This window comes from Xenorhabdus bovienii (assembly GCF_024721015.1).
GTDB classification, from domain to species: Bacteria; Pseudomonadota; Gammaproteobacteria; order Enterobacterales; family Enterobacteriaceae; genus Xenorhabdus; species Xenorhabdus bovienii.
The window spans coordinates 1-45,680 of the sequence record NZ_JANAIF010000034.1; the positions used below are offsets into that span (position 1 = coordinate 1).

At 40.3% G+C, this 45,680-nt stretch carries 38 protein-coding genes and 1 pseudogene; 21 read left to right on the forward strand and 18 right to left on the reverse strand.

What is annotated here, in order from left to right; genetic code table 11:
- Positions 1 to 100: 100 nt before the first annotated feature.
- The 3 genes and pseudogenes from NXS07_RS10695 to NXS07_RS22190 all read right to left on the reverse strand — a co-directional run.
- On the reverse strand, positions 101 to 898 hold the full coding sequence (locus NXS07_RS10695) for a nucleotidyltransferase domain-containing protein (protein WP_238126495.1): 798 nt from the start codon (positions 896 to 898) through the stop codon (positions 101 to 103).
- 25 nt (positions 899 to 923) lie between these two features.
- Positions 924 to 2,150 (reverse strand): RtcB family protein, encoded by a 1,227-nt coding sequence (locus NXS07_RS10700; protein ID WP_038223083.1) that lies wholly within the window; start codon positions 2,148 to 2,150, stop codon positions 924 to 926.
- Between the two features lie 11 nt (positions 2,151 to 2,161).
- A pseudogene (locus NXS07_RS22190) lies at positions 2,162 to 2,290 on the reverse strand (slipin family protein); the annotation flags it as partial.
- 183 nt (positions 2,291 to 2,473) lie between these two features.
- On the opposite strand from NXS07_RS22190, the gene rtcR reads away from it, so the two are divergent.
- From rtcR to NXS07_RS10785, 17 genes are all read left to right on the forward strand, one after another.
- Entirely contained in the window at positions 2,474 to 4,051 is a 1,578-nt protein-coding gene (gene rtcR, locus NXS07_RS10705; RefSeq protein WP_258086722.1) for an RNA repair transcriptional activator RtcR, read from the forward strand.
- 12 nt (positions 4,052 to 4,063) lie between these two features.
- Positions 4,064 to 4,978 (forward strand): ribonuclease Z, encoded by a 915-nt coding sequence (rnz, locus tag NXS07_RS10710; RefSeq protein WP_038218730.1) that lies wholly within the window; start codon positions 4,064 to 4,066, stop codon positions 4,976 to 4,978.
- Positions 4,979 to 5,468: 490 nt separating this feature from the next.
- Positions 5,469 to 6,689, forward strand: a complete 1,221-nt coding sequence (locus NXS07_RS10715) for an iron-containing redox enzyme family protein (protein ID WP_071827770.1) — start codon at positions 5,469 to 5,471, stop codon at positions 6,687 to 6,689.
- Between the two features lie 22 nt (positions 6,690 to 6,711).
- Positions 6,712 to 8,322 (forward strand): AMP-binding protein, encoded by a 1,611-nt coding sequence (locus tag NXS07_RS10720; protein ID WP_038222976.1) that lies wholly within the window; start codon positions 6,712 to 6,714, stop codon positions 8,320 to 8,322.
- Positions 8,309 to 9,811: an anthranilate synthase component I family protein gene (locus tag NXS07_RS10725; RefSeq protein ID WP_038222977.1), complete on the forward strand. Its 1,503-nt coding sequence runs from the start codon at positions 8,309 to 8,311 to the stop codon at positions 9,809 to 9,811. Before NXS07_RS10720 ends, NXS07_RS10725 begins: the two co-directional genes overlap by 14 nt.
- Positions 9,812 to 9,831: 20 nt before the next feature.
- On the forward strand, positions 9,832 to 10,428 hold the full coding sequence (locus tag NXS07_RS10730) for an anthranilate synthase component II (protein WP_038222979.1): 597 nt from the start codon (positions 9,832 to 9,834) through the stop codon (positions 10,426 to 10,428).
- A 112-nt stretch (positions 10,429 to 10,540) separates the two neighbouring features.
- Positions 10,541 to 12,157, forward strand: coding sequence for a class I adenylate-forming enzyme family protein (locus NXS07_RS10735; RefSeq protein WP_038222981.1), 1,617 nt, complete (start codon positions 10,541 to 10,543; stop codon positions 12,155 to 12,157).
- Between the two features lies 1 nt (position 12,158).
- Positions 12,159 to 12,890, forward strand: a complete 732-nt coding sequence (locus tag NXS07_RS10740) for an SDR family NAD(P)-dependent oxidoreductase (RefSeq protein WP_051862966.1) — start codon at positions 12,159 to 12,161, stop codon at positions 12,888 to 12,890.
- Positions 12,891 to 12,924: 34 nt separating this feature from the next.
- Positions 12,925 to 14,286, forward strand: a complete 1,362-nt coding sequence (locus NXS07_RS10745) for an aldehyde dehydrogenase family protein (RefSeq protein ID WP_258086723.1) — start codon at positions 12,925 to 12,927, stop codon at positions 14,284 to 14,286.
- Between the two features lie 45 nt (positions 14,287 to 14,331).
- Positions 14,332 to 15,450, forward strand: a complete 1,119-nt coding sequence (locus NXS07_RS10750) for an FAD-dependent monooxygenase (RefSeq protein ID WP_051862967.1) — start codon at positions 14,332 to 14,334, stop codon at positions 15,448 to 15,450.
- A 72-nt stretch (positions 15,451 to 15,522) separates the two neighbouring features.
- Positions 15,523 to 15,945, forward strand: coding sequence for a carboxymuconolactone decarboxylase family protein (locus NXS07_RS10755; protein ID WP_038193712.1), 423 nt, complete (start codon positions 15,523 to 15,525; stop codon positions 15,943 to 15,945).
- 112 nt (positions 15,946 to 16,057) lie between these two features.
- The gene (locus tag NXS07_RS10760; protein ID WP_258086724.1) at positions 16,058 to 16,501 is read left to right on the forward strand and encodes a DoxX family protein; all 444 of its coding nucleotides are present in this window, start codon (positions 16,058 to 16,060) and stop codon (positions 16,499 to 16,501) included.
- 398 nt (positions 16,502 to 16,899) lie between these two features.
- Positions 16,900 to 17,616, forward strand: a complete 717-nt coding sequence (locus NXS07_RS10765; protein WP_258086733.1) for an ester cyclase — start codon at positions 16,900 to 16,902, stop codon at positions 17,614 to 17,616.
- 364 nt (positions 17,617 to 17,980) lie between these two features.
- The gene (pyrB, locus tag NXS07_RS10770; RefSeq protein ID WP_258086725.1) at positions 17,981 to 18,922 is read left to right on the forward strand and encodes an aspartate carbamoyltransferase; all 942 of its coding nucleotides are present in this window, start codon (positions 17,981 to 17,983) and stop codon (positions 18,920 to 18,922) included.
- Between the two features lie 614 nt (positions 18,923 to 19,536).
- Positions 19,537 to 20,847, forward strand: coding sequence for a DUF4123 domain-containing protein (locus NXS07_RS10775; protein WP_038222986.1), 1,311 nt, complete (start codon positions 19,537 to 19,539; stop codon positions 20,845 to 20,847).
- On the forward strand, positions 20,844 to 24,152 hold the full coding sequence (locus NXS07_RS10780) for a toxin VasX (RefSeq protein WP_258086726.1): 3,309 nt from the start codon (positions 20,844 to 20,846) through the stop codon (positions 24,150 to 24,152). The genes NXS07_RS10775 and NXS07_RS10780 overlap by 4 nt, the downstream gene beginning before the upstream one ends.
- 2 nt (positions 24,153 to 24,154) lie before the next feature.
- Positions 24,155 to 26,053: a hypothetical protein gene (locus tag NXS07_RS10785; RefSeq protein ID WP_258086727.1), complete on the forward strand. Its 1,899-nt coding sequence runs from the start codon at positions 24,155 to 24,157 to the stop codon at positions 26,051 to 26,053.
- Positions 26,054 to 26,174: 121 nt separating this feature from the next.
- On the opposite strand, the gene NXS07_RS10790 is transcribed toward NXS07_RS10785, so the two are convergent.
- From NXS07_RS10790 to NXS07_RS10800, 3 genes are all read right to left on the reverse strand, one after another.
- Positions 26,175 to 28,493, reverse strand: a complete 2,319-nt coding sequence (locus NXS07_RS10790; protein ID WP_258086728.1) for an FdhF/YdeP family oxidoreductase — start codon at positions 28,491 to 28,493, stop codon at positions 26,175 to 26,177.
- Between the two features lie 619 nt (positions 28,494 to 29,112).
- Entirely contained in the window at positions 29,113 to 30,330 is a 1,218-nt protein-coding gene (locus NXS07_RS10795) for a DUF819 family protein (protein WP_258086729.1), read from the reverse strand.
- 73 nt (positions 30,331 to 30,403) lie between these two features.
- Complete coding sequence (locus NXS07_RS10800; RefSeq protein ID WP_258086730.1) at positions 30,404 to 31,135, reverse strand: M15 family metallopeptidase; 732 nt, start codon at positions 31,133 to 31,135, stop codon at positions 30,404 to 30,406.
- 425 nt (positions 31,136 to 31,560) lie between these two features.
- Here NXS07_RS10800 and pyrI point away from each other — a divergent pair, with 425 nt between their 5' ends.
- Together pyrI and ridA are read left to right on the forward strand one after the other, a co-directional pair.
- On the forward strand, positions 31,561 to 32,025 hold the full coding sequence (gene pyrI / locus NXS07_RS10805) for an aspartate carbamoyltransferase regulatory subunit (RefSeq protein WP_038184721.1): 465 nt from the start codon (positions 31,561 to 31,563) through the stop codon (positions 32,023 to 32,025).
- 142 nt (positions 32,026 to 32,167) lie between these two features.
- The gene (gene ridA, locus NXS07_RS10810; protein ID WP_038191701.1) at positions 32,168 to 32,554 is read left to right on the forward strand and encodes a 2-iminobutanoate/2-iminopropanoate deaminase; all 387 of its coding nucleotides are present in this window, start codon (positions 32,168 to 32,170) and stop codon (positions 32,552 to 32,554) included.
- Positions 32,555 to 32,678: 124 nt separating this feature from the next.
- Here ridA and NXS07_RS10815 read toward each other — a convergent pair whose 3' ends face one another.
- The gene (locus NXS07_RS10815) at positions 32,679 to 33,110 is read right to left on the reverse strand and encodes a YhbP family protein (RefSeq protein ID WP_038222991.1); all 432 of its coding nucleotides are present in this window, start codon (positions 33,108 to 33,110) and stop codon (positions 32,679 to 32,681) included.
- 116 nt (positions 33,111 to 33,226) lie between these two features.
- Positions 33,227 to 33,478 (reverse strand): multiple stress resistance protein BhsA, encoded by a 252-nt coding sequence (bhsA, locus tag NXS07_RS10820; RefSeq protein ID WP_038191697.1) that lies wholly within the window; start codon positions 33,476 to 33,478, stop codon positions 33,227 to 33,229.
- Positions 33,479 to 33,755: 277 nt separating this feature from the next.
- On the opposite strand from bhsA, the gene NXS07_RS10825 reads away from it, so the two are divergent.
- On the forward strand, positions 33,756 to 34,100 hold the full coding sequence (locus tag NXS07_RS10825; RefSeq protein WP_065814059.1) for a GIY-YIG nuclease family protein: 345 nt from the start codon (positions 33,756 to 33,758) through the stop codon (positions 34,098 to 34,100).
- On the opposite strand, the gene NXS07_RS10830 is transcribed toward NXS07_RS10825, so the two are convergent.
- The 5 genes from NXS07_RS10830 to NXS07_RS10850 all read right to left on the reverse strand — a co-directional run bounded on the left by NXS07_RS10830 (position 34,069) and on the right by NXS07_RS10850 (position 38,865).
- The gene (locus NXS07_RS10830) at positions 34,069 to 34,572 is read right to left on the reverse strand and encodes a GNAT family N-acetyltransferase (protein WP_038197464.1); all 504 of its coding nucleotides are present in this window, start codon (positions 34,570 to 34,572) and stop codon (positions 34,069 to 34,071) included. The genes NXS07_RS10825 and NXS07_RS10830 overlap by 32 nt on opposite strands.
- A complete protein-coding gene (ubiT, locus tag NXS07_RS10835; RefSeq protein ID WP_038222992.1) occupies positions 34,566 to 34,946 on the reverse strand; it encodes a ubiquinone anaerobic biosynthesis accessory factor UbiT in 381 nt (126 codons plus the stop codon). The genes NXS07_RS10830 and ubiT overlap by 7 nt, the downstream gene beginning before the upstream one ends.
- A 47-nt stretch (positions 34,947 to 34,993) precedes the next feature.
- Positions 34,994 to 36,166 (reverse strand): MFS transporter, encoded by a 1,173-nt coding sequence (locus tag NXS07_RS10840; RefSeq protein ID WP_258086731.1) that lies wholly within the window; start codon positions 36,164 to 36,166, stop codon positions 34,994 to 34,996.
- Between the two features lies 1 nt (position 36,167).
- Positions 36,168 to 37,157: an iron-containing redox enzyme family protein gene (locus tag NXS07_RS10845; protein WP_038218744.1), complete on the reverse strand. Its 990-nt coding sequence runs from the start codon at positions 37,155 to 37,157 to the stop codon at positions 36,168 to 36,170.
- Between the two features lie 514 nt (positions 37,158 to 37,671).
- The gene (locus tag NXS07_RS10850) at positions 37,672 to 38,865 is read right to left on the reverse strand and encodes an MFS transporter (RefSeq protein WP_038222994.1); all 1,194 of its coding nucleotides are present in this window, start codon (positions 38,863 to 38,865) and stop codon (positions 37,672 to 37,674) included.
- 124 nt (positions 38,866 to 38,989) lie between these two features.
- Here NXS07_RS10850 and NXS07_RS10855 point away from each other — a divergent pair, with 124 nt between their 5' ends.
- Positions 38,990 to 39,898 (forward strand): LysR family transcriptional regulator, encoded by a 909-nt coding sequence (locus NXS07_RS10855; RefSeq protein ID WP_038222995.1) that lies wholly within the window; start codon positions 38,990 to 38,992, stop codon positions 39,896 to 39,898.
- 48 nt (positions 39,899 to 39,946) lie between these two features.
- Here the strand turns inward: NXS07_RS10855 and NXS07_RS10860 are convergent, their stop codons facing one another.
- The 5 genes from NXS07_RS10860 to wecB are packed head-to-tail and all read right to left on the reverse strand — an operon-like array spanning position 39,947 to position 44,811.
- Positions 39,947 to 40,732, reverse strand: a complete 786-nt coding sequence (locus NXS07_RS10860; protein WP_038195394.1) for an SDR family NAD(P)-dependent oxidoreductase — start codon at positions 40,730 to 40,732, stop codon at positions 39,947 to 39,949.
- Positions 40,733 to 40,786: 54 nt separating this feature from the next.
- Positions 40,787 to 41,575 carry an SDR family NAD(P)-dependent oxidoreductase gene (locus tag NXS07_RS10865; protein WP_038222996.1) on the reverse strand — a complete coding sequence of 263 codons (789 nt, stop codon included), beginning with the start codon at positions 41,573 to 41,575 and terminating at the stop codon, positions 40,787 to 40,789.
- On the reverse strand, positions 41,565 to 42,842 hold the full coding sequence (locus tag NXS07_RS10870; protein ID WP_038222998.1) for a VCBS repeat-containing protein: 1,278 nt from the start codon (positions 42,840 to 42,842) through the stop codon (positions 41,565 to 41,567). The genes NXS07_RS10865 and NXS07_RS10870 overlap by 11 nt, the downstream gene beginning before the upstream one ends.
- Entirely contained in the window at positions 42,835 to 43,590 is a 756-nt protein-coding gene (locus tag NXS07_RS10875; RefSeq protein WP_051862969.1) for a hypothetical protein, read from the reverse strand. Before NXS07_RS10875 ends, NXS07_RS10870 begins: the two co-directional genes overlap by 8 nt.
- A 12-nt stretch (positions 43,591 to 43,602) precedes the next feature.
- Complete coding sequence (gene wecB, locus NXS07_RS10880) at positions 43,603 to 44,811, reverse strand: non-hydrolyzing UDP-N-acetylglucosamine 2-epimerase (RefSeq protein ID WP_258086732.1); 1,209 nt, start codon at positions 44,809 to 44,811, stop codon at positions 43,603 to 43,605.
- Positions 44,812 to 45,680: the final 869 nt, after the last annotated feature.

Below are 45,680 nucleotides of genomic sequence, written 5' to 3' on the forward strand. Positions count from 1 at the left end.
TATGGCGTGATGAAATCAGGCACATTATTTAACGCAGAAATACCGCTTGCAGTTTAATGACTGAGACGGTATCTGAATTCCCTTGTTTAAAGGTGTCTCTTTATACGCGTTTCATCACCCAACGCCTTAAATAATCATCCAGTAGTACATGACTGCGTTCACGCTTATCCTTGAGTTCGCAACGAGACAATGTTTCATCAAGTTCTGATTCAATAAAGGCGTGAACCCTCAGCTTACGCAGGCCATATTCTGACTCATTCGCTGATCTTTTACTCCGCAATAGATCACCAATTTCCGCTTTCAATTGAGGATCATCAACTGTAACTGCCACCAGCGTTTCAAAGTCAATCGGTGGTACGCCCTTGCCCATTTCGATCCAGCGTACAGCAAGCAACGGGCGCAATACGTAAAAATATTTTTTACGCCGAATTTTTTCACCTTGCAGATAACCACGAAAGTTTTTCTTCGCCATCGAAAGGTAGTGGTAGCGCGCTTTGATATCCGAAAAGAAATGCGGCACCATCGTTTTTAATCCATTAGTGGCGGCCGGATCTGCTTTATAAATAATCGGCGAATCCAACCATTCCATTAACGTTGGGTTCGCCTGTTTCAGTAACTTTAGTGTCTTACGCAGTTCCCATCCGCAGATATCCAGCTCATCGCTGATCGGCAGTTCAATCACATCCCGCCCTGCTTCTACGGTGAGATACCAGTCCACGGGATGAACATAAATAAACCGCACATCGTAATCACTGTCGGGTGAGGCAAAGCCCCACCCGCGACTGCCGGATTCACAGGCGTAGAGTACCCGCACGCCATACCTTTTCTCTATGTCCGCCAATTCTTGTTTAACGCGGGTGTGCATAGCAGGGCTAACCGCGGTTGTTTTCCTCTCCATTACTTCTATTTTCCTATGACTGTTTTTATCCTTTTACGCAAACCACCTGACGCAGGGTATGCACAATTTCCACCAGCGATGACTGAGCTTCCATCACTGCATCAATATCTTTGTACGCCATTGGGATCTCATCAATGACATCGCTGTCTTTACGGCATTCCACATGTGCAGTTGCGCGCTTTTGATCGCTTACGGTGAAACGTTTTTTCGCCTCAGTACGGCTCATTACGCGCCCCGCTCCGTGGCTGCATGAACAGAAACTTTCTTCGTTTCCAAGGCCACGGACGATATAGCTTTTCGCGCCCATTGAACCCGGAATGATCCCCATCTGGCCTCTACGGGCAGATACCGCCCCTTTACGTGTCACCAAAACCTCTTCACCATAATGCTGTTCACGCTGGACGTAGTTATGGTGGCAGTTCACGGCTTCCTCCTGTGTTGTAAACGGTTTTGGGATCTCGCGTGACAAGGCTTCAAGCACGCGGTGCATCATCACTTCCCTGTTTTGGCGAGCGTAATCCTGTGCCCAACCAACCGCTTCCATGTAATCATCAAAATAACGGCTGCCTTCTTCGAAATAAGCTAAATCACGGTCTGGCAGGTTCGCAATATGCTGCTGCATATCTTTCTGCGCCAATGAAATAAATAAGTTACCGATAGCGTTACCCACCCCACGGGAACCGCTATGCAGCATCACCCAGACACGATCTGTTTCATCAAGGCACAATTCGATGAAATGGTTACCAGTTCCCAGTGTTCCCAAATGCTGATGGTTATTGGTGTTCAGTAATTTTGGGTATTTATCGGTAATACATTTGAAACCATCCGCCAACGTCGCCCAATGCTGATCCACAATTTCCGGCGCACGATGCCAAGAACCCTTATCACGACCACCACGGTTCACAGTACGCCCATGTGGTACAGCCGCTTCGATGGCATGACGGATATTCAGCAAACTATCCGGCAAATCTGATGCCACCAGGGAAGTACGCACGGCAATCATTCCACAACCGATATCCACGCCAACCGCTGCGGGTATAATGGCTCCGCGTGTTGGGATCACGCTACCGATAGTCGATCCTTTACCGACATGGACATCCGGCATTACCGCCAGATGTTTGAATACAAAAGGCATCTTGGCCGTGTTCTGCAATTGGGTAATAGCTTTCGGATCAACCGGAACTCCGTGAGTCCACATTTTTACTTGAGCGCCATTTTCTTGCGTCAATAAGTTATAAGCGTTGGTTTTCATTTCAGTTGTTGTCATTTTTGTTCTCCTTTAATTTGTACCAGCCCATTTAGAACTTGATCTAAACCGCCATATACCGAAATTTGATTGATTCGTTCAGCGATGCTTTCCATCACTTTCGCGGTATTCAACAGTAAACGGGTTCCCACATACGAGTTATTGCCAATTACGTGCCAACTTTGAAAAAAGCAGGAATATTTCTTATCTATTTGAAAATTAATTATTTTTATTTTCACTTGTTTTTGGTGATTGTTTTTACAGTCAGTTTTTCTTATCTTTTTATATCGTTGTTTATAAAATTAGATAATCCAATCACAGGGAAGAGCATGAAACGCAGAGTTGCCATTGGGGTTTTGGGTACGAAGTTGGATAGACGGGGTAAAAAGGCCAATCGCTGGACAAAATGGCGCCCTACGATTGGTATGTGCCAGCAAGCGGAGTTGCCGATTGACAGGCTGGAACTGCTCTACCAAACCAATGACTATGGTTTAGCACAAAGAGTGAAGGAGGATATCGCAGAGACTTCGCCAAAAACGGAAGTGGTATTGCAGGAGCTCAAAATTGAAGACCCGTGGGATTTTGAAGAAGCCTATACCGCGCAGCTTGATTTTGCCGTTCGTTATCCTTTTGATACTGAAAACGAAGAATATCTGGTGCATATCACAACAGGCACACACGTCGCCCAAATTTGCTGGTTTTTGTTGACCGAAGCCCGTTATCTGCCCGCCCAGTTGCTCCAGACCTCCCCTAAAAATGGCGATCGCGAGAGCCATCCTGAAGGCATCTACACCATTATCGATTTGGATCTCAGCCGCTATACCACTCTGACCAGCCGCTTTTTGCATGAACAGCAAGAACAGGTCGCATTTCTGAAATCGGGTATCGCCACACGCAATGCTAATTTCAACCGCTTGATCGACCAAGTTGAACGTGTCGCCCTGCGTTCTTCCGCCCCAATTTTGCTGATGGGGCCAACGGGCGCGGGCAAGTCTTTTCTGGCTCGCCGGATCTATCAGTTGCGGCAATCTCGCCATTTGATTCAAGGCCGTTTTGTGGAAGTAAACTGCGCGACCCTGCGCGGTGATAATGCGATGTCCACGCTGTTTGGTCATGTTAAAGGGGCGTTTACGGGTGCCATTCAGCCGCGTACAGGGCTACTGCGTGAAGCCGATGGCGGCATTTTGTTTCTTGACGAAGTGGCAGAACTGGGGTTGGATGAGCAGGCTATGTTGCTGAAGGCCATTGAAGAGAAAAGCTTCCTGCCTTATGGCTCTGATAAAGAAGTTCACAGTGATTTTCAGTTAATTGCCGGTACTCACCGCGATCTGCGCGATTGGGTGGCACAAGGGAAATTTCGTGAAGATCTGTACGCCCGTATCAATATGTGGACTTATCAACTCCCCGGTCTGGCGCAGCGTCGTGAAGATATTGAGCCGAACATTGAGTATGAACTTGCCCGATATGCACAGATGCAGCAGACACAGATTCGCTTCGATAAGGAAGCGCGACTGATTTACCTGCATTTTTCCTGTTCAGAACAGGCGCAATGGCGGGGCAACTTCCGCGAGTTAGGTGCATCCGTCGCACGTATGGCAACATTCGCCGAAAACGGACGCATCAATCAGCATTTAGTTGAAGAGGAAATTATGCGGCTCAAACAGAATTGGCAGGATAATAGGCTCTCTTCCCTGCTGCCGAATCATTTGCCGGAAGTTGATCTGTTTGACCGCCAACAGTTGGAAACGGTCACTAAAGTTTGCCATGAATCTGCCAGTTTATCCGAAGCAGGCCGCAAGCTGTTCGCCGTTTCCCGCCAACAAAAGAAGCAGCCCAATGATGCCGATAGATTACGCAAGTACCTTGCCCGATTCGGTCTGGACTGGGATAGCATTCAACATGATTAGGAGAAGAATAAGATGGAACTGAAATTTTTAGGCACCAGCGCGGGTGTTCCGACGAAAGAGCGCAATGTCACCAGTCTGGTTCTGGATTTACGGGGTATCCGCAATACACTATGGATGTTTGATTGTGGTGAGGGAACACAGCACCAGATCCTCAACTCCTCCATCAAGATCCCGAAACTGGAGAAGATCTTTATCACCCATCTACATGGCGATCATATCTTTGGCCTGCCGGGGTTACTGTGCAGCCGTTCGATGGGCGGCTCCACCGATCCCGTGATGCTATACGGGCCAAAGGGAATACGGCAGTTTGTAGAAACCGCATTGCAGTTGAGCGGCTCCTTCCTCACTTATCCACTGGATATTGTCGAAGTGCAATCCGGACTGCTGTTTGATGATGGCGAGTTGAAAGCCACGGCTTACGCCCTTAACCATCGCGTGGAATGCTATGGCTATCGCATTGAAGAACATGACAAACCCGGTGGTCTGGATACCCAGAAACTTAATCAGGATAATATTCCTCGTGGCCCGTGGATGCAGGTCTTAAAACAAGGCGGTACGGTGACATTAGAAGATGGCCGTACGGTGTGTGGCAAAGATTATCTGGGTGCGCCGATTTCCGGTAAGTCGCTGGCCATTTTCGGCGATACGACACCAACCCCCGAAGCACTGAAACTGGCAGCCAATGTTGATGTGATGGTGCATGAAATTACTCTGGAAGATGCACTTGCCGAAAAAGCCAATCACAATGGGCATTCCACCACAAAGCAAGCGGCGACACTGGCACGCGATGCCAAAGCAAAACACTTTATTGCAACACATATCAGCGGACGTTATGGTATAGAAGATTGCCCGCGATTATTGGCGGAATGTCGGGAAATATTCCCCAATACCGATCTGGCAGAAGACTTTGCGATATTTATAGTTTAATAAACCATCAATCTGCACATTTGATACTCTTATCAATATCAAATGTGTTTATCCGACAGCGATACACAGCCTTCCTTAATTCAGTCTACGAATAATATTTAAAATAGTAGTTTCATATTTTAATATATCTCATTAACTCATTGTTTTATAAATACTTAATTTCAAGATATTCATAATCTATTAAATAATAAAACCATTTTTTATCATTTTATTTTTTGTCACCATTTTTAGGTGACATATTAACATTTTTTTAACCAATATAATGCGCGCAATGACACCCTCACTTAACATGCGAGCATCAAAGCTAGCATTTAGGTAGTGTCGCCTATTGGTAGGTAAGTGATAAATAAATAAATATACTGAAGGAAATTATAAATAAAAATTAACATAAATAAATTAACAACCAAAATAACGATGAGAAAAACTTGGGAAATAAATTCCAATTTCTTATTGGAGCGTAATTTTTAATTAAAAAACCAGAGGGTCAATAATGAATTCAATCATAAAAACAGATATTAAAGAAAGTATGGCTAATATTTCCACAGAAAATACAGTTAATATCTGGTCTGACTGGCTTGATGAAAAAGAATTAAAAAAATTGACAGATCACCCTGTACTCCAGTCATTTAATGACAGTACAGCCAGTGAAGAAATGTTAAAAACATTCCTAATTCAACACTGCTATTATTCTCGTCATTTTACACGTTATTTAATCGCGCTTATAAGTAAATTAGACGTATTTGAAGATATAAAAGATCTTCTTCATAATTTACTGGAAGAAATGGGATTAGAGGATGAAAACAAGATCACTCACGCTGAGCTTTTTCAGAGAACATTGAAAACTGTCGGTGCTGATATCAATAGTCAAAAGCCTTTTGAAAATACAACCGCTATGGTTGACGCTATGTTTTCTTTCTGTCTTTCAGATGATCCATTAGAGGGTCTGTCAGCCATGTGCCTTGGCGCTGAAGCTATCGTTCCCTTAATTTATAAGCCCGTATTAAATCGTTTAATGACGTTGAATTACAATAAAAATGCAACAGAATTCTTCACACTCCATATTGAAGAAGATGAAGATCATGCTATTAAAATGTTTGAAATCATAGATAGACTCACTAGTCAGGACGAATCATTACGCCTCAAAGCCATCAATATTGGCAGTGAAATGATAAGAAATCGCGTAAAAATGCTGGATAGTGTCTGGGAGAGTGAAGTCGTTCGTAAGAACAACGCAGAAAAGGCCGACTTAAATAATCAAAAAAATGATCTTTCCTTTCATTCTGCTGATTTTTGGCGTGTCAACTACAAACCAACACCTTCTATTCCTGAGAAATTGATTCATAAAGATGTCATCAACAGTAATAGTCATGGTGAAAATCAATTTTCAGCAGAAAGAAAACATAAAGTCAATATCGTCAATTTGCCTACTAAAACCATCAGTATGACATTAGGCCATCTTGACGCCGAACAATCGACGAATCTACATCGACATAATTATGAAACTGTCATCTATATCATTGAAGGAAATGGCGTATCAAAAATAGGAAATAATGATGTTGCTTGGTCAGGAGGAGATGCTATTTATATCCCATCCTGGGTCGAACATAAACATAGTAATATGGGTCAGGATAAATGCCTTTATATTGCTTGTGAGAATGCCCCATTATTACAAAATATTGGTAACATCGCACTTCGTGAAGAATTAGAATAATTAATGAAGAAGGTGATTTATTATGTCATTAGCCACATTTCCTACACTTGAAGCTATTGTTAGCACAACTAAATCAATAAATTTAGCGCAACGATTTGTTATGGAAAACTCATCTCTTGATAAAGATTGTTTTATCGGACCAGACGGCTCATTGAGTTATTCCCAGCTTGCATTTTTTGTCCAAAAAAGTGCTTCTGCTATGTCGTTAAAAAAAATAGAAAAAAATACAGCAGTCATCCTCTGTCTCAATGACAGCCGGGAATTAGCTATTATTTTCTTTGCCAGTTTAGCAATTGGAGCGTTACCGGTCGTTATTAACCCGAAATTACCAGCTAATACTCTTAATTACATACTGGGTGAATTTGATACCCCCTTTATTTTCCTCGATGAGGATAATGAAATATCTATCGCACCTGAAGCGAAAGAAAATACTATCCGTATTAAAAGGAGTGCCGATCTTTCGGCATTCTGTGATTGGATGCCTGAAAACACCAATGATAAATGGCATGATTTTTTGGAAAAAACCCATCTTGAGCCTGCTTTCATTCAATATACCTCAGGATCGACTGGAAAACCCAAGGGAGTTATTCACAGCGTTACATCAATTTTGTCTTCCTGTGAACATTTTTCCAAACATCAATTAGGTTTAACTACAACAGACATTATCTATTCAACACCAAAAACATTTTTTGGTTATGGTATGGGAAATACCCTATTTTTCCCGCTATATATCGGTGCCACTGCAATTATAGATAGCCTTTGGCCTTCAATAACAAGAGTTACGAGCAATATCAAAAAATTTCAGCCAACGGTTCTTTTGGCGGGGCCGATGATATTTCGTTTGTTACTTGAAGATGCTGAATTTAAACAATATTGCCATCTTCGCTTGGTCGTTTCTTCTGGCTCAATGTTACCTGCACCGTTAAAAGAATCCTGGTTTCAGCGGCTCAATATCGTCATACATGATGCATTTGGCGCAACTGAAGCATGCCATGCTTTTGCGACAACTTATGGCCATCCATCTCGTTCGGGCAGCATTGGAAAATTTATTGCCGGGTGTACAGGAAAGATTGTTGATAAAGATGGAAAAGCTCTTCCGGCTAGGGAAACTGGCGTGCTTATGCTGAGTTCAGAATCCTTAGCCCTGGGATATTGGAATAACCATCAAGATACAAATATCAAGTTTTCCAACGGTTGGTATCGCACTGGCGATCTATTTTCGCAAGACGAAGAAGGATTCCTTTATTATCACGGCCGTGAAGATGAACAGTTCAAAGTATTGGGGCGCTGGTTGGTGCCGGTAGAAATAGAAAAACTCGTCCATTCCGCTTTCCCAGAAATTGGTGATGCATTTATGATCCCCTGGATGGATAGCACCCAAGAATGCAGACCTGTTTTATGTCTGAAAACTTCTTCCAGTGAATTTGAAGCCATCAGTCAACAGATAGCCAATTTTATCAGCCACCAAGTGGAAAGTTATAAACATCCCTATGTTTATCTCAACTTAGAACAATTCCCACTGAATGGAAACGGTAAAATTGACCGTAAGTCGATGATCGAAATCGCTCGCCAAAAAATTACTGACGAAAATATGTCTTCTCATCCTCGGAGAATTAATTATGCTCAATCTTAATGAATTTCTTGCTTATGGTGAAGAAGGATATAATTTGGTGCCAGTATGGAAAAATATCAAAAAAACACAGATATCTCCTATTAGCATTTACGAAGCCTTAGCCAACAAAAGCTATAGTTATCTTTTCGAATTATCTGAAAAACATGAGGATAAATATAGGGCAACCTATTCTATTGTTGGGCTTCCATGCCATCAACGGATCGAAATTAAAGATTATTCAATCAAAGTATTTGACGAGAATAATGCTCCGACTTATATAACAGATATTCCCCCGCTGGATGCCCTGCGGCAAATACTGGCAAGCTATCGCGTGCCAAAAATTGATCAATTACCCAATTATGCTGGTGGGTTGTTTGGTTATTTTGGCTTTGAAACCACACGGCTTATCGAGCCTAAGCTCCAAGCCAATACACGTAAAAAAACATTAATTGATTTACCGGACATATTACAAATAGTCAGTCAAGAATTGATCGTTGTAGACCATAGAAATGATCTCATCTATGTCATTGTCCATGCAAAACCCACTGAATCCCAAAATTTTGCTGATGCAAATCTAAGAATAAACCAGATTATCAGTGAACTGGAAAAGATCCCCTATCAACAACAGGCTAACTTCAGTCCTTCTACTACCACCGATAGAACGACTTGGTTCAAGGACATGAAGTCTCATTTTCCACAGCATGACTTTCAAATGGCCGTCAACAAGATCAAGGAGTACATCAAGGCAGGTGATGCCATGCAGGTTGTTTTATCCCAAGCCATGTCACGACCATTAAAAGCCAATGCCATACAGCTTTATCAAACACTAACCAGTATGACAAACACGCCGTACTGTTATTTGATGAATGTCGAAGATAGCCATGTTGTTGGCGCATCCCCTGAAATGATGGTCTCCCTGCATCAAAACAAATTGATCAGCCATCCGATGGCAGGAACTCGGCATCGTGGCATGAACCAGCAAGAAGATGATGCACTGAAAGCCGAGCTACTTGCAGATAATAAAGAAATTGCCGAACACATTATGCTTGTCGATCTGGCACGCAATGATATTGGACGCGTAGCTAAAACAGGCAGTGTGACGGTCAATAACCTGTTAAGTGTTGAGTATTTCTCTCACGTTATGCACATTGTGTCGGAAGTATCCGGTGAAAAAATGGATGGTATCGATGAAATAGACGTCATCAGTAGCACTTTTCCTGCGGGAACACTCAGTGGAGCACCCAAAATCCGAGCACTGGAGATCATCCATGAATTAGAACCCTATGGCAGGGGCGTTTATGGTGGTTGCTTAGGTTACATCACTTGGAACGGCGATATTAATCTCGCTATTACCATCCGGACAGGGTTACTTCATCAGGGACAACTGTATGTACAGGCTGGTGCTGGAATTATCGATGCCTCCAGAGCGGAACGTGAGTGGCAAGAAACGATCGAAAAAAATAGCATGATGATGCATGCAGCATATCAAGCAGAGCAATTTTCTTTATGAAATGGTATAGGAAATAAATCATGTATTTCATTATAGATAACTATGACTCCTTTACTTACAATATCGCCCAATATTTGGGTATGCTTGGTATAGAGGTTTTAGTCAAAAAAAATGATCGAATTACCTTAGAATATATAGAACAACATAATCCGACTGGATTAATTATTTCACCCGGCCCTTGTACCCCGAATGAAGCAGGAATATCAACACTTGCCATTCAACATTTTGCTGGGAAAATTCCAATTTTAGGTATTTGCCTTGGTCATCAATGTATAGCACAAGAATTTGGTGGGCAAGTTCTCAGAGCCAATAAAGTGTATCATGGTCACACTTTAACAATCACCCATAATAATAAAAACTTATTTGCCAATTTACCCCAAGATATCAAAGTTGGCTGTTATCATTCATTGGTAGTAGATGACTTGCCGGAATGTTTAACAGTGACAGCAAGGTCATGTGATGAATACAATGACATTATGGCACTCAAACATAATGATTTTCCTATATATGGAGTACAATTCCACCCTGAATCTATTCTCTCTGATTTCGGACTGGATATGCTTAAAAATTTCATCAAAATAACACAAGAATGGAAGCCGATGAATAGCATACAATAATCCCCACTGGCAATATCAGTAGCTATATATCTGCCATAAATTATATAGTTTCACAAATAATCATAATGTAGTAAATTATTTTATATATTGATATTCAAGGAGATATTGACCAATGATTACACCAGAAGAAATAAAAAAGATTATTAGCTCGAAAAATATTGGTGCCGGTAACTTTATTCACCACCTCAATAACTATTTTAGTGAACGAGGAATGAGCCCAAAAATAACATGTGATGTACCAACATATGATAATCCAGAAGAAGAAAAATCACAGTTTGAAATCAATGATCTTGTTAAGATATCAGATCAATTGTCAGGAGCTTATATTGCGCTAGGCATCCAAAAACGTGAACCCGTGGCATTATATTTTGATGATACTATTGACTATTTAATTCATTTTATTGCACTGAACAATATAGGCTCGTTCCCTATTTTTGTGAATGGCGATCTCAGTAGTCATATTGCTATGTCGTTTATGCGTAATAGCGGAACAAAATTTATTATTTCAACGGAAGAAAGGATTAACTCACTGGATGATAAATCTACTGACATCCAGTTTATTACTCCCAAAGAACTGAATTTATTAAAAAAACCCATTTCAAGCTATTACCAGCATCATGCAGACGATATTATTCTGTTAGGGCATACTTCCGGCACAACTGGTTTGCCAAAGCCAGTTATTTTTACCCATGAATCTATGTTTCACGGTATTTTGAAAGAAGTCAGTAAGCAACGCGGAAAACAAATATTATCCATGTTCCCGCACTCTCACGGAGCCTCAATGACATTGATCATGTTGACATTGACACGAGGTGCAGCAATACATATTCAATCAAAGAAAACCGCTTTTGACATTTTAGATTCCATTGAACAAATCAAACCTGACACCGTTGCTGCTTTTCCCAAAATATTTGTTGATCTATGCAGAGAAGACCTCAATGACTGGGATCTTGATTCTATTTCCCACTGGGTTTCCACGGGTGACGCGAATCACGAACCCCATATACGAAAGCTGATTTCTTATGGTCATCATTTCGTTGATGGCAAAAAAGAGCGTGGATCTTTTTTCATCGACAATCTTGGCTCTTCAGAATTCGCATTTGCCATGTTCAGAAATATTCATCAACCAAAAACAGACAGATATGATCGTTGTATTGGAATACCTTTTTCCTGGGTTGATGCTGCCATACTTGATGCAGACGGAAATGTTCTCCCCAATAACCAAGTAGGTATGTTGGGCGTTATTTCAAAATCAGTAACCATGGGTTACTGGAATAACCATCTCCTGACCGAGAAAAACCGGGTTAATGGTTATTGGTTAACAGGTGATTTGGTTTACCGTACCAACGACGGTTTCTTTTACCACGTTGATCGTACATCAGATTGGATTAAGACTCCCCAAGGGCCACTTTACAGTACCCAATGTGAAGAGTGGCTGTTGAAAAATATTGATAGTATTTTTGATATCAGCATCGTCGCTACTTCCCTGCCCAATGGCGATCAACAGACAACGGCTATCGTCGAGCTGAAAGCAGGGCACGAAATTTCGCCGGCCACACTGTTACAAAAAATCAACGCCTGTCATCAGGAAAAACAATGGCCATTGATCGACAATATTGTTTATCAATCCGCTGACAACGATCTCGGAGTCACAGGGAAAAAACTCAAAAGAAAAATCAGAGATCGTATGCCTGAAGATAATTCAATGGTAACTGAAGAAGGAAATTAATATGAAAACTTGCTTAATTACGGGTGCCAACAGAGGCATCGGATTTGAAATTGCTAAAAAATTGGGTGAACGAGGCCATCGGGTAATCCTTTCAGGCCGTGATATACCTGCGCTTGAGCACAGTGTTTTACAATTGACCCAAATGGGAATAACCGCCGATTTGCTTCATTTGGATGTCACAGATCCAGAATCCATAAAATCTGCGGCAAATTTACTGCTCAGCACCAATACAACCCTTGATATACTGATTAATAATGCTGGCGTTTTTCTGGATTCAATCCAAAAACCCAGCGAAACCTCTCTGGATGACATCCATAAAAGTCTGACGGTCAATTTGGTTGGCCCCTGGCTCATCACCCAAGCCTTTTTACCCCTGCTCTCTCGTTCAGAAGAAGCTCGACTCATTTTCTTATCTACCGATCTTGCCGCTTTATCTCAAGCCGCTGACCCGCATTCGAAATACAACAGAATCGAAGGTCCAGCTTATCGAGCCTCCAAAGCCGCTCTGAACATGCTCGCTTTACAATGGGCGAAAGAATTTCGTGATTCGAAGATTTCTGTCAGTGTATGCAGCCCGGGTTGGTGCAGAACTGACTTAGATAGCCAAATTAGTTCAGAACAGGCACCCAATTCTGCTGCCGAAGGTGCTGATACGGTTGTTTGGCTGGCCTTAGATAAGGGCAGAGAACAACACGGCCATTTTTATTCAGCTCGCCAGACTATTAATTGGTAATGTCCTAAGATAAAAAATGTATGGAGATAACATCATGACAATAAATGAAAATATCGATATCACCGTTCAGCAAACTGAAACAGCGTCCTATATAGACAAATTGGTTGACCAGGGAAAAATCGCCCAAAAAGAATTGGAAAAACAGTCAGATGAAGATATTGATAACGGTCTTCACCATTTGGCAAAAATATTTTCCACTCACTGCCGGGAATGGGCTGAAAAAGAACTTGCTGTCACCCGTATCGGCAATGCCGACGATAAAGAACACAAATTAGCTTTGGTAGTCAACCAAGTATTTAAGGGATTATATGGCACCAAAACCTATGGTCGTCTTGGTGGAACCCAAAGGCTCATTGAATATGCCAGTCCAGTTGGATTGATCTTTGCCGTTGTCCCATTGACAAACCCGATTCCAAACTCGCTTTTCAAGATCATGCTTTCCATCAAAACTCGCAACGCTATCATTTTCAGTTATCCCGGTAAAACTGGCAAATTAGCAAATGAATTTATTGATCTGGTACAACAGGTTCTTACCGAGCACGGATTGCCCGTTTCATTGGTTCAAGTCTGCACGCCTCCAAGCCATGATAAAACCCATATGCTGATGCAGCATCCCGGTGTAGACATGATCCTTGCGACAGGAGGAAGAAATCTGGTACATGCGGCTTACAGTTCTGGTAAACCTGCGTTTGGCGTGGGGCCTGGCAATGTCCCTGTCTATATCAGCCGTTCCGCTCACATTCCGAAAACTGCCGCCAATATTGTTAATGGAAAGATATATGATAATGGCATCGTTTGCGGTTCAGAAAGCAACCTCATAGTACATCCTGCCAGCAAAAATGACCTGATCTCAGCTTTAGAAGCCAATGGCGCGGCAATCTTGACAAGCAGCGAAGTTGAGCAGGCTATCCAGACGTTATTTAACCCAGAAACCCAGTATGTAAGCCGTGAAAATATTGGTGTCTGCGCGGCATCTTTGGCCGCTAAAGCCAACATTTCACGCGCTTATCCCATTAAATTGCTGGTTATACCCGCTGAAATAGGCAGGAATGATTTTCTCAGCAACGAAAAAATGGCACCCATACTGACTCTTTATACTGCCGATGAAGAAAATGGGATTTCTCTTGCCTATTCATTGATTTGTAACGAAGGCGCGGGGCATACGGCTGTAATACACAGCGAAGATCCAGATGAAATTCATCAATTCTCAACCGTCATGCCTGCCGGACGCATTTTGGTGAATACATCAGCAACACAGGGCATGCTCGGGGAAACAACTGAGCTACCTGTGTCATTCATGCAAGGCAGTGGGACTTTTGGCCACAATCATTCAACCGATCCGATCATCTGGAAGCACTTAGTGAATATCAAGCGTGTCGCATACGGCCTACACTGATTTTGCTAATACTTGCGAATTTACGTAATTTGGGAAGTAGATATAATGAAGATACAGTGTATTGGTGCAGGCCCCGCAGGGTTAGTGTTCTCCATTCTGGCAAAAATGCAGGATCATAGCCGTGATGTCGTTGTATACGAACGTAATTTATCAAACGTTACAACGGGTTGGGGGCTTGTACTTTCTGAGCCGATGTTACAGCAATTAGCCAATATCGATCCCAGTATTGTTGAACAGCTCAGACCTCATATTTCAACATTAAACCATATTGATATTCATATAAAAGAAAAAACTTTCCGTTCATCTGGATATCAATTCCTTGCGATCAGTCGGTTAGAAATGATCAATACCCTTAGGAAAAAAGCACTGGATCTGGGTATCAAGATTAATTACGACTCTTCATTGAATGCTGAAGATCTTATTAACTTCCCCGCTGATTTGACTGTTATTAGTGATGGCGCCAACAGTAAGATAAGGCATCAGTTAAAAAATGAATTCGACACTGACATTGATGAAGGAAAGAACCTATACTTATGGTTAGGAACTTCACATCTATTTAACGATACCTTTAACTTTATTTTCGAGCAGACAGAAACAGGTTGGTTTTGGGCACATTGTTACAAATTTGAGAATGATCATTCTACATTTGTTGTCGAATGTACTCATGAAACTTGGGCAAAAACAGGATTTGCACATATGGATGAGAAAGAAACCATTGCATTTCTTGAAAAGGTCTTTCACCGACATTTATGCGGCCATCCATTGCAAATTAATGATACGTGCCGTGAAAAAGCTTATTGGCGGCGTTTTGTTACACCAGTCAGCAAACACTGGTCTCACGATAAAAAAGTTTTATTAGGAAATGCAGCGCATTCCGCCCACTTTTCCATTGGTTCTGGGACTAAGCTAGCAATAGGTGATGCCATTGCACTGGCAGAAAATCTGAAATCAAGCAATAAACTGGATTCAGCCTGTTTTACAGATTATCAACACAATCGTCAAAATGAATCATCTAATTTACATATTGCAGCACAAAATTCTCAATCTTGGTTTGAAAATGTTGAATCATTAATTGAAAATGACCCATTAGAGTTTTCTATATCTTTGCTCTTGAGGAGTGGTAGACTATCACGCGATGAACTCACCATAAACCTGTTAGAATAAGGTTTTCAAAGAATCAGATTTATATTTTATTCATCTTTTTATATCAATTGAAATAGTAAATGGGAGTCACCAATGAATTACGCAAAAATTTCACCTAAAATAATTAACCCTCTGTATAAATGTTATGATGAAATACAGAAATGTGAATTAGACCAATCACTTATTCTTTTGGTTGAAATGCGAACCTCACAAATTAACGGCTGTGCCTACTGTTGTAGACTCCATGCAGAAATGGGGCGTAAACTAGGTATTGAGGAAGAAAAGCTGGATAAGTTACCCGGTTGGTTTAACTCCCGTATTTACAATCAAAAAGAAGTACTGGCACTGGAATGGTGTGAAGCATTAACCATTGGTCTTAGGGACAAAGATCTTAATGATCTTAGAGAACGTCTTGAAGAATTATTTTCAGAAAAAGAACTTGTTGATCTGACCTCAGCCATATCAGTAATGAATGCCTTAAACAGAATGGCAATAAGTATCGGTGATAACAACTAATAAATTATAGTTCTTTTGATAAAGATAGTTGCTTGATTGATCTGTTGAATAATATGTTTCCTGGATTATTCCTTCCAGGAAACACTATAATCATAAAATTCAGGAGAAGCCTATGTTAAACGGAACTCAATTAAGATATGCAGCTTTAATCGCACGTTATTCACTTGCGATTGCGTATTTGGTCGCAGTGGCTGACAGACTTGGTTTATGTGGTGGATATGGTGATCCACAGATTACGTGGGGTAATTTCACGGTATTCCTTGGTGTTGTTAAGCACTTGAACCCTTGGGCACCCGATTTTATGATCCCTATTTTTGGTTGGGGAGTCACTATTCTTGAAGTTGCTCTGCCTATATTCCTAATAATAGGTTTTAAAATCAAAGAAACCGCTTTAGTCAGCGCAGCCTTGTTGTTAATTTTTGCTGTTACAATGACAACGGCTGGCTTACTTAAAAGCGTGTTTGACTATAGCGTTTTATCTGCATTTTCCTGTTCACTTCTACTCTACTGTTTTGAAAAATTCAGAGTGAGTGAAAATAAAAAGCAATTAAATTAATTTTTCTTAGTATACGTCAGAGCAACATCCACTTCCTATGGTATTGATTATATAAATCAGTACCATTCTACTCATAGTTATTTGTCGCAACTATTCAAATTATATTTAATTACATTGATTTATTATAATATAAATTAATACCACTGTATCAATTTTTAAATGAAAAATATAACAAAAAACATTAAATAACATTAATATTCAAAAAGATACGAATTACATCATAATTAATAAAATCCTATAACTTTTATTTCATAAAATTATTACATCTTGACATTACGCATATGAATTACTTTAATAATCCAAAATATTTAATTCAACTCAAAATCAAATATTTTAATTAGAAACAAGAATAACAAATAATAAAAGAGTAAAAATTTATGATTTTTAATCAAAAAGAAATGAATATAATCCAAGCCAGGGATTTCATGAATGAAATTTTGGTGTCAAAAAAAACAACAGATATTTTAAGACAGATGATACAAAAAGATACGATTATCAAAAGCCCTATTGGAACTTATGTTGGATTTGAATCTTTTATAGCACTGTTGAAAATTTGGTACAGAGCCTTTCCTAATTTGGTATATAAAGAAAATAACCTTTACGTTCATAATGAAAATATTATTATTGATTGGGAAGCAAAAGGAAAACATCTTGGTGAATTTTATTCAATTTCTGCGACAGGTAAACAGGTTACTTGCCAGGGAACAACCGAAATTGTTATGAACGATGGAAAAATCATCGATTACCATACAAAAATAAATATTCAAAATATTATTACACAACTTATAGGCTTACCCTGCTCTCCAACACTTGATATAAGAAATATCGAAATATATAAATTAATTAATCAGATATTAGGATATCAATTATCTAGCAGACAAATAGAATGCCTCTCTCTTTCTACTCTGAATACATCAATTAAAGATATAGCAAGATTATTATCTATAGAAAGCAATACTGTGAAAACGCACTTAAAAAGAGCTTTCGAAATCATCGGTATTAGCAATAAAAAAATGCTTATGGAATTCGTTATTGAATGCCAAGCGATTGAAATTCTGGTTCGACTTGGCTTATTTTTAAGAGTCCAAACAAAAAGAAATAATTATTTCGAATAATGGAACACCAGAGAGGGACTCAATCCAAATTGAAACCATTATCCATCTGTTCCGAGTAACGATGACTAGGTTGTATCCCTCAATCACCAGCCTTCTCCATATCACGCAGAATAAAAATTTCTTCCGGCAAACCTTGCGATGAATGCTATCGTGAGTATAATGCGCGACGATTTGCTGGGAGAAAACATGAAATACTGCACCACACACGATGTTACAAAGCATCAAGCTAACGAAAAACTGCCTGCTGGCAGCTTGGGCGTATTATTCTTCCCATTGCAAAACCGATCATTGAAAAAGCCCCTCATTTGAGGGGCTTTTTTTTGCCTGGACAGGCAGGGCTATGAGTAAAAAGAGGAACGTAAACATGGCTAATCCGTTATATCGCAAGCATATCATTTCAATTAATGATCTGAGCCGCACGGATCTGGAATTGGTATTGCAGACGGCAGCAGCATTGAAAGCCAATCCACAGACTGAATTACTGAAACACAAGGTGATCGCAAGCTGCTTTTTTGAAGCCTCTACACGCACCCGCCTCTCTTTTGAAACGGCTATTCAGCGACTCGGTGCTTCCGTTGTCGGCTTTGCTGACAGCAACAATACTTCCTTGGGTAAAAAAGGGGAAACACTGGCCGATACCATTTCTATCATCAGCCAGTATGCCGACGCGATTGTGATGCGCCATCCACAGGAAGGTGCCGCTCGTCTTGCTTCTGAATTTTCCGGCCATATTCCTGTCATTAACGCCGGTGATGGTGCAAACCAGCACCCAACCCAGACTCTGCTCGATCTGTTCACCATTCAAGAAACCCAACACAAGCTAGATAACCTGAAAATTGCTATGGTCGGTGACTTGAAATATGGCCGGACTGTCCACTCGTTGACGCAGGCACTGGCAAAATTCAGCGGCAACCATTTCTGCTTTATTGCCCCAGATGCCTTAGCCATGCCAAGCTATATCCTGCATATGCTGGATAAGAAACAGGTCAGTTACAGCATTCACCATAACTTTGAAGATGTCATGCCTGAACTGGATATCCTGTATATGACACGTGTGCAGAAAGAGCGTCTTGACCCTTCCGAGTACGCCAATATCAAAGCTCAGTTCGTACTGCACGCCACTGATCTGGTTAATGTCAAAGAGAACTTGAAAGTGCTGCATCCACTGCCACGTATCGATGAAATCACCGTAGATGTCGATAAAACCCCTTATGCCTACTATTTCCAACAGGCAGGTAACGGCATTTTCGCCCGTCAGGCATTGCTGGCGCTGGTATTGAATGAAAATGTCGAAATATCGGCATGATGAAATAATTAATTAAAAAGAATATCTGGTTATTAATATTACGATTGAGGGAAATATCCTTTGATCGTAATATTATTTATTCCTTAATCTACATATCAGAAAATAATTTAAATTATTATCCATAAATAATATCCTATTCAATAATCTATTTCGTTATTACTTATCAAGATTATTTTGATAAAAAATATAACTTGTCGTTATAATTTTAAACCCAACAATAAATTTCAAATAGACGTGTATTTGCAAGGTTTTTCTTGTTTTAATCTGCCTTTAAATTGGGGTATGATCTCCTCCTTCGATAATTTTATCGATTTAACATCATCTTAACAATGAATATTTATTGGAACTGCGTAGTCTTATTGAGGGAATATAATAGAAAATATTTATCGAGGACAATCATTCTATCTGCAATAATGTTGATGGATTTACAATCCGATATTTCCGTTTGTTCTCCGCCTGTTCCACTCAATAGTGATAACAATAATTTTTATGGGTGTTTATTAAACACTGTTTATTTATATCTTATTTGTCCACATAAGAATGAATAAATAAAAATCATCTTTGAAATATCCAAACATTTTGGCTGAAAATTAACAAACTGACGATATTACATCATGTACAGGCAAAAAGATTATCATCAAAAATATGAACATATCTGGGTTACAGATTTTTCATACGGCTATCATAGTTCAGGATCGCAGCAACCACAGCGTTACTGTGCTCAGGCATTGATTCAGGCCAACAGCCAGCATCAAGCAATAGAACAATTATCTGACTATATGCTAAATACATTGCGGGCGGATGAAGGCCAATATGAGAAAATCCTTCCTTTTCTGCACTATTTAGACAGTACAGAACGGCTTGAAAAAGACTTAATCCAGAACAGCAATAACCTCAGCGGAGTGCAGCCCATCATCATATTGAATGCACTGGATATCAGCGAATCGTTACCGATTGATACCGGAGAGCTGGCAATTATACCGTATCCCTGCACTCCCTTTACCGATGAAAACGACTTCAACCGACATTGGATCAGTGAGGATACGTATGCTTTGTTGTATCAGCAAAGCCAAAATAACAAAAAATATGCCCACTGCTATCTCGTGATAGATGCCGGTGTTTATCATAAACACGCCGGCCACTTTATTGTGCCTTCACTAATGGTATCCGGCCTGCCTTATCGTTGTCTTTTCAAGGGAGAAACCCAGATCGCCCTTGAAGATGCAGCACCTTATCTCATTGAGCTGACAGGCCATGAGGATATCGGATTTTTGCGAGATATCTTCATCACCCATTACACGCCGGATATTGGCATTTTTATCCATAGCGATAGTACATTTGATGAGCTGTATAACCATCTGCGTAAATATCCCTACCTGAAGCAAGAACGCAGCCAAAATTGGGTGTTTTTCCGGTTCTACTACCCTCCGACACTGGATTTGACCTTAAAAGGTCTATCCCGTGGTGCGCTGGCTTCCTTTATGCGACACATCGGTGCTCTCTACGCCTTCGGTCATGAAAATAACATGATGAAAGCTGCTGTGGCGGAAAGCCTCAGAGCAACCAAACTTGAAACGGTGACAATCAACGACAGGATGAACCGAAATTATGAGCGATATATGGAGCAGAAGTTCTTCCATAAGGTTTCGGTATTTATTAAAGAGAATATCCAACAGCAAAGCCAGGTTCCTGAAGAACAACTGTCGACCTTTATTATCAAACATGCCAATTACGCTTACCTGCACGGTTTCACGCTGGAACTGACTGGGCTTTATTATATTATGGCGAAGTCTGTCACCGTCAAAAACGAAGCCTTCTGGAACCACTCGCTGAACACTGTCTTGTCTGAACCTTCCAATCAGGAAGCGCGCGCTTACAAACTTCTCAAGGAATGCTTTACCCCAACAACACGGAGCCAGCCATGACAACTTCAATGCAAGACTTGACGACAAATGCAGATCATTCGCTATCCCGGCTTGAGATGGGGAGTCCCCTTTCTCCATGCGACTCTAATATTAAGCCGCTCTACCCTGTCCGCTATGCCTATGTGAACTTTTTCGGTGAAAATCTGGTGAAACCAGAAGCTCCTCCTGATATTCACACCTTAATGTCCGCCACGTCTCTGGAAGAAAGTAAAGGTTATGCCGCCCGTTTGATGCGTCCCGGCTGGATTTACATTAAAGAAGAAGGCGATATGAAGCATCGCCCCAGTGGAACATCATATTTTCATATTTTTAAATATGATGTTCCAAAAGATTCTGGGAATAATGGCGAAAGCCCGCGAATCGAGCGTTTCAGGAAGTTTATATACCGCAACAGAAAAAATGCCCGTGATGGTGTGGAACCCGAGCCCGGCCTACGTGGAGAAGGATATCCTTTTCTGTTTGTATCGAAAGATGTTTCCAAAATCAGCATTGCCTACAGTGAACACCTTTGGCATCCCGATGTGATTGCCCGCATGGACAGCGATGAAACGCTGCGGCAAAAAACCATGCAGTTCATTAACCTGGATGACGATAAACAGACACATGCCATTGAAGCTACGGAAGCCAACTTCACTAGGCTGATTCAGGACTACAAGATTCGCAAAGAGCAGTTTGCGACGGCTAAAGCCAAAATCGATGCCAAGAACTTTGAAGAGTTGGATTTAGAATCCATCAGGATTGATGAGCTGACGACACAGTTATCCTATGAAATGGATGCGGAAAATATTGCGAAAGAGATCCGCAGTAAATTGTGCTATCAGGAAAAAGCACGGATTGTGATCCTGCATGATCCCGTTGGGCGGCAGAAAGAGATTTTGGAGGCGCATGATATTCTGACGGAATGGCAACAGCACAATGCTAAGCTTAATGCCTATCCACTGACGATTGGAATGTATGTTGATAGCCTTGTTAAGTCCCGTATGTCAGCAGCACAATACCTGAAAGTCGCAGGCTCCGTTAATCAGAGAAATGCACATAAATATTGGCCACTAATAAGAGATGAATATCTAGAATTTGAAAAACGGCAAGAAACTTTTTCTAAACTTTTCAAAGCATTTGCCAGTGAAAAAGCCGTAACCGCTCAAGTAGGTAGTCTTGATAACTACTTCAAGTATTTCTTTTCCGTTCATAATGATAAGAAAATAATACAAGAAAGTGACTTTCAAGAAATTGACACTTTTATCGATCTTATCTCTGATATTTTTGATGGGTTACAGCACTCCATTCCATCGGAAAAAATGCTGGAAGAACTAATATCGCAATCAGTCGAAAACTCTGAGATGCAAGAAGCACAGAGAACCTCCTCTGATGCTCCACAATCCCCAGAATCGGAAATCAATACCTCAATTTCTACCGCTTCTGATATACATGAATTTCAATATAGCTCCAATACTTGGGAAATAGCGGCGACAGGAGTAGTAAAAATCGTCACCCATAGTTACACTGGCGAAGCTAAATCCAGACTATCGGTGGTAATGAAGCGGGTATCAGACCGTTTTTTAAATGTCTTTGGTAGAATTTTGGGGAAAGCAGTTGCTCTAATGGAAACAGGAGTGACCAAGGCGAGAGATTTACTGACCCATTTGAGTCATTCCGCCATTCAATTTATTTCTCAGAAAATTGTTCCCGCTTTATTGAAACCATTCGGCTTTGTTATTGATTACCGTCAAGGAATTCCTCTAAGCCGTCAAGAATTCGAATATATTCTGAAACGACTTGAGATAGAAGCCACAAAAGTACAGCATACTTCGGGTAAAAAAAGACCAAAGATGCCCAAGTTCAATCCTATATTTAAAAAGCTTCGCTACTCGGAATCTCTTTTCCGTGCACAACAACAAAAAATCTTACCCGTTAGCGACGCTGAGCAGAAATTAGAAAATTCCACCAAAAAAATGGGAAATTCAATAAAATCTGTAGCTAGCCAAGCCAGTATAAACATCAAACTTGGTTTGATAGTTAGCCTTGATGACTCTCTCAATTTTCTCAAGGTTGGCACTAAAAAGACCTCAATATTACTGGAAAAAACGGTTCCAGGTGTTAGCTTATTCCTCAATATTAAGACAGCAAGTTCTGTTGTTATTCAATCTAAATTCAATCAAAATAATCCACTAGACCAGCATAAATACAGTGCGGCTTATGATTCAATTAAATTCAGTACAGCCCTTGTCTCATTAACAGCTGATATATTATCGGTCACTTCAACAGTAACCGAATATATGCCTAAATTATTACCCAAGTCATCTCCTGCTTTACTCTATAAACTCGATAAAATCTCAAACAAAACGGTGGCGCTAGGGAATAAAATAGCAGTAAAAACAGCCATCGGGTTAGTCAGTATTATAGGTGCTTTTATTTCTTTTATCGACGGACAAAAAGCAGGAGCAGTTGGTAATATTGGTGCACAATACAGCCATTATGCTATGGCACTGGGAGGTGTCGCTTTAGGTATCACAAATATTTTTGGCGTAGCATCAACACTATTACTAACTCTTAACGTTATTGGCTGGCTATTTATCATCGGAGGTACTATTGGTCTTATGCTTTTCAATCGCTCAGACATGGAGAATCTAATTTATAATTGTTTTTGGGGAAAAGGGAATATGTACCCATTTTGGAACATGGAAACACGCCCCGATATGGATTCACAATTAAAAACTGCTAGAAAGATGAATAATGAAACCGAGCATACATTTTATATTGAACAACAAGAATTTTTAAACATATTATTTATGCCTCAACTCATCATCAATAGGACATTGATGAAGAACAATAAATACAATAATAAGTACACTTTTATTTTACCTGCATTTCAGGAAGGATGCTCTGACCTTCATTATGCATTCTACAGTCCCTTACCTAAACCTGTTAATAGCTGGGTGGCAGGTAGAACAGCTCCTGTTGATCGTATTCAGCAACATATGGCGTCATTTGAACAAGAAAAAATATATTATGAAAAACTGAAAGCAAAAGCAGAAGAAATTGACGGTAAACTTTATCTTTATGATGAAGAAATGACAGTAAGATTCCGTGAAGCATTTCAAAGATCTTCATCGGAGGACAAGAATGGTTCACGTCACCTTACCATCACCTTTGAGGATAAATACCCCTATCCCTATGAGGAAAGTGCCAAATTATTCTGGCACTACATACCATTCCAAGACACTGTGATACCACTACGTTATCTGGCAGGCCAAAGTCTACAAGAAACAGCCATCATAGGATTTAAAGATGAGGAGATACGATAAAAATGAGTTGGTCAAAAAAATTACGTTATTCCATTCATGATATAACTCCCACTCCACTTATCGATCAGCAGGAAGAACTGATAGCGATACCATTAGAGAGAAAAAGTCAGGAAGATTTGAAAGGCTATCTGCCATTAAATAGCATTGACGATAACCAATGTACCCTGCGCAACCAACAGCGTCTTGCCCGTGCGATACTCGTATTTCCTATGCTGATCGGTATGCTACTTGCCCTTTACGTCAGTGTTCAAAATTTTATTGAATACAGAAAAGGCAACGAAAAATTCATTATGAATATGGTAAAAATATCCAGAGAGGAATTTGGAAATGATTTTTTTCTGCGTGAAAAATTACCGGGGTATGCAGAAAAACTCCGTGCCATAGGTTATGACAATAGTATCTCATTTAAAAAGTACCTGTATTTTCGCTATAATTACTTTGAAAATGGAGTACAAACCCTTATTAACGATATTGTCCATTTTGGCCTATTAATCAGCCTTTCCTTGCTGTTTATCTATCTCTGCTTTTTCTATCCTCTGTCCCCACCCATATTTATTGACCGCAAACGGCAATTGCTTTTCAGTTGGCATCGCGGAAAAGTATACGCCGCACGCTACCCACAGGTAGGCATTTCCCTCTTTGGTAGTACAGGAATAAAAGCTATGGGATTGGCCTTGTATACTCTGAATGGTCACAACTCACTAGCTCGCCGGGCATTCCAGCCTTGTCTTTCCGTCCTCGCTGGCATGATCACGAAAAAACAGCAGGATGAAGTTCTCGCTTTTATCATCAAATACTTGTTACAGGGAAAAGACGCCGTTGCTGCCACCAATTTTACACGTTTCCCAGTCCTATTATGGCGCAGGGATAAAAAACCCGCTGATTTTGATGCGCAATTAACACGTATATTGGCTGCACTCGACGCACATTCGGCAACCAGTGATGACGCCAACCCACTTGCGCACCAGAAACCGCCTTCCACTCTGGTTGAACAACAAGCCTCACTACTGACTCGGCCGATGGAAAGAAAAAACCTGAAGACACTGAAAGTGTTTTCTACCCTGAATAGTATTGATGATAACCAATGTGTCCTGCGCAGTACGCGGCCTGGCTTGCGTATCGCCCTATTCCTGTCCTATCTGATGATCAGTTCTCTCATCTTATGGAACGGTATTGACAACTTTAACTCGGTAAAAGGCTGGGAAGAACTGACTGCACGGGGAATGTTGAGCAAAGCTCGTATTCAATATGGTCAGGAATTCCACCTGCGCAATGATTTACCAGAATCACTGGAAGAAGAACGCTATCTCGCTAACTTGAATTTTGACAAAAATTATACCCTTCCCTTCTGGGACTACATTGAGTATCACAAAAAATTCAAGCTTAATAATTATTCTATGACTGATATCGTCATTTCTTATTTTTTTGGATTTGGCGGTTTAGCCCTGCTGTTTATCCCTCTGCTATTTCATGTCTGTTTCTTCTGGCCTCAACACCAAATTGTGATTGATCGACATCGGCGACTGATTTATAGCTGGCGTTGGGCGCAGATCTATGCGGCCTATTATCCACAGGTGAAAATCTCAGGTCAGGCAGAACCCTCGGGATTGACACTCTATGGCGTGACTCCTCGAAAAGAACTGACTTCCCATGATTTTCGGCTGCATGATGCCGATATCTCTTTATGGGGCGTGAAGAACAAAGTGACACAAACTGACATACATGCCTTCATTGTCAAATACCTGATTGAGGGAAAACAAGCGGTCAGTGAAATTGATTTTAAACCTAGCCGTTCTCTGCTTTGGCGTACCAGAAGTCGGCCTTTCGATTTTGATAAACAATTGGCAAGCGTGCTGGAAGCACTGGAAAAACTCAACAGAGAAAATCAGAAAGATAACTGAAACCCTCTATGGCGCAACACCCACTCCACTGATCGGCCAGCAGGCACTCACGCTAGCCGCTCTGGACGAATCTGATAACGCCTCCTGATTGGAGGCGTATTTTTCATTGAACTACAAATAGCTATACAAGGCGCTGAGGTTTAGTGTCATTAATATCAGTCAGAGATAATTTAACCGGCACAGATTTTGATGTTGGTGTGCCCGTACCATCACCGATGCTATCCATCGGCACTAATGGATTGGTTTCCGGGTAATAGGCCGCAAGATTCCCGCGTGGAATGGCGTAAGGAACCAGCTTAAAGCCATACACTTTGCGCTCAATACCATCATTCCATACCGTCTCGATATCAACCCGATCTCCCGCTTGATACCCCAATAAAGCAATATCTTCTGGATTCATAAAGAGCACCTCCCGCTGACCATAAACCCCACGATAACGGTCATCCAAACCATAGATGGTGGTGTTATATTGATCGTGAGAGCGCAAGGTTTGCAGAGTAAAAGGAACGTCTGTTTTACCCAGTTGCGGGAAGAGATTTTCCGGCAGTGAGGCATCACTGAACTGCGCCTTTTTACTCGGTGTAGAAAAACGCAGATCCGCCGCTGCATTGCCAAGATAGAAACCACCGGGTTGTTCACATTTTTTATTAAAATCGGCAAACCCCGGAATGGTCGCAGCAATGTGATCGCGGATTTTATTGTAATCTCCGGCTAATGCTAACCAGTTAATCGTTGCTGTATTTCCCACTACCGCATTGGCAATACCAGCAACAATCGCCGTCTCAGAGCGTTGAGTATCAAATAAAGGTTTGTTCAGCCCTTCTGAAGCATGCACCATGCTGAAAGAATCTTCTACCGTAATAAACTGCGCTCCACTGAGCTGAATATCCTGTTCAGTACGCCCCAGTGCCGGCAGGATAAGGGCATCTTTTTTACCGGTAACAAGATGACTCCGGTTAAGTTTTGTACTGATATGAACAGTAAGATCACAGTGTCGAAGCGCCTCTTCTGTGCGTGGGCTATCTGGCGCTGCTACCGCAAGGTTTCCTCCCAACGCGATCAGTACTCTTACTTCATCACGCAGCATGGCACTCAATGCTTTCACAACATGATGGCCGTGGGAACGAGGAGGCTCGAAACCAAAATGTTCAGCCATGCTATCAAGGAAAGCCTTCGAGGGTTGTTCATTAATCCCCATCGTGCGATTACCCTGCACATTACTGTGACCACGCACCGGACAAAGCCCCGCACCGCTTTTACCCAACTGCCCAAACAGCAATTGAAGGTTTGCGATTTCACGGACAGTATCCAAAGAGTGTTTATGTTGAGTTATCCCCATTGCCCAAGTACAGATAACCCGATCAGCATGCTGATAAATGGTGGCCGCCTCACGTAACTGTGTCTGCGTCAGACCGGATTGGTTCTCAATAAATGCCCATTCCGTTACAGCAACTTCTTGCAAATAAGCGTCCACACCTTCCGTGTGAGTCGAAATAAATTCCAGATCAAAAATACCTGATTTGCCAGCCGCCAGAAATGCGTTGTGAGTTTCTAACAGTGCCTTGACCATTCCCCTGACCACAGCCATATCTCCGCCAAGTTTGGGCTGATAATAACGATGGCTGATAGCGCCTGCCATTGGGGTAATCACTTCGAGCGGCTTTTGTGGATCGGCAAAACGTTCTAAACCCCGTTCGCGTAGGGTATTAAAGGTGACGATCCGTGCGCCGCGTTCAGCTGCATGGCGTAAACTGTGTAGCATCCGTGGGTGGTTTGTACCGGGATTCTGACCGAAAACGAAGATGGCATCAGCATGATCAAAATCATCCAGCCGAATGGTTCCCTTACCCACACCCAAACTCTTCAGCAGGCCGTAACCACTGGCTTCATGGCACATATTTGAGCAATCTGGAAAATTATTCGTTCCCAACACGCGGCCAAACAACTGATAAAGCCATGACGCTTCATTACTGGCTCGACCGGAGGTATACAACTCTAGCTGATTAGGGTTTTCCATCGCCTTAATGTATTTGGCTATCAAGGTAAAAGCATCATCCCAGCTAATCGGTTCATAGTGATCCGTCTGATGGTTATAACGCATCGGTTCAACAACCCGCCCCTGATATTCAAGGAAGTAGTCACTCTGTTGGTAGAGTTTACTGACGCTATAAGTCGCAAAAAATGCCCGATCGACATGCCGGCGAGTCGCTTCCCAAGTCATTGCCTTAGCCCCGTTCTCACAGAAACTGAACAGGCTTTTGTTGTCATCTCCCCACGCGCATCCCGGGCAATCAAAGCCTTTGGCTTTGTTCATGCGCATCAGGTTAACCATATTTTTTAAGGCTTGTTTACTATCAAAAACAAAACGTGTTGTTGCCTCTAGTGAACCCCAACCACCCGCAGCGGAGTGATAAGGTTCTATTTTTGATTTGAATTTCATAAAAATCTCTATTTTTTAACCTAGTGGTCAAAAAATTGGCCACATGTTGGCAGGTGAACCAATAACACCGAGTTGGCTTATTGAAGGATAACCACGGTTTTAATCATAGGAGAGAATCGAGCAGTAATATTCATGATATAGCTATAATCTAAACAATGGTTTCCTCTTTAATAATGATCCATTGTGATACTTATTCCGTTCTTAGGCAACGGAAAAACCGATCTATTACTATTGAGAGTGCTATGTCAGTTCCTCAAATTAACCATACTATTTCTATTGGTAACTTTATAGGCAACTGTTTTATAACTGATTGCTTATTTTGGATGATTTTCGTGATGTTTACGATAACGACTGAGACATATACAAAATAGATCATATAAAAAATTAACGAAGTAGAACAATTGCTATTTTTAATTTAGGCTTCAAGGCCTTATTTAATCAATTCAAAGAAAAAATGAATTTAAACAATGGAATATTATTATAGATGGTGGGTTGAAATAATAATTTCAAAAATTAAAATTAGCCTATTCCATTAGGCTCTCATTATTTAGATAAATAAATATCAATAAATATTTTAGTTAAATAAAAATGAGTGATATTTATCGTAGTACAACCTCAATTACATTCGCCCCACAATAAAGTACACAAAAGTCCCCACATAGTTGCCAATCACATAACCGACTGTACCAATCACCATAATCGGGCCGACCAGATTGACCCAGCCGCGGCTAATTGCCATAGCGGCTGCCGTTGTTGGCCCTCCGATATTGGCGTTACAGGCCAGAATGTTCTCTTCCAGACTGAATTTAAATACTTTCCCCACGGAAAAAGTCAGTAACAGGTTGATCATGGCAATCACAAAGACGAAAGCAAACAGCAGTGGTGCATGGCTAATAATGGCTTCAATTGATGCCGGAATGCCAATCACGACAAAGAACATATAAATGGCATAAGTCCCCAATTCCTGTGTGCCATTCAGTTTGCTGAATGTCTCTTTAAAGATCGAGACGAGGGTAAACGTCACGGTTGTGAGGATCAGGTATTTATCGGATATCAAACTGAAAAGCAGTTCCTGATAAATACTGTTTGGTTGCCCCAGTAAGGCTTTTAGCCATGTAGATAACTGAAATGACAGCGCGACGATAAAAATCGACCATGCCAGCGATAAGGCGATGTCTTTCAGAGCGATATTTTTCGGTTTCCAATAAGCGGCTGCAAAAGTCTGGGATTTATCCAAGTCTGGATCGTTATCTATTGCGTCAGTATGAGGACTGCCCCAGAACTTCCTTGCCACTGTCCAGCCAGATAATGCGATCAGGATAATAAAGTAACCTGCCATCATCATATTATCCGCCACGATAGTGGATGCCGTCATACTTTGGGAAGGTTCCAATTTAGCTGCCATTGCCGCAAAGTTGACACCTCCTCCTGTATATGAAGCCGAAATCATACCGCTGATTTTATCTAGTTCCGGGATATGATCCTTGAAAAGCCGGAAAGAAACTATCGCGCCAATCATGGTGGCAACGGAAGAAATCAAAAATAAGATCAGTAATCGCCAACTTTCTTTGATAATACTGTGTAAATTGGTTTTGAATAACAACAAGGGGATCGCTAATGGCACGATATATCCCCAAACCGCATCGTAAACGGGAGCTTCTGTTGGAATGATATTTAAGTTAGACGCTAATACCGCAATAATCAGTGCGATAACTGCACCTGGTATTTTAGATGCCCATCGGTATCGCTGCTCTACCATAATTGCCGCAGTAACCGCAATCATAATAAAAGCCCAAAGCATTAATGAATTATCAGATGTAATTAAAGTATTGTTCATTATTTTCCCTGGTGTTGTTCAAGTCGATAAAATCATTTTTATTTTGTCATTTATTACAGAATTAACGATTTCGTTATCTTTTTCGCGTTCCATCTACAGCACCATAAATGGCAATATCGTTTTTATAAAATGCCCACAGAGAATTACCGTAATCATAATGCCACCATTCCGTAGGTAAGTTGGTAAAACCAACCTGAATCATGGCGTTATACAATAACCGACGATATAAGGTGGCCGGCATATTTTTTTCAGGTTCTTTTTCTAACGCCGCCGTATAAGACAGCTCAGTCACTTCGTCAAATTCAGTCCCCAGAAACAGGGGCTTGCCAGATGCCACGTCAAATAGCGTCACATCCACGGAACCGCCCGTCAGATGGGGACTGATTTGGTGCTGTTCCGTAGGCGCAGGAGCCACAAACTGCTGCAAAAGTGCCTTCTGTTCTTCAACAGATAAATGGCGATATTGGTCAGCTATTTTTATCTGTGTTTGCTCCTGTAATGCCTGCTGAGTTTCCCGCGAACGCCAGCCATCTAATACCAAAAGCCCTAAATGAGGAGGTAGCAGTTGTGATGCCATCACTAATTTTCTGGCGACACTTTCTCTTACGGTACAATATTCAATGGAACCTTTTATATCAGCAAGAAAATAAACAGATTGCTGTTTTAACTTATCTGTATCAGTAATTATTTCTAAAGGTTCATGACATTCATTGATAGATACTCCATTAATCACTTCCCAATCAAAAAGTTTTTCCACAGCGATTTTATCCACGGTGTTATTTTCCATAGCAATAGATAGAAACATATTCGCCCTTATATTGTCATATTCGAATGGATAGGGTTTTTATTTGTTATTTTAAAAATACGAATTAAGTTATTAGTTTTACTTTACAATCAATAACAATACCTTTACAGATTAGCAACAAAACCACGTCTCATCAATTTTTATTTTCCGCATGAAAAAACAATTAAAATAGTCTATTAAATTAAATAGATAATAATACCTCATGTATTTTTTACTTATATTATTGAGACAAGTAAGTTGGGCTTTTAATTAATATTTCTTTATTCCATCCGCTATCATTCACAGCTCAAACAAGGTATCGCTGGATGCGTCAAAGACTGATTTATGCAGGGTGAAATGCCAAATCTTATGTGACAGAATAGGTACATGCCCTTGATCCCCTAATATCCGGAGGAGGAATACCTGAACGGTATTCATGACACAACATGACCCAAGACCATCAATTACAAGTAGAAGCCATTAAATGTGGCACCGTTATCGATCACATTCCGGCTCACATCGGTTTCAAATTATTGTCCCTGTTCAAACTCACAGAAACAGATCAGCGCATTACCATTGGCTTGAACCTGCCTTCCAATCAACTAGGCAGAAAAGACCTGATCAAGATTGAAAATACTTTTCTCACAGAACAGCAGGCGAACCAGCTCGCGATGTATGCTCCCCATGCCACAGTCAATAATATTGAAAATTACGAAGTCGTGAAGAAGGTACCCATCAACCTGCCAGAGCAGATAGACAGTATTCTCGTGTGTCCGAACAGTAATTGTATCAGTCACAATGAACCCGTTGAGAGCAGCTTTTATGTCATACCCACCGCCGACGATGTGATCGTTCGCTGCAAATACTGTGAGAAAGAATTTGACCGTCAGGCAGTCATTAACAACGACTAGCATTCTGCCAAGATGAGTCCTATCCCAAGGGATTTCAAGATGAAGGGTATAAGCTGCCCTGTACCAGTTGAAGCAGGACTGGAGGTCACTATAATGGTTGGCTCTCATATTTTTTCATTCAGACGTTAAACAGGAGTTTCTCATGTCACGTTCCATTCATACCGAAAATGCACCAGCAGCAATCGGCCCTTATGTTCAGGGTGTTGATCTGGGCAGTATGGTTATCACTTCCGGCCAGATCCCTGTTGATCCAAAAACCGGTGACATCCCTGAAGACATTACCGCCCAAGCTCGCCAATCTCTGGAGAACGTCAAGGCGATCATCGAACAGTCTGGTCTGAAAGTGGCTGATATCGTGAAAACCACGGTATTTGTCAAAGACTTGAATGACTTCGCCACCGTAAACGCAGCTTATGAAGCGTTCTTCAATGAACATAACGCGCCATTCCCTGCTCGTTCATGTGTTGAAGTTGCCCGTCTGCCAAAAGACGTGAAAATCGAAATCGAAGCCATTGCGGTTCGCAGCTAATTCTCTGCTCTCTCAGCTCTGATAGTTTCAGTATCAGAGCTGTGATTTCTTCGATCTTATCTGTCATCAGCGCGGCAAAATAACTTATTCTTTCTTTATGTTAGATCAATTTTTTACGCTGACGTTAACGTTGCCAATTCAGTTTTTTGCCAAAACCAAGGGTGTTATCCACCATTTTGATTTCACTCAGGCTGAGTCGCCAGATAGGGGATTTTGCAGCGAGGGCGACGGGAAAACGACGGCAATAACGTGCTCTGGCAAGAGTTTCGGCTTCGCCTGTCAGCGGTGTGATTTCACCACGGAATTGAATACCTTTGATTTGGGCAATGTTACGGGATTGCCCTGCAACAGTGCCGGCAACTACTGGGTTTTGCTGCATCATCTGGCCGTGGCGGGTATCCGGTTCGGTCATAAACCAGAATGCCATACTATCGGCATCAAACGCATAGAAGCAACTTGCACACCATAGATCTTGTGGTGAGGAAGTGCAGAGAGTGAAGACATGTTGTTTGGCGAGGTATCGGCGGATAGTTAAGAAATTTTCATTTAATTCCATATAGTTCCATACCTATTATATTTACCTATTCATATCAGAACACAACTGGATATTCAGCCAGCCACGTGTTCTGATATTTATATAATCATGCAGGGTCAGTATGGATGCACTATAAATTATTTATAGATTTCAGCAACTCCACTGAGTTTATTCTGACCATTTGCTGAAATAACACGGAAATATGATGCACCCGCTTTATCAGCTTTTTTGGATAACTCAGCGGTCAGACTATCCAGTGTCTCTGCACCAGTAACTGAAACAACCCCAACCTTCTCTCCCTTAGCATATTGCACTTCAGTTGCAGCCATAGAGCCAAATGAAATAGCAGTTAATGCCAAAATAGCGACGATATGTTTTACAGCTTTCATCTTTCGATCCTCAGTTCACTTTTAAATTAGGAGGGCTATCTCTGTGATGTGGATCATGTTATACGCTTCTTATGAAAATGATAATTAGCAATTCTTGCTATACTATTTCAATTATTTTGAATAAATGATGCTGTGATTCCATGCTAGATAGAATATAATTTAAAATAGTTCATTGAGTTATCATGATCAAAAAATGATAATTCAGATTATCACTAAATAATGAATGAATTTTATATGGCAATAAAATCATGCAAATTATTTAATATAAATAATGAATATGAAATCAACCCACTGGTATCTCTATCTGATAAGAACCCGAAACAGCTCTCTGTATACTGGGATTACCACAGATATCGCCCGTCGATTTATGCAGCACGTGTCTGGAAAAGGCGCCAAGGCCTTAAAAGGAAAAGGGCCATTAACATTGGTCTACCACAGTTTGGTGGAAGATCGAGGCATGGCCCTGAAGTTGGAATATCGCGTGAAGAAACTCAGTAAAAAGCAAAAAGAGAGGCTGGTCACTCTCCAACCTGTCTGTATAGCAACCTATTTGTCCGAGATGTTGGTGCCAAAAATAGCTCAGTCAGTCATCACTCATGATCAAAATGGTCAGAATACGTAATCAGACCGTGACAATCTTCCAGTGAGACATCCGCCAACGTGTAGATCTGGAAGTGATCCTCACAATCAGGCCATTGGCAATGCAATTGGTATTCTTTGGCAAGCCTGAAACCAAAACGGCGGTAATACGCAGGCTCCCCCAATACAACAACCGCGCCATAGCCAAACTCGTTTAGACTATCCAGCCCTTCATAAACCAATTTTTCACCGATTCCCTGACGACGGTACGGTTCAGCCACCGCTAATGGCGCTAGCCCAACCCATTGATGATCCTGACCATTGACATCAACAGGAGTGAAACCGACATAGCCAATCACATGACCTTCATCGTCAGTCGCAACAATACCCAGCGTCAACAGACCATCTTCTCTCAATCGATGAACTAACTCAGCTTCTGCCGATGTCTCAAAGGATTGACGTAACAAGCGATCAATACCCATGGCATCGACCGGAATTTCGACCCTGATTAACATGACGATAATGCGCGATCGTGCTGATCAACGCCCTCTTTTTGTCCCGCTTTGATAAATTTAGCCAGACACAATAAACCCAAGCGGAGAATGGATGGCATGGATCCCAGCCTAATGGAATCCACCAAATTTTTCACATGCAGTCCCAATTCTGTATTTCCTTCAATCCTTAAATGATGCTGAAAAAACAGTGTATCAGGATCTTCCCTGCGAGACTCCAAAAACGCCAGTTCTCCCTCAGCCAATGCCTCGTGGAACTGCCAGCCAAGCAGTTGTTCCAGCACCTGACGCGGTAAAGCAAAAGGAGTCACCTTCAATGAAAGACGCAGTAATGTTGGCCCTTGACTGACCAAATGGGAGTGGATTTTACCTAACACAGTTCAGACTCCTTTTTCGTGAAAAGTAACGCGCTTACATCATAAGCCTATTTTTTATCCTTCGAAAGAAGGATAAAAAATAACACAGTCACATTCAAAAAAATCACCATAAACCATGCAACCCAAAAACCTAGAAAATCAGACAATACACCCAGCAATATACTCAGTCCAACAGAAAGAGTGATAAATATCATTTCATTGAATGATAATAATCTTCCTAGAATTTGATTGCCTGCTTCATTCATAATAATTGTATTTCTTATTACCCGAATACGTGAGTGACTTAAAGCAATTAGAAAAAGACACAAATAAACAGAATAAAGATGATTAAAAAAAACAGGTAAAAAAAGACCTATTATAGAGATAGTTCCGAATATGATATAGTTATTTTTTAGTGACAAAGATGATCGCTTTGAACCAATCAAACTACCCATTATAGCCCCTACCCCATATGGAACAACTAACAGCGCGTAATACTGTATCTGCGCATTTATAACATTAAACAAAGCAGGGTATATTGAATTTAATGATACGACACAAATATATGGAAATATTGACAATAGAACAACGTGTCTTTTTACTTCACCATTAAAAAAACCATATCCTATTTTATAAGTATTTTTGATTCCACTATTATTGTCAATAACACGATCAAATTTATCTGCATTATCTTTTTTAACATAAATATTTATAAATAGAGAAATAGAAAAACAAAAAATACTTACAATACAGACATTACTTATCGATTTATCTTCTAAAATAAAGAAGGCCATACCGCCAGACAGAAAAGTAATTCCCTGCCTAATTAATTCAAGGTTTTTATTAGCTTTATAAAGTTCTTCGCTAGAGACAACTCTTTTTATGTAAGTTGCTCTTATTACCTGATCGGATGAACGAATGAATGTAAATATACTTGTAAGTATAATAACGGTGGCTATAAGAACAATTTCATTCAAATTTATATTTGTTAAAAACAAAAAAACAACGCTATTTAAAAGACCTAGAATATAAATATTATTTAACGCTTTTTTAGCAGAGTTTGAATCAATAAAAAAACCTATTTTTGGCAGAATAAAAAAAGTCAATATATAACCTGACGAAAGAACAACAGATACTAACGTTGTTGAATGAAAACTTCCCTCTACAAACCAAGAGATGGCAGTAAAAAAAACTGCCATTGATATACCAGATGTTAAAGCAGAAATTAATATTGGGATCATGTTAAACACCGAAATAGTCGACTCGTTGTCGAGGTATATAATTCCCTTGCTTTGTATAATATTCCTCTATTTCTAAGCATTGCAAGTCAATAGCATGTTTAATATCATGGATTGCATTTAGAACATATGAAACTTCATCAACATCATTAAAGTTAATTAATGACTTAGCTTTTTCCAGAAGCTGAGAATGCCCAAGTTCATAATCTATCTTAGAGTGCTCAAAAAAAGGTTCCAGCGTGCCTTGTGTAAGGTTATACGTTTCATTAATATTATCAATAGCAATCTTTACTTCATTTTCATCATAATCATGAGATTCAATAACTTTTGCCACCAGAAATACAGATTCAGGATATTGACCAAACAAATTTTTCATCATATTAATAATATTTGAAGTCGAGACTAAAGGAATAGACGTTTCTACTTCCTCTTTTCTCATTCCCATTTTTAATAAACATCTCAACATAAATATTTCATGTCCAGTCTCCTGTAACTGATACTCTTCCAATATATTTTTCACACTCTCATTTGTCGTGCTTTTTATAGCAGAAGATATTGTTTCCGGAAATAATTTAATATAATGATAGTTTTCCAGCATAAAACCTAACAAGACATTATAGCTTACGTCACCATATAAAAATTTATTGAATAAATGTGTCTCTTCTATTTGCTCTGCCCACATCTCACAGGCAATAATGATCTTATCAAAAAAATTTTCTTCACTGACAATTTCTTCATTCCTTAACATTCCTATTTCATGAAGAGATGAAATTATGTCAACAATTCTATCTTTTGGCATTCCTGTTTTCTCATGGATATCTGTTATTGTATTATGCCCAGTACAATATCCTCGTATTGTAATAAAATCTCTTGCATCATTTGAGTCTACTTCATACAACCCTTTGGTAAAACGTAAATAATATTCATCGTCTTCATTTTGAGTCCATAAATTATGAATAAATTTAGGTTTTTCTAAATAATTCTTACTAGCCATAATGAGGCTCCTAGATTAGATGAAATATGGAGCCAGCATATTTGCTGGCTCCAACTCAAAAAATTAGCCGCATGTTGCTCCACCTAATTTTTTATTACTTTTTTTACTTACTTTTTTCATTTTCATAAATTATCTCCTGAGTCTAGTTTGATTGTCTGAACCAATCAGACAATTGTACATTACTTATACAAATTTCAAAAATCAAACCAGATTTAACATTTTGTTAAAATGTAAGATACAGATCACAAACAAGTATAATGTTCATATTAAAAACAGCGTCACTATTAAATATATAATAATCAGAATTAGTGAAATCATTTAAATAAATAATAAAAACAAATAATGACTTTATTTTATAAATTTCATTAGAAAAAATTCCTGATACGAAATGAAATATTCCGCAATTCCTCATTGACGCGATGTAACGGATTTCTACCTCAATCTATTGATTGAAGCCGACCCTGTAGTACAGAGGTCGGCAAATAATATACTGAGGGAGAGCTTAATGGGATAATTATCGTGATTCAGGGATTGAACGTTGCTCACGCATAGATGGAATAACCATTTGCCAGACAAGGGATACGATGGCCAGTACACCCGTCACTGCCCCTACCCATGTTAATGTTTCTAATCCCCACTCTCGTACTGTTGCGCCACCAATCACAGAGCCTAGAACGACTCCAGCATTAAAAGCCGCGATATTCATTCCTGACGCGATATCCATTGCATAGGGTGTGTGACGTTTCGCTAGCATGAGTATCCTTGACTGCAATGGCGGAATTGCTCCATAAGTGGCCAATCCGAGTAGAGCCGTCAAGCCAATCATCAGTAGAGAATGGGTCAGACTAAAACTCATAGCGGCAAGCACAACCGCAATACCGACAAGAAGAATAAGTGATGCGAGATCCATTCCTTGTCGATCAGTCAATCGCCCACCCCAAACCGTACCAACAGCAGCGCCAATACCATAAGCAAGCAATACTCCACTGGCTGTTTCAACACTTACTCCTGTAATACTCAGTAGTATAGGGGTAATAAAGGTGTACAAAGCAAATGAAGCGGTATAGGAAAGCATTGGAACACTCGCCCCTGCCAGTAAACGTCGATCAAAAAGTATAGTGAGATGACGCCAGCTAGCAGATGTCTTCACAATCTGCTCTCCGGCATCTTTTGGCATTTTAAATCCAATACCAAGCGTTCCCAGCAACCCGCAGGCTGAGATAATTAAAAATATAACTCGCCAATCCAATATACTACCAAGCCAAGTTCCGGCCGGCACCCCTAAAGACATGGCAATGGTAACACCACCGAATACCAAAGCAAGGGCTGTTCCGGCACGTTCAGGTGGAACCAGTCGAGTCGCAACACCGGAAGCCACAGCAAAAAAGACCCCGTGTGCCAAACCAGATAACAAGCGTGCAGCTAAAAGAAGAGCCAAGTTTGCTGATGCGGCTGCTAGCAGATTTCCAAGAGTGAATACCAACATCGCAGTAAGCAGTAAGCGTTTCCTCGACCAATTAGATGCCAGTGCCGTCAAAACAGGTGCCCCAATCACAACACCTAATGCATAGGCTGTCACCGTTAACCCGATACTGGTTACATCTGCGCCAAGATTTACTGACATCACAGATATCAGTCCAATAGTGATGAACTCCGTAAACCCTATCGCAAATGCACAAAGCGAGAATACATATATCACGAATGGCATTAAAAACTCTCCTTATACGCTCAAAACGCGCCAACCTGAATTCAAAGTAAGTAATCAGTATCAGGCTTCCATTTAGTGCAATAAATATTCATAATGGATAAAAACTTATGATAGGACGTCACTAATGGTACTTCGTAACCTTGAAGACCTAAGTGTATTTATCAGAATCATCGACACAGGCAGTTTCACTGCTACCGCTCAAGCCTTGGGACTGTCTCCCACAACTGTCAGTAAACAGATTGCACGTCTGGAGAAAAATCTTGGCATAGTTCTCTTTGTACGAAGTACCCGTTCATTGCGCATTACACCTGAAGGCAAAGCAATCGCTGAAAAAGTGAGGGCGGCGCTGACACTGGTGGAAGAAGCGGCTGAAATTGCCAAGGATGGAAGTGAATCTCTCACAGGTTTGATTAGACTTACCGCGCCAGTACCGCTTGGTCGAACTTATGTCGCGGCAGCAATTGCAGAGTTTAGAAAAAAATATCCATCAGTAGGATTCACCTTGCATTTGACAGATAAAATTGTTGATCTTTATAAGGTCGAGATGGATTTAGCTATCAGAGTCGCAAATTTAACTGATTCAGGTTTAATTGCCAGGCGCTTAACAGATAACAAACGAATTTTAGTCGCATCACCTGATTACCTCAGGCTGCATGGCGAACTTCAGCACCCAGAAGAGCTGATTAACCATAATTGCCTGCTTTTTTCCGCCTCTGGAAATAAGAGTACAATATGGTCACTTCACGATAGGAAAGACACCAAAGCTATCTCACTCTCAAGTGATTTAATCGCTAATAATGGTGATGTCTTGCGAACTTGGTGTACGGCAGGTTTAGGTATAGCACTGCGAGAAACATGGGATGTAGTCGATTTAATTCGCTCAAAAAAACTCACCCAGATACTGCCAGAATGGCAAGAAGAAACCTCTCCAATTAATGTCGTGAGAGCCGGAAAACGGCCTGTTCCGCAACGCATCAAAAGCTTCATCGAGTTCCTCACCGAGGAATGGAGAACTCCCCCGTGGGATAAATAACTGAACAAGCCGGTAAACTGATAATCATCCCGACTTGTTCCTGCCATCTTACAAAATACTTTGAATGACGCCACCATCAACACGCAGGGCAGTACCTGTTATTGCAGACGCTAGTGGTGAAGCTAAAAAGAGAACAGCATTAGCGACTTCTTCGGCTGTGGCTAACCGACCCAGCAACGATGCGGGACGTGCTGTTTCAATAAAGCGTTTTCCTGCTTCTTCCATTGAAAGTGTTGGGTCCGTGATAAGTTCCCTGACAAATCGCTCTACCCCTTCACTTTCAGTGGGTCCAGGTAAAACGCTGTTGACAGTGACTCCTGTTCCTGTAGCGGCTTGTGCGAACCCTCTTGCTGCTGCGACTTGAGCAGTCTTGGTCAGGCCATAATGTGGCATTTCTACCGGGATTTGTAAGGCTGACTCACTTGAGATGAATACCACACGTCCCCATCGTTTCCCAATCATTAGTGGAATGTATGAACGTGCCAGACGAATTCCACTTAGGACGTTAATATTAAAATAATTAAGCCACTCATCATCGCTAATTTCAAAAATTGGCTTAGGAGAAAAAATTCCGGCGTTATTAACCAGGATATCAATATCCGGAAAATTTTTGTTAATGAGTTCACAGCCTGCTTTGGTGCCAACATCAGCAGCTACAGTAAAAACGCGATCCAAGCAGTCAAATTTATTAACCGCCTGTATGAGCCTCTCTTCACTTCTTCCATTCAAAATGACAGAAGCACCAGCCTTATGCATACCCTGAGCAATAGCTAATCCAATCCCTGCTGTCGAACCTGTTACTAATGCAATTTTCCCTTTTAAATTTATATTCATATAACCCTCTATTCATCTTCTGTAAGCAAAATGAGTCTTAACCTATTTTTTTAATTAGATAAAAGGAGTCACTCCGCCATCGACTAAATAATTTGCCCCAGTGATGAATGCAGCAGATTCTGAGGCCAAAAATAAGAGCAAAACCGCCACTTCTTCAGGTTGCCCTAGCCTACCAACAGCGATATCAACTTCTTCAATATAACGTTGCAAAGCTTCTTCACGTCCAACCTTATACTTTTGTTCAAGCTGAGTTATCAATCCTTCAGGTTTATCGTAAATAGAGGTATGAATAAAAGCAGGAGAAATAACATTAGATCGAATGCCATATTTGCCAAACTCCCTTGATATCACCTTAGACAGAGTTAGAACTGAAGATTTCAAGATACTGTAATCAGGGAGAATCAAATTTGGCATTAATGCTGCTTCAGAAGCGATGTGGAGTAAAATACCCTTTTTCTGATTACACATATAAGGTAGTACACCGCGAGCCATTCGGATGTAGCCAAGCAGATTGGTTTCGATTGTAGAATTCCAGTCGTCATCGGTTACATCAAGAAAACTTTTCCTCGGTTCTACTAATGCAGCATTATTAATCAGGATATCTATCTTCCCAAATTGACTGATGGCTGTATTGATAAGACCATCAATATCTGAGGGATCTCTGACATTAAACTGATAAGGAAATAGGTATTCCCCTCCCTGCAACTCATAAAGTTTCTCAAGGTTAATATCCCCTCCTATAACATACGCCCCCGCATTTAAAAATTCCGTGGTAGCAGCAAGCCCAATACCTGTACCTGCCCCAGTGATTATTACTGCTTTACCCGCTAAACTACGCTCCATCAGTATCTCCTACAGTAACATCTCGTTTGATCTGGTTAAGATGTACAACGATTCGTGCTTGTTTTGCGACAAAATAATTTGGTACTGAATAGGCAATAGTTGCGAAGTCAAGCTTTCCATCTTGATTGAAGTCCGCCGCCGCTATGCGAGCAACTGATTCACTGGAAACACGCCAACGTGTAAAAATACCTCTCGATAGGTCAATGGCTTTGTAGTAAAAAACGCCTTGCCAAGGCCACGGCCCTCTTAAAGCAACAAGGAACTCATCATCGCCATCACCATCAAAATCTGCACAAAGAACTTGATGCCCAGGACCTTCTCCATTTTCATTAGGATCACCAAAAACATCCAATATGAAACGTTTCCAAGTCGCCAGTTCAGCGGGAGTGCCCAGTTTATCTTTAACATAGACAGCAACCGTATTACCGTGGAATGGCTCAACTGCCGCGACATAAGCGAAGGAATCGCCACCTGCACGTCCCACATCAAGGTCACCGCTACCACGAAAGCCAGTACTCTCAAATTGTGTAAGTTCTCCTACGCCAATTAATACTTTGATCCATTGCGATTTTTGGTCGTCATAATAAAGCCAAGTAATTCCTTCATCTGATGCCAGTAACAATGAATCACGATCCGATCCAGGGATCAGCCCACGTTTTTTCTCCGCGCCATGAATCAAACGGAAAAATGTGTTCTCAATGATCTCCATTGGCCATTCATTGGCTGTTTTTACATTATCGGGTTTTGTGAATAAAACCACCGGAAGTAGTGAATGGATATTTCCGTGAGGAACAATGGGAAGCCCTAAAATCTCAAGGCGATCAGTTTGAGTAAAAAAACCTGCTCGTAAACGATGCATTCCTGTTGTACGACCAACATAGTGACGCTCCCAACGCTCAGATTCGACAAATTCAGATCCGGGATTCTCAATCCAGTCTATTTTGCCTCCGGTGGGATTTGCATCGTAAAGTGTACCGCCAGGGCCATACAAGTCATAACAGACGATGATGTCTGGATAGCCATTGCCGGATACATCGGCATAATCCCCACCTACAGGCATTCTTATATTATCGACGACAAGGTGCCGCTTCCAATCAGGGTTACGGTACCAATATATTTCACCTAGAGAAAGACCATATCCAAAAAGGTCAAATAAACCATCCTTATTTATATCTGGTGCTTCAAGCCAATATCCATCTCGTAATTGATCAGCGACAAGAACTTGTTCAAAAATAGGAATCGGTAATTTCGAATAGTCATTAGTCATATTGCCCTCCAATAATTGGGTGATATTCTACTGCCAGCCAAATACAATCGGTTTCTGCGTAATATTGATGCCATGGATATTCAAATTCTGTGCAACTCAAAGCAGAACAAAACGGAGGAGTTGTCGTGAACCCAGGATACATTCCAATATCTTCATAAAGTGTATTAAAGTCTTTATCTTTGAACTTCTGCATATGCCCAAGACCAAATATTTGTGTATGGATCTCAATAAAAGGGTGCTCACGGTGTATTTGGCAATGCGTTCCGGCTGACGCAAACCACAGATTAGTCTTAACGATAAATCGTGATGTGTGTTCGATTTTGTCTAATTTCGATTTCTTTGAAAGATAATAAGGTAAAAAATTAACATTTATTTCAGCTGTAAAATCTTGTGGAGAACGCCATAGGTTTATATCAAAATTCCCTCCATCCTTATTTCTTTCTGTCCTTTTGAAAAATTTAGACCACTGTGATTTCCCACATAATTCTTTAGCTGAAAATAATTTATCCGTATCAAAAAACAATAATAGATCACCACCAGAGAGATCAACATTACGTAGTTTCGTTGATGTCATTGGTAGAATATTATCTTTTTCGAACTCATCAATTAACGCAGTTTTATTTCCTAAATTAACAACAATAGCGGAACCATCAAGAGATAGATTCCCTTCATCAAAGACAACTATAGAGGGTAACAAGTCATTTGAAAATGTTAATAATCTTTGATGGTTAGTACCTTTTATTTTCATTCGATTTCTCCATCATAAGATAGATGATATTAAAGGAGATATCTTTGTTAAAGAGGGGGCTGGTGTTAAAGAAGATTGTTTCAGCCTATTTATTTCCTTGCCGCTTAAGCATCCTCTGTTAAAAAATTGGTCAATAGCATCAAGAATTCTATGTGTCGATTTTCCATCGCCATATGGACAGCCACCAGCCACAAAACGATCGTACACCTCTTTATTCGAAAGTACTTCTCGTACAGAATTAACGATTTCCATTCGATCATTACCAACTAATTTTGCAGAATTTGAGAAAATTGCTTCTGGACGTTCTGTAATCTCACGCAGTATCAGCGTAGGCTTACCAAGAGCCGGACCTTCTTCCTCAGCGCCACTGCTGTCGGAAAGAATCACATCCGCACGCAACATCAACCGAACAAAGCCAAGATAAGGTAAAGGCTCCAAGAGGGTTATATTAGGATGTTTCTGTAATAGGGGAAGCAAAGCGTCTCTGATGATAGGGTTCTTGTGTAACGGAACCACCACACGTACATTTGGCAACGATGCGACATCAGCCAACGCTTCGGCTATTTGAGTCAGCTTAGACCAGCTTTCACGACGATGTGTAGAAGCCAGAATAATACGTGAACTGTCACGTTCAATATCGTCAAGAACAGTATTATTAAATTGATTTACCTTAGGAATACTCCAATGCAATGCATCTATCACTGTATTTCCGGTGATCGCAATAGAATCGGCAGAAATTCCCTCATGCAGAAGATTTAAATAATTCCCTACAGTAGGAGCAAGATGCAGTGAACTTATCTGTGAGACTAGACGCCGATTACCTTCTTCAGGAAAAGGAGAATAGGGGTTTCCACTACGTAATCCAGCTTCAATATGAATTACAGGGATTTTGTTTTGGAAGCCAAATAATGCTCCGGCAACAGTGGAGGCAGTATCTCCATGTACGACAATGGCATCAATTTCCTGCATCACCGGAAGTTTAGATAACCCATCTAATATTCTATGTGTCACACCAGAAATAGTTTGCCTTTCGCGCATAACTTTCAAATCTGCGTCTGCGGTTATTCCAAATACCGAAAGAGTAGAATGTAGCATCTCATTATGTTGCCCGGTGGATATAAGAATGGGGTCAAAGCGTTCATCTTTACGCATTTCTATAATTGGAATAGCGCACTTAATAGCTTCAGGTCTCGTCCCTATCACAAATCCAAGTTTTAACATTATAATTATCCTTTATATTTGTAAAATATCAATTTTTATTATTTGTAAAAAAATTAAGATAATTTTTCTTTGTTTTATATAGGAAAATCCTGGGAAAAATTAATCAATATCAGAATCCTTTATAATCTTACCTCTCATCAATTTACTCTATTCTCAATCATAGCATTGACATAAAAATAAACACTTTAATCGTTATTTAACATACCTTATTTAACATAGTTTTGATATTAACTTAAATACACAGAAACTTGCATTAAAGTATAAGAAATTCTATTATGAATTTTCGTCATAAATGTAAATAATAAGACCATTTATAAAAATAAAAATCATAACAATATGGTTGCATTCCTTATATTAACTAGAAAAATAAATCTAACAAAAAACATTTAACATTTAACATTTAACATTAAATGTTAAATGTTAAATGATTATAAAAGAATGAAATTATAAGTTTAAAATTATTATATAATATATAAAATAGAAATAATAAGTTCTCATTAGTTTAATTTTCAGTTTTTATGCGTTATGGTGACATCATCTATAGCAATGACATATACAAATTAATGTCCATGTAAAATATTTCATTATAGAATAGTCAATAATTACAATAGAAAACAATTTAGTTAATAAAAATTTACATAATTGATTATTTTAATAATTAATAAATTTACAGATGATTAAACAGCAACGATACGTAACAATAATAATTATTACAAATAAAAATTAATTAACATCGGTATTATTTATTTTATTCAAAATAAATATGCATTACAAATGAGATGATGAAATCAAGGTAGTGTATTCAATATAGAGATTATTGTTAAAATAGATAATGCTCACGCTCAATGAATGTACCCATGATCTTGTCA

Bases quoted from the DNA above. Each gene is read 5' to 3' on its own strand.
- NXS07_RS10695 (WP_238126495.1), bottom strand. From the start codon at position 898: ATGGAGAGGAAAACAACCGCGGTTAGCCCTGCTATGCACACCCGCGTT.
- NXS07_RS10700 (WP_038223083.1), bottom strand. From the start codon at position 2,150: ATGAAAACCAACGCTTATAACTTATTGACGCAAGAAAATGGCGCTCAA.
- rtcR (WP_258086722.1), top strand. From the start codon at position 2,474: ATGAAACGCAGAGTTGCCATTGGGGTTTTGGGTACGAAGTTGGATAGA.
- rnz (WP_038218730.1), top strand. From the start codon at position 4,064: ATGGAACTGAAATTTTTAGGCACCAGCGCGGGTGTTCCGACGAAAGAG.
- NXS07_RS10715 (WP_071827770.1), top strand. From the start codon at position 5,469: ATGAATTCAATCATAAAAACAGATATTAAAGAAAGTATGGCTAATATT.
- NXS07_RS10720 (WP_038222976.1), top strand. From the start codon at position 6,712: ATGTCATTAGCCACATTTCCTACACTTGAAGCTATTGTTAGCACAACT.
- NXS07_RS10725 (WP_038222977.1), top strand. From the start codon at position 8,309: ATGCTCAATCTTAATGAATTTCTTGCTTATGGTGAAGAAGGATATAAT.
- NXS07_RS10730 (WP_038222979.1), top strand. From the start codon at position 9,832: ATGTATTTCATTATAGATAACTATGACTCCTTTACTTACAATATCGCC.
- NXS07_RS10735 (WP_038222981.1), top strand. From the start codon at position 10,541: ATGATTACACCAGAAGAAATAAAAAAGATTATTAGCTCGAAAAATATT.
- NXS07_RS10740 (WP_051862966.1), top strand. From the start codon at position 12,159: ATGAAAACTTGCTTAATTACGGGTGCCAACAGAGGCATCGGATTTGAA.
- NXS07_RS10745 (WP_258086723.1), top strand. From the start codon at position 12,925: ATGACAATAAATGAAAATATCGATATCACCGTTCAGCAAACTGAAACA.
- NXS07_RS10750 (WP_051862967.1), top strand. From the start codon at position 14,332: ATGAAGATACAGTGTATTGGTGCAGGCCCCGCAGGGTTAGTGTTCTCC.
- NXS07_RS10755 (WP_038193712.1), top strand. From the start codon at position 15,523: ATGAATTACGCAAAAATTTCACCTAAAATAATTAACCCTCTGTATAAA.
- NXS07_RS10760 (WP_258086724.1), top strand. From the start codon at position 16,058: ATGTTAAACGGAACTCAATTAAGATATGCAGCTTTAATCGCACGTTAT.
- NXS07_RS10765 (WP_258086733.1), top strand. From the start codon at position 16,900: ATGAATATAATCCAAGCCAGGGATTTCATGAATGAAATTTTGGTGTCA.
- pyrB (WP_258086725.1), top strand. From the start codon at position 17,981: ATGGCTAATCCGTTATATCGCAAGCATATCATTTCAATTAATGATCTG.
- NXS07_RS10775 (WP_038222986.1), top strand. From the start codon at position 19,537: ATGTACAGGCAAAAAGATTATCATCAAAAATATGAACATATCTGGGTT.
- NXS07_RS10780 (WP_258086726.1), top strand. From the start codon at position 20,844: ATGACAACTTCAATGCAAGACTTGACGACAAATGCAGATCATTCGCTA.
- NXS07_RS10785 (WP_258086727.1), top strand. From the start codon at position 24,155: ATGAGTTGGTCAAAAAAATTACGTTATTCCATTCATGATATAACTCCC.
- NXS07_RS10790 (WP_258086728.1), bottom strand. From the start codon at position 28,493: ATGAAATTCAAATCAAAAATAGAACCTTATCACTCCGCTGCGGGTGGT.
- NXS07_RS10795 (WP_258086729.1), bottom strand. From the start codon at position 30,330: ATGAACAATACTTTAATTACATCTGATAATTCATTAATGCTTTGGGCT.
- NXS07_RS10800 (WP_258086730.1), bottom strand. From the start codon at position 31,135: ATGTTTCTATCTATTGCTATGGAAAATAACACCGTGGATAAAATCGCT.
- pyrI (WP_038184721.1), top strand. From the start codon at position 31,561: ATGACCCAAGACCATCAATTACAAGTAGAAGCCATTAAATGTGGCACC.
- ridA (WP_038191701.1), top strand. From the start codon at position 32,168: ATGTCACGTTCCATTCATACCGAAAATGCACCAGCAGCAATCGGCCCT.
- NXS07_RS10815 (WP_038222991.1), bottom strand. From the start codon at position 33,110: ATGGAATTAAATGAAAATTTCTTAACTATCCGCCGATACCTCGCCAAA.
- bhsA (WP_038191697.1), bottom strand. From the start codon at position 33,478: ATGAAAGCTGTAAAACATATCGTCGCTATTTTGGCATTAACTGCTATT.
- NXS07_RS10825 (WP_065814059.1), top strand. From the start codon at position 33,756: ATGAAATCAACCCACTGGTATCTCTATCTGATAAGAACCCGAAACAGC.
- NXS07_RS10830 (WP_038197464.1), bottom strand. From the start codon at position 34,572: ATGTTAATCAGGGTCGAAATTCCGGTCGATGCCATGGGTATTGATCGC.
- NXS07_RS10840 (WP_258086731.1), bottom strand. From the start codon at position 36,166: ATGATCCCAATATTAATTTCTGCTTTAACATCTGGTATATCAATGGCA.
- NXS07_RS10845 (WP_038218744.1), bottom strand. From the start codon at position 37,157: ATGGCTAGTAAGAATTATTTAGAAAAACCTAAATTTATTCATAATTTA.
- NXS07_RS10850 (WP_038222994.1), bottom strand. From the start codon at position 38,865: ATGCCATTCGTGATATATGTATTCTCGCTTTGTGCATTTGCGATAGGG.
- NXS07_RS10855 (WP_038222995.1), top strand. From the start codon at position 38,990: ATGGTACTTCGTAACCTTGAAGACCTAAGTGTATTTATCAGAATCATC.
- NXS07_RS10860 (WP_038195394.1), bottom strand. From the start codon at position 40,732: ATGAATATAAATTTAAAAGGGAAAATTGCATTAGTAACAGGTTCGACA.
- NXS07_RS10865 (WP_038222996.1), bottom strand. From the start codon at position 41,575: ATGGAGCGTAGTTTAGCGGGTAAAGCAGTAATAATCACTGGGGCAGGT.
- NXS07_RS10870 (WP_038222998.1), bottom strand. From the start codon at position 42,842: ATGACTAATGACTATTCGAAATTACCGATTCCTATTTTTGAACAAGTT.
- NXS07_RS10875 (WP_051862969.1), bottom strand. From the start codon at position 43,590: ATGAAAATAAAAGGTACTAACCATCAAAGATTATTAACATTTTCAAAT.
- wecB (WP_258086732.1), bottom strand. From the start codon at position 44,811: ATGTTAAAACTTGGATTTGTGATAGGGACGAGACCTGAAGCTATTAAG.